Origin of the sequence: Paraburkholderia sp. BL23I1N1 (assembly GCF_003610295.1) — a bacterium.
GTDB lineage: Bacteria > Pseudomonadota > Gammaproteobacteria > Burkholderiales > Burkholderiaceae > Paraburkholderia.
In genome coordinates this window covers 5,520,646-5,578,316 of sequence record NZ_RAPV01000001.1, presented here as the reverse complement: position 1 = coordinate 5,578,316, position 57,671 = coordinate 5,520,646, and the positions used below count along the sequence as shown (strand labels likewise).

At 60.4% G+C, this 57,671-nt stretch carries 51 protein-coding genes and 2 pseudogenes (2 of these 53 only partly in view); 29 read left to right on the top strand and 24 right to left on the bottom strand.

Features of this window, described 5'->3' with window-relative positions:
• The 6 genes from B0G76_RS26020 to B0G76_RS25995 form a co-directional block, all read left to right on the top strand.
• Nucleotides 1–1,086, top strand: the 3' portion of a protein-coding gene (locus B0G76_RS26020) for a (Fe-S)-binding protein (RefSeq protein ID WP_120295052.1). It extends 828 nt beyond the left edge of the window; only the last 1,086 of its 1,914 coding nucleotides appear in the window; its start codon lies off the left edge, out of view; its stop codon occupies nt 1,084–1,086.
• A 4-nt stretch (nt 1,087–1,090) separates the two neighbouring features.
• The gene (locus B0G76_RS26015) at nt 1,091–2,269 is read left to right on the top strand and encodes an electron transfer flavoprotein subunit alpha/FixB family protein (RefSeq protein ID WP_120295051.1); all 1,179 of its coding nucleotides are present in this window, start codon (nt 1,091–1,093) and stop codon (nt 2,267–2,269) included.
• On the top strand, nt 2,266–3,054 hold the full coding sequence (locus tag B0G76_RS26010; protein WP_120295050.1) for an electron transfer flavoprotein subunit beta/FixA family protein: 789 nt from the start codon (nt 2,266–2,268) through the stop codon (nt 3,052–3,054). The genes B0G76_RS26015 and B0G76_RS26010 overlap by 4 nt, the downstream gene beginning before the upstream one ends.
• Before the next feature lie 73 nt (nt 3,055–3,127).
• Entirely contained in the window at nt 3,128–4,438 is a 1,311-nt protein-coding gene (locus B0G76_RS26005; protein WP_120295049.1) for an SRPBCC family protein, read from the top strand.
• 33 nt (nt 4,439–4,471) lie between these two features.
• Nucleotides 4,472–5,731 (top strand): hybrid-cluster NAD(P)-dependent oxidoreductase, encoded by a 1,260-nt coding sequence (locus tag B0G76_RS26000; protein WP_120295048.1) that lies wholly within the window; start codon nt 4,472–4,474, stop codon nt 5,729–5,731.
• A gap of 137 nt (nt 5,732–5,868) precedes the next feature.
• Nucleotides 5,869–6,726 carry a glycine betaine ABC transporter substrate-binding protein gene (locus tag B0G76_RS25995; RefSeq protein WP_120296817.1) on the top strand — a complete coding sequence of 286 codons (858 nt, stop codon included), beginning with the start codon at nt 5,869–5,871 and terminating at the stop codon, nt 6,724–6,726.
• An 84-nt stretch (nt 6,727–6,810) separates the two neighbouring features.
• Here B0G76_RS25995 and purU read toward each other — a convergent pair whose 3' ends face one another.
• Both purU and B0G76_RS25985 read right to left on the bottom strand, forming a co-directional pair.
• Nucleotides 6,811–7,686 (bottom strand): formyltetrahydrofolate deformylase, encoded by an 876-nt coding sequence (gene purU, locus B0G76_RS25990; RefSeq protein WP_120295047.1) that lies wholly within the window; start codon nt 7,684–7,686, stop codon nt 6,811–6,813.
• 164 nt (nt 7,687–7,850) lie between these two features.
• The gene (locus tag B0G76_RS25985) at nt 7,851–8,765 is read right to left on the bottom strand and encodes a choline sulfate utilization transcriptional regulator (RefSeq protein WP_120295046.1); all 915 of its coding nucleotides are present in this window, start codon (nt 8,763–8,765) and stop codon (nt 7,851–7,853) included.
• 151 nt (nt 8,766–8,916) lie between these two features.
• Here B0G76_RS25985 and betC point away from each other — a divergent pair, with 151 nt between their 5' ends.
• From betC to B0G76_RS25955, 6 genes are all read left to right on the top strand, one after another.
• Entirely contained in the window at nt 8,917–10,455 is a 1,539-nt protein-coding gene (betC, locus tag B0G76_RS25980; RefSeq protein ID WP_120295045.1) for a choline-sulfatase, read from the top strand.
• A 40-nt stretch (nt 10,456–10,495) separates the two neighbouring features.
• The gene (locus B0G76_RS25975; protein ID WP_183082144.1) at nt 10,496–11,449 is read left to right on the top strand and encodes a choline ABC transporter substrate-binding protein; all 954 of its coding nucleotides are present in this window, start codon (nt 10,496–10,498) and stop codon (nt 11,447–11,449) included.
• Between the two features lie 269 nt (nt 11,450–11,718).
• Nucleotides 11,719–12,867 (top strand): porin, encoded by a 1,149-nt coding sequence (locus tag B0G76_RS25970; protein WP_120295044.1) that lies wholly within the window; start codon nt 11,719–11,721, stop codon nt 12,865–12,867.
• A gap of 180 nt (nt 12,868–13,047) precedes the next feature.
• Nucleotides 13,048–14,634: a methyl-accepting chemotaxis protein gene (locus B0G76_RS25965; RefSeq protein WP_120295043.1), complete on the top strand. Its 1,587-nt coding sequence runs from the start codon at nt 13,048–13,050 to the stop codon at nt 14,632–14,634.
• A gap of 344 nt (nt 14,635–14,978) precedes the next feature.
• Nucleotides 14,979–16,304, top strand: coding sequence for an MFS transporter (locus B0G76_RS25960; protein WP_220700798.1), 1,326 nt, complete (start codon nt 14,979–14,981; stop codon nt 16,302–16,304).
• Between the two features lie 205 nt (nt 16,305–16,509).
• Nucleotides 16,510–18,147 (top strand): methyl-accepting chemotaxis protein, encoded by a 1,638-nt coding sequence (locus B0G76_RS25955; protein ID WP_120295041.1) that lies wholly within the window; start codon nt 16,510–16,512, stop codon nt 18,145–18,147.
• A gap of 15 nt (nt 18,148–18,162) precedes the next feature.
• Here the strand turns inward: B0G76_RS25955 and B0G76_RS25950 are convergent, their stop codons facing one another.
• The gene (locus tag B0G76_RS25950) at nt 18,163–19,083 is read right to left on the bottom strand and encodes an SOS response-associated peptidase family protein (RefSeq protein ID WP_120296813.1); all 921 of its coding nucleotides are present in this window, start codon (nt 19,081–19,083) and stop codon (nt 18,163–18,165) included.
• A 247-nt stretch (nt 19,084–19,330) separates the two neighbouring features.
• Between B0G76_RS25950 and B0G76_RS25945 the strand changes: the two are divergent.
• The 5 genes and pseudogenes from B0G76_RS25945 to B0G76_RS44100 all read left to right on the top strand — a co-directional run.
• Nucleotides 19,331–19,936, top strand: a pseudogene (locus tag B0G76_RS25945) (LysR family transcriptional regulator); the annotation flags it as partial.
• An 81-nt stretch (nt 19,937–20,017) separates the two neighbouring features.
• Entirely contained in the window at nt 20,018–20,287 is a 270-nt protein-coding gene (locus tag B0G76_RS25940; protein WP_120295040.1) for a BrnT family toxin, read from the top strand.
• Nucleotides 20,271–20,621, top strand: coding sequence for a BrnA antitoxin family protein (locus tag B0G76_RS25935; RefSeq protein ID WP_120295039.1), 351 nt, complete (start codon nt 20,271–20,273; stop codon nt 20,619–20,621). Before B0G76_RS25940 ends, B0G76_RS25935 begins: the two co-directional genes overlap by 17 nt.
• 59 nt (nt 20,622–20,680) lie before the next feature.
• The gene (locus tag B0G76_RS25930) at nt 20,681–20,911 is read left to right on the top strand and encodes a hypothetical protein (protein WP_120295038.1); all 231 of its coding nucleotides are present in this window, start codon (nt 20,681–20,683) and stop codon (nt 20,909–20,911) included.
• A 96-nt stretch (nt 20,912–21,007) separates the two neighbouring features.
• Nucleotides 21,008–21,310: pseudogene (locus B0G76_RS44100) on the top strand (hypothetical protein); the annotation flags it as partial.
• A 125-nt stretch (nt 21,311–21,435) separates the two neighbouring features.
• Here B0G76_RS44100 and B0G76_RS25920 read toward each other — a convergent pair.
• Nucleotides 21,436–22,458 carry a hypothetical protein gene (locus B0G76_RS25920; protein ID WP_120295037.1) on the bottom strand — a complete coding sequence of 341 codons (1,023 nt, stop codon included), beginning with the start codon at nt 22,456–22,458 and terminating at the stop codon, nt 21,436–21,438.
• Nucleotides 22,459–22,476: 18 nt separating this feature from the next.
• Nucleotides 22,477–25,155, bottom strand: coding sequence for a DEAD/DEAH box helicase (locus B0G76_RS25915; RefSeq protein WP_120295036.1), 2,679 nt, complete (start codon nt 25,153–25,155; stop codon nt 22,477–22,479).
• A gap of 791 nt (nt 25,156–25,946) precedes the next feature.
• On the opposite strand from B0G76_RS25915, the gene B0G76_RS25905 reads away from it, so the two are divergent.
• Nucleotides 25,947–26,219, top strand: coding sequence for a hypothetical protein (locus tag B0G76_RS25905; protein WP_120295034.1), 273 nt, complete (start codon nt 25,947–25,949; stop codon nt 26,217–26,219).
• Nucleotides 26,220–26,690: 471 nt separating this feature from the next.
• Here the strand turns inward: B0G76_RS25905 and B0G76_RS25900 are convergent, their stop codons facing one another.
• Nucleotides 26,691–27,011 carry a CcdB family protein gene (locus tag B0G76_RS25900; RefSeq protein ID WP_120295033.1) on the bottom strand — a complete coding sequence of 107 codons (321 nt, stop codon included), beginning with the start codon at nt 27,009–27,011 and terminating at the stop codon, nt 26,691–26,693.
• Nucleotides 27,011–27,253 carry a type II toxin-antitoxin system CcdA family antitoxin gene (locus B0G76_RS25895; protein WP_259460730.1) on the bottom strand — a complete coding sequence of 81 codons (243 nt, stop codon included), beginning with the start codon at nt 27,251–27,253 and terminating at the stop codon, nt 27,011–27,013. Before B0G76_RS25895 ends, B0G76_RS25900 begins: the two co-directional genes overlap by 1 nt.
• A 502-nt stretch (nt 27,254–27,755) precedes the next feature.
• On the opposite strand from B0G76_RS25895, the gene B0G76_RS25890 reads away from it, so the two are divergent.
• The 5 genes from B0G76_RS25890 (at nt 27,756) to B0G76_RS25870 (ending at nt 33,959) form a co-directional block, all read left to right on the top strand.
• Nucleotides 27,756–28,979: a tyrosine-type recombinase/integrase gene (locus B0G76_RS25890; protein ID WP_120291992.1), complete on the top strand. Its 1,224-nt coding sequence runs from the start codon at nt 27,756–27,758 to the stop codon at nt 28,977–28,979.
• A gap of 1 nt (nt 28,980) precedes the next feature.
• A complete protein-coding gene (locus tag B0G76_RS25885; RefSeq protein WP_120291990.1) occupies nt 28,981–30,525 on the top strand; it encodes a tyrosine-type recombinase/integrase in 1,545 nt (514 codons plus the stop codon).
• A 35-nt stretch (nt 30,526–30,560) separates the two neighbouring features.
• A complete protein-coding gene (locus B0G76_RS25880) occupies nt 30,561–32,846 on the top strand; it encodes a hypothetical protein (protein WP_259460545.1) in 2,286 nt (761 codons plus the stop codon).
• Nucleotides 32,839–33,339: a hypothetical protein gene (locus B0G76_RS25875; RefSeq protein ID WP_120291986.1), complete on the top strand. Its 501-nt coding sequence runs from the start codon at nt 32,839–32,841 to the stop codon at nt 33,337–33,339. The genes B0G76_RS25880 and B0G76_RS25875 overlap by 8 nt, the downstream gene beginning before the upstream one ends.
• Before the next feature lie 98 nt (nt 33,340–33,437).
• Nucleotides 33,438–33,959, top strand: a complete 522-nt coding sequence (locus B0G76_RS25870; protein WP_120296300.1) for a hypothetical protein — start codon at nt 33,438–33,440, stop codon at nt 33,957–33,959.
• Between the two features lie 239 nt (nt 33,960–34,198).
• Here the strand turns inward: B0G76_RS25870 and B0G76_RS25865 are convergent, their stop codons facing one another.
• From B0G76_RS25865 to B0G76_RS25845, 5 genes are all read right to left on the bottom strand, one after another.
• A complete protein-coding gene (locus tag B0G76_RS25865; RefSeq protein WP_120295032.1) occupies nt 34,199–34,471 on the bottom strand; it encodes a DUF1488 family protein in 273 nt (90 codons plus the stop codon).
• A gap of 348 nt (nt 34,472–34,819) precedes the next feature.
• Nucleotides 34,820–35,161 (bottom strand): type II toxin-antitoxin system RelE/ParE family toxin, encoded by a 342-nt coding sequence (locus B0G76_RS25860; RefSeq protein WP_120295031.1) that lies wholly within the window; start codon nt 35,159–35,161, stop codon nt 34,820–34,822.
• Entirely contained in the window at nt 35,161–35,445 is a 285-nt protein-coding gene (locus tag B0G76_RS25855) for a type II toxin-antitoxin system Phd/YefM family antitoxin (protein WP_120295030.1), read from the bottom strand. The genes B0G76_RS25860 and B0G76_RS25855 overlap by 1 nt, the downstream gene beginning before the upstream one ends.
• Nucleotides 35,446–35,804: 359 nt before the next feature.
• Nucleotides 35,805–36,113: a type II toxin-antitoxin system RelE/ParE family toxin gene (locus tag B0G76_RS25850; RefSeq protein WP_120295029.1), complete on the bottom strand. Its 309-nt coding sequence runs from the start codon at nt 36,111–36,113 to the stop codon at nt 35,805–35,807.
• The gene (locus tag B0G76_RS25845) at nt 36,101–36,385 is read right to left on the bottom strand and encodes a CopG family ribbon-helix-helix protein (protein ID WP_120295028.1); all 285 of its coding nucleotides are present in this window, start codon (nt 36,383–36,385) and stop codon (nt 36,101–36,103) included. Before B0G76_RS25845 ends, B0G76_RS25850 begins: the two co-directional genes overlap by 13 nt.
• Nucleotides 36,386–36,612: 227 nt before the next feature.
• On the opposite strand from B0G76_RS25845, the gene B0G76_RS25840 reads away from it, so the two are divergent.
• Together B0G76_RS25840 and B0G76_RS25835 are read left to right on the top strand one after the other, a co-directional pair.
• Complete coding sequence (locus tag B0G76_RS25840) at nt 36,613–37,068, top strand: antitoxin Xre/MbcA/ParS toxin-binding domain-containing protein (RefSeq protein ID WP_120295027.1); 456 nt, start codon at nt 36,613–36,615, stop codon at nt 37,066–37,068.
• Nucleotides 37,065–37,535, top strand: coding sequence for an RES family NAD+ phosphorylase (locus B0G76_RS25835; RefSeq protein WP_120295026.1), 471 nt, complete (start codon nt 37,065–37,067; stop codon nt 37,533–37,535). The genes B0G76_RS25840 and B0G76_RS25835 overlap by 4 nt, the downstream gene beginning before the upstream one ends.
• Before the next feature lie 447 nt (nt 37,536–37,982).
• Here B0G76_RS25835 and B0G76_RS25830 read toward each other — a convergent pair whose 3' ends face one another.
• The 7 genes from B0G76_RS25830 to B0G76_RS25800 all read right to left on the bottom strand — a co-directional run bounded on the left by B0G76_RS25830 (nt 37,983) and on the right by B0G76_RS25800 (nt 46,736).
• Nucleotides 37,983–38,516 (bottom strand): hypothetical protein, encoded by a 534-nt coding sequence (locus B0G76_RS25830; protein WP_147394084.1) that lies wholly within the window; start codon nt 38,514–38,516, stop codon nt 37,983–37,985.
• 134 nt (nt 38,517–38,650) lie between these two features.
• Nucleotides 38,651–39,439 carry an IS21-like element helper ATPase IstB gene (gene istB, locus B0G76_RS25825; RefSeq protein ID WP_120295024.1) on the bottom strand — a complete coding sequence of 263 codons (789 nt, stop codon included), beginning with the start codon at nt 39,437–39,439 and terminating at the stop codon, nt 38,651–38,653.
• A gap of 6 nt (nt 39,440–39,445) precedes the next feature.
• Nucleotides 39,446–40,969, bottom strand: a complete 1,524-nt coding sequence (gene istA / locus B0G76_RS25820; protein ID WP_220700797.1) for an IS21 family transposase — start codon at nt 40,967–40,969, stop codon at nt 39,446–39,448.
• A gap of 181 nt (nt 40,970–41,150) precedes the next feature.
• The gene (locus tag B0G76_RS25815) at nt 41,151–41,543 is read right to left on the bottom strand and encodes a hypothetical protein (protein WP_120295023.1); all 393 of its coding nucleotides are present in this window, start codon (nt 41,541–41,543) and stop codon (nt 41,151–41,153) included.
• A 23-nt stretch (nt 41,544–41,566) separates the two neighbouring features.
• Nucleotides 41,567–42,505, bottom strand: a complete 939-nt coding sequence (locus B0G76_RS25810) for a LysR family transcriptional regulator (RefSeq protein ID WP_120295022.1) — start codon at nt 42,503–42,505, stop codon at nt 41,567–41,569.
• Nucleotides 42,506–43,120: 615 nt separating this feature from the next.
• A complete protein-coding gene (locus B0G76_RS25805; RefSeq protein WP_120295021.1) occupies nt 43,121–44,113 on the bottom strand; it encodes a DNA-binding protein in 993 nt (330 codons plus the stop codon).
• 184 nt (nt 44,114–44,297) lie between these two features.
• Complete coding sequence (locus tag B0G76_RS25800; protein ID WP_120296809.1) at nt 44,298–46,736, bottom strand: TOTE conflict system archaeo-eukaryotic primase domain-containing protein; 2,439 nt, start codon at nt 46,734–46,736, stop codon at nt 44,298–44,300.
• Between the two features lie 119 nt (nt 46,737–46,855).
• Between B0G76_RS25800 and B0G76_RS25795 the strand changes: the two genes are divergently transcribed.
• Nucleotides 46,856–47,851: a site-specific integrase gene (locus B0G76_RS25795; RefSeq protein ID WP_259460729.1), complete on the top strand. Its 996-nt coding sequence runs from the start codon at nt 46,856–46,858 to the stop codon at nt 47,849–47,851.
• A 34-nt stretch (nt 47,852–47,885) separates the two neighbouring features.
• Here the strand turns inward: B0G76_RS25795 and B0G76_RS25790 are convergent, their stop codons facing one another.
• From B0G76_RS25790 to B0G76_RS25775, 5 genes are all read right to left on the bottom strand, one after another.
• Complete coding sequence (locus B0G76_RS25790; RefSeq protein WP_120295020.1) at nt 47,886–48,143, bottom strand: DUF6429 family protein; 258 nt, start codon at nt 48,141–48,143, stop codon at nt 47,886–47,888.
• 67 nt (nt 48,144–48,210) lie between these two features.
• Complete coding sequence (locus tag B0G76_RS25785; protein WP_120295019.1) at nt 48,211–50,541, bottom strand: 2OG-Fe(II) oxygenase; 2,331 nt, start codon at nt 50,539–50,541, stop codon at nt 48,211–48,213.
• A gap of 116 nt (nt 50,542–50,657) precedes the next feature.
• Entirely contained in the window at nt 50,658–51,245 is a 588-nt protein-coding gene (locus B0G76_RS44095; protein ID WP_259460728.1) for a transposase, read from the bottom strand.
• Nucleotides 51,233–53,575, bottom strand: a complete 2,343-nt coding sequence (locus B0G76_RS25780; protein WP_259460727.1) for a Tn3 family transposase — start codon at nt 53,573–53,575, stop codon at nt 51,233–51,235. The genes B0G76_RS44095 and B0G76_RS25780 overlap by 13 nt, the downstream gene beginning before the upstream one ends.
• A 127-nt stretch (nt 53,576–53,702) precedes the next feature.
• Nucleotides 53,703–54,056, bottom strand: a complete 354-nt coding sequence (locus B0G76_RS25775; RefSeq protein ID WP_120295018.1) for a DUF1428 domain-containing protein — start codon at nt 54,054–54,056, stop codon at nt 53,703–53,705.
• Nucleotides 54,057–54,330: 274 nt separating this feature from the next.
• Between B0G76_RS25775 and B0G76_RS25770 the strand changes: the two genes are divergently transcribed.
• The 3 genes in view from B0G76_RS25770 to B0G76_RS25760 are tightly spaced (at most 50 nt apart) and all read left to right on the top strand, a layout consistent with a single transcriptional unit that may run on beyond the window.
• Nucleotides 54,331–55,203 carry a M24 family metallopeptidase gene (locus B0G76_RS25770; RefSeq protein WP_120295017.1) on the top strand — a complete coding sequence of 291 codons (873 nt, stop codon included), beginning with the start codon at nt 54,331–54,333 and terminating at the stop codon, nt 55,201–55,203.
• Between the two features lie 11 nt (nt 55,204–55,214).
• On the top strand, nt 55,215–57,023 hold the full coding sequence (locus tag B0G76_RS25765; protein WP_120296805.1) for an SDR family oxidoreductase: 1,809 nt from the start codon (nt 55,215–55,217) through the stop codon (nt 57,021–57,023).
• A gap of 50 nt (nt 57,024–57,073) precedes the next feature.
• Nucleotides 57,074–57,671, top strand: partial view of a metal-dependent hydrolase gene (locus tag B0G76_RS25760; RefSeq protein ID WP_120296807.1) — the 5' portion only. Its footprint extends 305 nt past the window's final position; only the first 598 of its 903 coding nucleotides appear in the window; it begins with the start codon at nt 57,074–57,076; its stop codon lies off the right edge, out of view.

Genomic DNA, 57,671 nt, shown 5'->3' with positions numbered 1-57,671 from the left:
GATCTCGTCACGGGCATGGTGGGCGGGACGGACGAGGCTTACACGGGCAGCCCGACGCCGGGCATTCCGCTCGGCAAACATAGCGGCGCGCCGGGCAAACCGCTCGTGTCGAGCCTGATCGAAGCGGACACGCTATGGTCCTGCACCACCTGCCGCGCCTGCGTGCAGGAATGCCCGATGCTGATCGAACACGTCGACGCGATCGTGGATATGCGCCGCAACCAGACGTTGGTTGAAGGCAGCGTACCGGGCAAAGGTCCAATCACGCTCGCCAATTTGCGCGAAACCGGCAGTTCGAACGGCTACGACATCGGCGCGCGTTACGACTGGGCGGTCGATCTGCAAGTGCAGGTCGCCCAACCGGGACGCCCTGTGGACGTGCTGCTGATCGCCGGCGAAGGCGCGTTCGACATGCGGTATCAGCGCACGCTGCGCGCGCTAGTCAAGGTACTGAATCGCGCGGGGATCGACTATGCGGTGCTCGGCGGCGTCGAGACCGATACGGGGGACACGGCACGGCGTTTGGGCGATGAGGCCACCTTCCAGCAACTCGCGACCAAGCTGATCGGCACGCTGTCGCAGTACGCGTTCCGCAAAATCGTCACGCCTGATCCGCATGTGCTGCACAGCCTGCGCAACGAATATCGCGCGCTTGGCGGCTTCTATGAGGTGCAGCATCACACGGCGTTGATCGAAGAACTGGTATCGAGCGGCAAGCTGTCGCCGAAAGCGGTCGCCGCGTTCGCGGACCGCAAGATCACGTATCACGACCCGTGCTATCTGGGCCGCTATAACGGTGAGACCGAAGCGCCACGCCGTTTGCTGAAATCCATCGGCATCAAGGTGGTCGAGATGGAACGCAACGGCATGCGCGGACGGTGCTGCGGCGGTGGTGGCGGTGCGCCGTTGACCGATATCCCCGGCAAGCGGCGCATTCCGGATATCCGTATCGACGATGCACGGGCGATAAACGCCGAGATCGTCGCGGTGGGTTGCCCGAATTGCACGGCGATGCTCGAAGGCGTGGTCGGCCCGCGTCCGGAAGTGCTGGACGTCGCCGAACTGGTTGCCGCGGCGCTGGAGTAACGCGATGAACACACTAAAACGAATCGACCCGCGCCGGCCGTTCACGATCACGGCGGAAGGTCTCAAGCGCATCACGCTCGGCATGACGGGTGTTGCCGGCTCAATGGATTTCGCGGCGCACGGCGCCTCAGGGTCGGCGCATCGCGAGCAGGCTAGACCGCGCCGCACGACGGCTGCGGCGCAGCGTGTGCTGCTGGTGGCCGCGCACGCGGACCGCGGCGCGCTGGACGATCACGCGCGCCAGACGCTGGCCGCCGCCGCGCTGATCGCGGACGCGACAAGCGAAGTCGTCCTGCTCGTATTCGGCGAATTCACCGGCGACGCCGCCGCGCTCGGCGCCGACAAGCTGATCGAGTTGCCGATGTTCGATCGCCGCGTTTTCGCGCCGCTGGACGAAATGAATGCATTGGCCGCGTGCGTTGCGGCCTACGCGCCGGCGCATATTTTTCTGCCCGATAACGCCACTGGAGACGGCGATCTCGGCCGCCGTTATGCGGCAGCCGCGAACGCGAGCGTCGCGACGCATGTTGTTGAAATCGATGCGGCGCACGTTGCGGCTTATATTCAGACGAATACGGCGTTCGCTGTGCGCGCGTTGCCCGAGGTCATTTTGCTCGCACCGAATGCGGTCGATCCGAAGTTGCCGTTCGTCGGCGCGGGCGAACGCGTGGTGTGGCGTTTCGATGGTGAACCGGCTTCGTCCAAAGGCATCGTGCGCGATCTTGGCATCGAGGAAATCGACGCCGCGCAACTCGCGCTCGAAGAGGCGGATTTCATCGTCTCGGCAGGCAATGGCGTCAGTGACGTCCCCGCGTTCGAGCGTCTCGCGGTCACGTTAGGCGCTGCGATAGGCGCAAGCCGCGTCGCGGTGGACGACGGCAAATTCACCCGCGACAAGCAGATCGGCGCCACGGGAAAAACCGTGGAGGCGAGCATTTATATCGCGTTCGGCATTTCCGGCGCGGTTCAGCATCTGCAGGGCATCAAGGATTGCCGGCATGTGATCGCCGTGAATCTCGACGCCAGCGCGCCGATCGCCAAACGCGCGAATCTGACCGTCATTGCCGACGCGCAGGAAACCATCGCGGCGTTGAACGAAGCCGCGGCGGCTGCGCGCACGGCACGCGGCACCGGTGCTGCGCTATTGAATTCAAAGGCTATTGCGGAAGGAGCGCTTGCATGAAGATCGCCGTACTGGTTTCCGTGGGGCGGCACCCGGTCAGCGGCACCGCGCGTTACAGCCGAAATGACGCCGCCGCGTTGACGATCGCGCTTTCGCTTGCGAAAACGCACGGCGCGACGCTCGACGTGTTGCATGCGGGCGATCCGTCGAACCCGGCGCTGAAGGAGTATCTCGCGCTCGGCGCACGCACTGTCGAGGTGCTGAACGTGCCTTCATCTCCTGAAATGCAGGGCGATGCGATAGCGCCGCTCGCCGCACGTCTGCGCGGTTACGACCTTGTTTTGACCGGCACGCGGGCTGAAGGCGCATTCGATAGCGGCATGCTGCCGTATCGCGTCGCCAGTGCGCTGGATATGCCACTGGTTGGTGCAGCCGTCGATTTGACGCTCCGGGACGGTTGCGCCGAAGTCCGGCAATTCATGCCGAAGGGTTTGCGCCGGCGTGTCGACGTGCAGTTGCCGGCTTTGATCGCGGTGCATCCGATGGCCAACACGGCGCCGAGCTACGCCTATGCAAGGCTTCGCGAAGGCACGATCCGTCCGGTCACGACTGCAACATCCGAAAGCCCAGACGCCACTCCCGACCACCTCGCCTGGACGACCCGTCCCGCTACAGCCAAACCGGTGCGCCTTGCCGCCGCCGAAAAGCGTTCGGGCCACGCCCGCATGCTCTCGGCAACGACCACCGAAAGCCGCGGCGGCAGCGTCGTAATTGAAGGGAGTTCCGTCGAAAAAGCACAAGTGATTCTCGCGTATTTGCGCGAGCATCAACTCGTGGATTACTGATTTCCGGTTCAGGCGAACCTGCGGCCAGGAGGGCCTGGCGCGGCGCCAGACGTGACATGCAACGGAGCACACAATGAAAGTTTCGGCAGACGTTCGCGCAATGGTCGAACGCCGTAAAAAGAATCACACGCTGGAAGCGCCGTTCTATACGGGCGAGGAAATTTTCGCGCTCGACATGGAGGCGATTTTCCGCAAGCACTGGATTCAGGTCGCGGTAGAACCCGATGTACCGGAGCCGGGCGACTACGTCACAGTGGAAATCGGCAACGATTCGATTCTGATCGTACGCGACGACGACATGCTGGTGCGGGCGTTCCATAACGTTTGTCGCCACCGTGGCGCGCGTTTGTGCAATACCGACAAAGGATCACTCGGCAATATCGTTTGCCCGTATCACAGCTGGACCTATAACCTGAACGGCGATCTGATGTTCGCCGAGCATATGGGCGACCAGTTCGACCGCTGCAAGCACAGCCTGAAAGCGGTGCGCGTCGAGAATCTTGCCGGCTTGATTTTCATCTGTCTCGCGGACGAACCGCCCGTCGACTTCGCTGTGATGCGCGCCGCGATGGAACCGTATCTGTTGCCGCACGATCTTGCCGGCTGCAAGATCGCGGCGTCGATCGATATCATCGAAGAGGGCAACTGGAAGCTCACGATGGAGAACAATCGCGAGTGCTACCACTGCGTCGCGAACCATCCCGAACTGACCATTTCGCTTTACGAGTATGGCTTTGGCTACCAACGCACGCCCGCCAACGAGGAAGGCATGGCGGCGTTTGAAGAGACCGTGGCGCGCCGCACCGCGCAATGGGAAGCGATGAAACTGCCGTCGGCGGAAATCGACCACCTGGCCGATCTGGTGACGGGGTTCCGCACGCAACGCCTGCCACTCGATCGCGACGGCGAATCGCAGACCATGGACGCGAAGGTGGCCTCGAAAAAGCTGCTGGGCGGTTTCGAGCAGGCCGATCTCGGTGGCCTTTCGTTCTGGACGCAGCCGAACTCGTGGCATCACTTCATGAGCGACCACATTGTCAGCTTTTCGGTGATTCCGCTTTCGGCGGGCAAAACGCTGGTACGCACCAAGTGGCTCGTCCACAAAGACGCGCGCGAAGGCATCGATTACGACGTGAACAATCTCACGGCCGTGTGGCGCGCCACCAATGACCAGGACCGCGCGCTCGTGGAGTACTCGCAACGCGGCGCAACGAGCAGCGCGTACGAGCCGGGTCCGTATTCGCCGTTCACCGAAGGCCTCGTCGAAAAATTCTGCGAGTGGTACATCGGCCGTATTGCGGAGTACAGCAATGCGCCCCAAACCCATGATGCCGGCGATGCGCCGGTTTCGCACGGCGAAAAAGTCGTGTCTTTCATGCGCTGAGCGCGATATCGCCAACAGGAGCGGGAGAAAATAATGATGCGCGATCAGGCGACGCCACAGATGAGCGCCGAGCCGGCTCCGAACCGCGAGACTTCAGACGATGAGACGTCGAGCCGAGTGACGCGGCCGCGGTTCTGGGAGACGTTGCCGGCTCGCTGGAATAGCGAAACCGACGACACGCTGGTGTGCTGCCAGGTCCGCCAGGAAACCCACGACGTCAAGAGCTTCTTCTTTCGCGCGCCCTCCGAGCGGGCCTTCGTGTTCGAGCCGGGGCAGTTCATTACGCTGGAGCTGGAGATCGACGGCGAGGCGGTGAATCGCTGCTATACGATTTCTTCGCCGCCCACGCGGCCGCACACTATCTCCATCACGGTGAAGCGCGTGCCGGGGGGCAAGGTGTCGAACTGGCTGCACGACAATCTGCACGCGGGTTCGGAAGTTCGTGTGCTCGGGCCGTCCGGCGAGTTCACTTGTGCGCGGCATCCGGCGCGCAAGTTTCTGTTTTTGTCGGCAGGGTCGGGCGTGACGCCGCTGATGTCGATGAGCCGCGCGCATCATGAGCTCGGCGAAGACAGCGACATCGTATTCGTACACAGCGCCCGCACGCCGGACGACATTATCTTCGCGCGCGAACTCGATCTGATTGCGTCGAATCAGGCCAATTTCCGCACGGCGTTCGTCTGTGAACGGCTTGGCGCAAGGACCAATTGGCCTGGCGTCACCGGCTTTCTGACGTTGCCCTTGCTTAAACTCATCGCGCCGGATTTTCTGGATCGTGAGATTTTCACCTGCGGGCCTGCGCCCTACATGCAGGCAGTCCGAAATTTACTGGCTGAAGGCGACTTCGATCGCAGCCATTATCACGAGGAAAGTTTCTCGTTCGAGACGATCAGCGAGGTCGCCGCGCAATTGACGACCGCGCATGTCGCGGATGCGTTGCAGGCACCCACAACCACGGCGGAAAGCTTTGCCGAATCGCGTGAACAGGCGGCCGGGTTCACACCCGCGCAGGTGCCGCTCGAGACCGAAACGACATTCAAGGTGAGCTTCGCCAAAAGCAATCGCGAGATCGAATGCGGCAATGGCCAGCATGTACTCGACGCGGCGAAGAAGGCCGGCGTGCGGCTTCCGGCCTCATGCACCCAGGGCATGTGCGGCACCTGCAAGGTGAAGCTGGTGTCCGGCGAAGTCGCGATGAAACATGCGGGCGGAATCCGACAGCGCGAAATCGATCAGGGCATGGTGCTGTTGTGCTGCAGCAAGCCGTTGAGCGATCTCGTCGTCGATAAGTAAGACAAGAACGGGACCCGGATTCGCGGTCAAGGTCGCCTGCGGACAACTGGATGTCGGAAAACAACGCTACCAGGCAATTCTGGCTGGCGATTCTAAATGCTCAATGGGTAGTTTGGACGGCGAACGGGAGAATGGCGATGAGACTGATCAGAAAGATGGTGATGTTGAGCGCGGTGAGTGCGGCGCTGGCGGCAAGCGGTGTGGGTGTGTTGGCCGATACCAAGCCGACCATCAAGATCGGCTATGTGGAAGGTTGGGACGACAGCGTCGCGACATCGAACGTGGCCGCGCGCGTGATCGAAAAGCGCCTCGGCTATCAGGTGCAGCTCGTGCCGGTTGCGGCCGGTGTGATGTGGCAAGGCGTGGCGCGTGGCGACCTCGATGCGACGCTGTCCGCGTGGCTGCCGGTCACGCATGGCGCGTACTGGAACAACTTCAAGGATAAGGTCGTCGATCTCGGGCCCAACTTCAACGATGCAAAGATCGGCCTGATCGTGCCAGAAAACCTTGACGTGAAAAGCGTCGGCGATCTCGAAGCGAAGAAGGCGGAATTCGGCTCGCGTATTGTCGGTATCGATGCCGGCGCGGGTGTGATGCAGAAAACTAGTGAAGCGATCAAGGCGTACGGACTCGACTATCAGCTAATGCCGAGCTCGGGTAGTGCGATGACCGCCGAACTGGCGCGTTCGGAAGCGGCCAGCAAACCGATCATCGTGACCGGCTGGAAACCGCACTGGATGTTCGCGAAGTACAAGCTCAAATTCCTCGAAGATCCGAAGAAGGTGTTCGGCGAAGCGGAGCACGTGGATAGCGTCATCAACCCTGGACTGGAGACGAAGGCGCCGCCGGTTGTCGCGTTCCTGAAGAAGTTTCAATGGAAACCGGGTGAAATCGACAGCGTGATGCTGGCCACGCAAAACGGCGAGAAGCCGACGGCCGCTGCCGATGCTTGGATCAGCGCGCATGGAGATCGCGTGGATAGCTGGGTGAAGTGACTTAGTGCTTTGCGTGAATGAGTTGCCGCTTCTTTTGAGCGGCAACTTCTACAAAAAAACGCCGCTATTTCTAGCGGCGTTTTTTTATTGCAGCACGACGGTCCGATCGCCGTTGATAAATACCCGTCGCTCGATAAACGCCTTCACGGCTCGCGCAAGCGTGATGCATTCGACGTCGCGTCCAGTCGCAAGCAGCCGTTCCGGGCTGTACGAGTGATCGACGCGCTCCACGACCTGCTCGATGATCGGACCTTCGTCGAGATCGTCGGTGACGAAGTGCGCGGTGGCGCCGATCAGTTTCACGCCGCGCGCATGCGCCTGGTGATAAGGCTTCGCCCCCTTGAAACCAGGCAAAAACGAATGATGGATGTTGATCGCGCGGGCCGAGAGCGCACGGCTCGTTTCGCCGGAGAGAATCTGCATGTAGCGGGCAAGGATCATCAGTTCGGCGCCTGACGTTTCGAACAGGTCGAGCAAACGCGCCTCCTGCTGGGGTTTGGTGTCGGCGGTGATCGGCAAATGATGGAACGGCAAGTTGTGCTGTTGCGCGAGCGGTTCGAAGTCGCGATGGTTCGACGCAATGCCGACAATATCCATCTTCAACTCGCCCATGCGCCAGCGGAACAGCAGATCGGCGAGACAGTGTTCGAGTTTAGACACCATGATCAGAACTTTCGGCCGCATGTTGACGTCATGCATTGCCCACGTCATCTGAAAACGCTCGGCGATCGATTCGAATTCGCGCTTGAGTGCCGCGATGTGAAGGGTCTCGGTAGTGTCGGCACCATGAAATACACAGCGTACGAAGAAGCGCTCGCTGAGGTCGTCGTCGAACACGGTCAGTTCGTCGATATAGCAATGGTGCCGGTCGAGAAAGCCGACGACGGCGGCAACCTGGCCCGCCGCGCTCGGGCACGCAACAGTGAGAACCAGTTGATCGGGACGGGAATCGGCGGACATGCGCTCTCCACATAGGCGAATGGGGCAACGCCGCGGGGCGCGGCATGCATCATCGCAGTAGAGCAAATCGGCGGGGCACGGGGATAGAAGCTAACCGCCGTCGCACTGGAATGGGAGCGTCAGACGGTGCAGAGGCGGGATGAAGGAACGCCGGGGTATGGCGTTCACTCAGCATCGAGCCCACATTCGCCGAGCAGCCATTGACGGAACGCGCTCAGCGCCGGTGTCGCCGCGCGCTGCGTGACGAGCAAATAACCGCGCTCGGTGACCACGGGCGTGTCGAACGGTTCGACGAGTTGCCCCGTGGCGAGCAGTTCGTCGACCAGTGGCGCCCAGCCGAGCGCGACGCCCTGGCCCATGATCGCGGCGTGGGCCACGAGCGTAAAGCTGTTGAACGTGATGCCGCGATGCGCGGCAGGTGCTTCCAGACCGTGCGCCGTGAACCAGTCGGCCCACGACAACCAGCGTGCCGGCTGGGTAGGTTCCAGATGCAGCAGCGGCAAGCTCAACAGGTCCGACGGCGTACGCAATTGCGGATGCGCCGCGAGAAAGGCCGGACTGCACACGGGCGTGACACGCTCCGGAAATAGCTTGAGCACGCCGCGCGCGGTCCAGTCCGCATCTTCGTCGCCGAACGCAATCGCAATGTCCGCCTGATCGTGCGAGGGATCGAATACGTTCTGCGACGTGATGATCTTGACGTCGACGTCCGGCATCAACGCCTTGAACTGCGACAGGCGCGGCATCAGCCAATAGGTTGCGAAGCCGAAGTCGGTGGAAAGCGTAAGGGTTTGCGGCGTGCGCCGCGCACGGATCTCGGCGGTGGCGAGGCGGATCGTGTCGAGCGCGCTGCGCACCGCTTCGAAGAGACGCACGCCGTCTTCCGTCAACGTGACGCCGCGATGGCCCCGTTCGAAAAGCGGTGCGCCTAGCGCTTCTTCGAGTTGCACCACGCGCTGACTAACCGCCGGCTGCGTCGAACCCAGTTCGCGCGCGGCGGCCGTGAAACTCGCGAGACGCGCCGCCGATTCGAACATGGTCAGTGCCTGCATTGGCGGCAAGCGATCCTGCCTCGACATAACACCCCCTTATAGGCACATAACGATTTGCCGTCTTCACAGCGGCGAATTGGACGGCAATAGTGGAGTTCACGCAGGGCCGGCACGCCGGCTTTCCCGCTTGCAACGACACCCGAACCCCTCTTTGCGATTCTATTCGAGGCGCGCTCCAATGCTTGACACGAAACAGAATATTCTCATTCTGATGGCTGACCAGATGACACCGTTTGCGCTTGCTGCATACGGACATCGTTTAACGAAGACGCCCAATCTCAATCGCCTCGCGAAACAGGGGGTGGTATTTGACTCGGCGTATTGCGCCAGTCCGCTGTGTGCGCCGTCGCGTTTTTCTTTTTTGTCGGGCAAGCTGCCGTCCGCGATCGGTGCTTATGACAATGCAGCAGAATTTCCGTCGCAAACGCTGACGTTCGCACACTATCTTCGTGCCGAAGGGTATCGCACGATCCTGTCCGGCAAAATGCATTTCTGCGGCGCCGATCAGCTGCATGGTTTCGAAGAGCGGCTCACCACTGACATCTATCCCGCCGATTTCGGCTGGACGCCAAACTGGGATGATTTCAAAACACGCCCTACTTGGTACCACAATATGAGTTCGGTGATCGACGCGGGTCCCTGCGTGCGCACGAACCAGTTGGACTTCGACGATGAAGTCACGTTCACCACACGCCAGAAGCTCTTCGATATCGCGCGTGAGCGGCATGCCGGTAAAGATGCGCGGCCGTTCTGCATGGTCGCTTCGCTGACGCATCCGCACGACCCGTACGCGATTCCGCAAAAGTACTGGGACATGTACGCGGATGAAGACATCGCGCTGCCCGCGCATCGCGATTCGCTCGCTGACGCCGATCCGCATTCGAAGCGTTTGAGGCATGTGTGCGAAACCGACCGCACGCCGCCCACCGACCAGCAGATCCGCAATGCACGGCGCGCTTATTACGGCGCGATTTCCTATGTCGACGACCAGTTCGGTGCGATTCTCGAAGCGCTTGAACAGGCGGGACTTGCGCAAGATACCGTCATCGTGGTGACGTCGGACCACGGTGAGATGCTCGGCGAGCGCGGGCTCTGGTACAAGATGACGTTCTTCGAAGGCGGCTGCCGCGTTCCGCTGATTGTGCATGCGCCGCAGCAATTCGACGCGCATCGGGTGCACGAGTCGGTCTCGCATCTCGACCTGCTGCCCACGTTAGTGGAAATGGCGCGTGGCGATCAGCCGGCGGTCTGGCCGGATTCGCTCGACGGTCAAAGTCTCGTGTCGCATCTGCGTGGCGCGCAAGGTGCCCACGACGAAGCAATTGGCGAGTATCTGGCGGAAGGCGCAATAGCGCCGATTGTGATGCTGCGGCGCGGGCGCTTCAAATTCATTCACACGCCAGCCGATCCCGACCAGCTCTATGACGTAACAGCGGACCCGCTCGAACGCGAGAACCTCGCGGCGCACGCAGGATATACCTCACAGGTCGCGGCATTTCGCGAGGAAATCGCACGACGCTGGGATCTCACCGCACTGCACAACGAAGTACTGCAAAGCCAGCGCCGCCGCCGTTTCCATTTCGAGGCCACCACGCAAGGCACGGTCGCGTCATGGGACTGGCAACCGCATGTCGATGCAAGCCAGCGCTATATGCGCAACCACATCGATCTCGACACGCTCGAAGCGATGGCACGGTTTCCCGCCGTGACGCGTTGATGTCCCCGCTGATGATTTACCCCACCTCCAGGAAGCCGACATGATGAAAAAGCTCTTTAAACAGGCTGTATCCGGCGTCGCGCTGCTGTGCGCGGCGGCTACCTTTGCCGCGGCTGCCGAGCCGCAGTCCTGCACGCAGGTCAACATGGCGGGCCCCGGCTGGACCGACATCGACGCCACCAATGCAATGACTGGCGTGCTGCTGAAGGCGCTCGGCTACCATCAGAAGGTAGCGAACCTGTCGGTGCCGATTACCTATCAAGGCCTGAAAAAAGGGCAGATCGACGTGTTTCTCGGCAACTGGATGCCGGCGCAAGCGCCGGTTGTCAAACCGTTCGAAGACGAAAGATCCATCGAGGTCGTGCATCCGAATCTGAGCAATGCGAAGTTCACACTCGCGGTGCCCGACTACGTAGCGGCCGCGGGCGTGCATTCATTCGCGGACCTCGCGAAGAACGCCGACAAGTTCGACAGCAAGATCTACGGCATCGAGCCGGGGGCGCCGGCCAATCAGAACATCAAGAAAATGGTTGACGACAAGGCGTACGGGCTTGGCAATTGGAAGCTCGTCGAATCGAGCGAGACCGGCATGCTCACGCAGGTCGACCGCGCCGTGCGCGAGAAGAAATGGATCGTGTTCCTTGCATGGGAACCGCATCTGATGAACACGAAGTTCAAGCTGACTTACCTCGACGGCGGCGATAAGTACTTCGGCCCGAACTACGGCGGCGCAACGGTCAATACCGTTGCGCGCAGCGGGTACGCCGAGCAGTGTCCGAATGTTGGCCGGCTGTTCAGGCAACTCACATTCAACGTCGATCTGGAGAACGGCGTGATCACCGAGGTGCTGGGGAAGAAGACCGGCCTCGATGCGGCGGCCACCGAGGCACTCAAGCGCCACCCCGACTTGCTGAAGTCGTGGCTCGACGGCGTGAACACGGCAAGTGGCGCCAACGGCTTGCAAGCGGTTCAAACCGCACTCGGCGTGAAATAACCTCGGCATTCCAGACTTCGAGGTCGCTACTCGACAGATTCATGTCGCATCCGGTCGAATCCTCATAAATCTGGACCCTTATTCTTGATCCGTCGTTGCAGTCATCGCAGCTGATTGTACGTACTGCCGATAGCTTCAATCCGTTTCAACCGGCCTCAACCGGTTTCGAACTGCCCGTCATGCGAGAAGCGCCGCGCGTTGGAATATCGCGCGCGGCAGGGATCGCTTTATCCAATGAAATACGCAGGCACAGAGCAGGGGATAACTAGATGAAAAAGAAAAATGCCGTCAGTCTTTCTGGACTCGCTCTCGCGGCAAGCGCTGTCTGCGCGCCGACGGCGGCCCATGCGCAAAGCAGCGTCACCTTGTACGGGATTCTGGACGCCGGCATCACCTACGTGAACAATGCCGGTGGCGCACACCAGTTCAAATTCGACGACGGCGTTTCGTACGGCAACCGGATCGGTTTCAAAGGCGTGGAAGATCTCGGCGGCGGCTTGCAAGCGGTCTTCGTGCTCGAATCGGGTTTCCACCTGAGCAATGGGCAGCTGGGTTTCGGCGGTGCCGAATTCGGACGCCAGGCTTATGTCGGCATCAAGAACGCGTGGGGGACGTTCTCGTTCGGTAACCAGCTCGACATGACCGAAGAGTTTGTTTACCTGTACAACATCTCCGCATGGGCGAGCGGCTACGCGATTCACCAGGGCGACTTCGACCGGATGAACGGCGACCGTCTGCCGAACTCGGTGAAGTTCCTGTCGAGCGATTTCGCCGGCTTCACCTTCGGCGGCATGTACTCGTTCGGCAACACCGCCGGCAACTTCCATCAGAAGAGCGCATGGAGCGTGGGCGCGCATTATGACCGCGGTCCGTTCAACATGGGCGCGGCGTATACGCAATTGAACAATCCGAGCGGCATCTATGCCTTCGACCCCTATGCGATGATCGGTACGCGCACCTTCCTCGGCCAGCCGACCGTTTCCGTCGATCCGGCCACCGGTGCGGTGACGGATCTGTATAGCTCGTCGGCATTCCCGGTGGACAAGCAAGGTGCGTTTGCGGTCGGCGCCGCCTATACGATCGGCAACCTGATGCTCACCGGCGATTTCACCTATTCGACGATCAAGGGCTTCGGGCAGACCTCGCATATGCAGGTTTATGAAGGGGGCGCGTCGTACAACTTCACGCCCGCGTTGGCCCTGTACGGCGGCTATCAGCACACGAGCTTCGAAGGCAATCACTGGAACCAGGGCTCGCTCGGGCTGCACTACCTGCTGTCCAAACGGACCGACGTCTATGTTTCCGGCGACTATCTGCGAGCCTCGAATGGCGTGAATGCGGTGATCGGCTACAGCTTCACGCCGTCGACGTCGAATACGCAATCCGACGTTCGGATCGGGATGCGGCACTCGTTCTGACACATTCTCAGCGTACTGAAGCGGGCGGCCTCCCGAATGACGGGAGCCGCCCGCGTCCGTTACGGCGGTTTTTGATGCGTCCGCATTTTCCATACTCCAGAAACCCGGCGGCAGGCCGATAAGCAACCAGGCGCCGCGGATCGGCCGCGCCTGGTTGGCGGAACGTATCGGGAGAGTGGAGTGAGCCGTCTCAGTTTGAACACCAAGTTGTGGCTGGCGCTGCTGGTCACCTGGCTGGGCCTTCTGTTTCTGGGAGGCTGGGCCGCGTGGCAGTCGCGTGAAAGGACGATGGCGGACCGCCAGAGCGCGGTCCAGAACGTTGTGGAATCGGCCAGCGGAATCGTCACCGACTATGCCGCGCAGGCGGACGCGCACCATTTGACGCTCGAACAGGCGCAGGAGCAGGCGAAAGCGCGACTCGCCACCATGCGTTATCCGGGTAATGGTTACATGATCATTACAACGGCGCGCCCGGTGGTCATCATGCATCCCTTGCTGGCTGACCTGCGAATGAAAGATGTCAGCGACTACAAGGACACGGACGGCAAACTGCTGTTTGTGGAGATGGTGAAGGTCGCGCAGGCGCATGGGCAGGGTTTCGTGCGCTATATGGGCCGCTTGCCCGGCAAGCCGGACCGGGTGGAGAAAATCAGCTTCGTCAAGCAGTTCGCCCCCTGGGACTGGTATCTGATTTCAGGGCTGTATGTGAACGACATCAATGATGCGTTCAAGGCCGATCTGCTGGAGTACTTTATCGTCGTTCTCCTGATCGGCGCACTCAGTTCAACGGCGCTCATCCTGATCATCCGTAATGTAACGCGCAGTCTTGGCGGCGATCCGGTGTATGCGGCCTCCGTCGCCGAGCGCATTGCGAACGGCGATCTCTCGCGCGAGGTAGCGTTGAACCGGACCGACGCCGACAGTATGTTGTCGGCGATGGAACGGATGCAGCGCCGATTGGTGGATACGCTCCGCACAATTCGAGGCGGGACCGAAACCATCACGGTAGCGGCGCAGCAGATCGCGTCCGGCAATCAGGATCTGTCGGCGCGTACGGAACAGCAGGCGGCGTCGATCAGCGAAACCGCCGCCAGCATGGAGCAACTCACGGCGACCGTGAAGCAGAACGCGCACAACGCTCACGAGGCCAGCAGGATGGCCGAAGACGCGTCCAATATCGCTGGTGAGGGCGGCGTTGCGGTGCAGCAGGTCGTGACGACGATGCAAGGTATCGCGGCCAGCTCGTCGCGCATCGTCGACATCATTGCGGTGATCGAAGGCATCGCATTCCAGACCAACATCCTGGCGCTGAACGCCGCAGTTGAAGCGGCCCGTGCAGGCGAAGAGGGTAGAGGGTTCGCCGTCGTGGCGGGAGAAGTGCGGAATCTGGCGCGCCGCAGCGCCGACGCGGCGAAAGAGATCAAGAGCCTGATCGAGGATTCGGCCGGCAAGGTGGACGACGGCAAGATGCAGGTTGAGCGCGCGGGCGCCACGATGGCCTCACTGGTCCAGTCGGTCAGACGCGTAACGGGCATCATCGCCGAGATTTCATCGGCGTCCGAGGAGCAAAGCCGCGGCATCGAGCAAGTGAACGTGGCGATCGCCCAGATGGACGACACGACCCAGCAGAACGCGGCCATGGTCGAACAGGCCGCCGCGGCTGCCCAGTCGATGCAGGAGCAGGCGCAAAGCCTGCGCGATGCGGTCAACGTGTTCCGGTTTTCGCAGACCGGGTCACACGCCACCTCGCACGCCACGGCAAACTGAGCGTTCCAGAGTGGGTGAACGGGGGCGTTGGCCGAGGCGCTTTCCCCGTTGCACCCATGCGTGGCATGCCATCGTCAGAACGCGCTCATGCGATTCGGCATACCCCATGCGCGCGTCGGTACTGACACGCATTGCGTTCAGTCGCCAATATGTGCGAGATTGCGTTCCAGATCCCGGCGGCGAACTGAGCTGCGGAGCTGTTGCCGCAGCCACATACGAAAATCTTGTGGTGTCGACGCCGATTGTGCCGATCACGCTAAGCGAGAGATTTTATGTCCCAGCAGAAAGCAGCCGAAATTGCCGCGCGGCTCGACCGTTTGCCGCCATCGCGCACCATCTGGACCATGGTGATCCTGATTTCACTTGGCGGTGTGTTCGAGTTCTACGACCTCTTTTTTACCGGGTACGTTGCGCCGGGTATGACTCAGTCCGGGCTTTTCAGGCCCGAATCGCTGGGGTTTCTTGCGTCTCTTCAACCTCTGGCCGTCTCCGGCTTCGGAACCTTCGTTTTCGCCACGTTCGCCGGTCTGTGGGTCGGCACGCTGGTATTCGGTTATGTCGCCGACCAGTTTGGCCGGCGGATGATCTTCACGTGGTCGCTGATCTGGTACATGGTGTGCACGATCATCATGGCATTCCAGACGTCAGGCTTGGGCCTCGATATCTGGCGTTTCATTGCCGGGATTGGCATTGGGGTTGAGCTGGTAACGATCGACACGTACATTTCCGAACTGATTTCAAGTCAGCAGCGTGGCCGCGCCTACGCCGTCAATCAGTTCATCACGTTCTGCGTCGTGCCGGTGGTGGCATTCCTTGCTTTTGCGTTGAAAGGCACGCGGCCGTTCGGGCTCGACTACTGGCGGGTCGTGATTCTGATCGGCTCAGTGGGCGCAATCGTTGTCTGGATCCTGCGTCGCCACATTCCGGAAAGCCCGCGCTGGCTGGCACGTCATGGAAGAATCGACGAAGCCGAACGCATCGTTGCGGATATCGAGCGCCGGGTGGTCGCGGAAAAAGGCATTCCGCTAGTCGCACCGCAGGCCCTCATGCCGGAGAGCAAAGGCGCGGGAACATTGGGCGAAATTTTTGCGCCCCAGTATCGCCGCCGCACGATCATCCTGTCGATTTTCAACATGGCCCAGGTGATCGGCTTCTACGGATTCGCGGCCTGGGTGCCGACGCTGTTGATTCATCGCGGCATTCATGTGACTGCCAGCCTTGGTTATGCATTCTTGATCGCTATTGCCAACCCATTCGGCCCGCTGCTCGGCACCTGGTTTGCCGACCGGGTGGAGCGCAAGGTTCAGATCATTGGCGGTCTTGTCACCATGGCGGTCGTGATCGCGCTGTTCTCACAAGCCTCCGAGCCGTGGCTGCTGATTACCCTCGGCGTGCTATTTACGCTCTCGTCGAACATCATGTCTTACGCCTATCACGGCTACCAGGCGGAGCTGTATCCAACCCGTGTTCGTGCCCGGGCCATCGGATTCGTCTACTCATGGAGCCGGATTTCCGCTGCTTTCGCGGGCCTGGCGATCGGGATTCTGCTGCACGGCTATGGCGTACCCGGCGTCGCGGTCTTTATCGGCATTTCGATGCTCGTCGCCGTCTGCATGATTCTGCTCGGACCGCCAACTCGAGGCCTCGCGCTGGAAGCGATCAGTCACTGAGTTTCAGTTGCTTTCCTCCCATGATCGACATCCCTGCGTCGTCGCGCGACGCAGGCGAGGGTTTGTCTCTACAAACATCGGCGCCGCCCGTGTCGATAAACAGATCGGGTAGCCGTATTCAGGCAACGACTCGCCAGTCCCGGATCGCAGTAGCACGGCCATAGCGAAACGTGGGGCGAACCCTCGATAGAGATGTGGAGCGCGCATGCACCGATTCAGTTTCACGCAAAAGCTCTGGCTGCCTTTGGTCGTCAGTCTGGTGGCTTTGCTTGTGGTGTCCGTATCGGCGGCATGGTTGTCCCGGCAGACGCGCATCGAAGAGCGCAAGAACGATCTGGTGAACGTCGCCCATGTCGGGCTCAGTATTGTGAAGGAGTACGGGACACTTTCACAAAACGGCACGCTCACCGAGGCGGATGCTCGCCGACAGGCGCTTGAGCGGCTGGGCAATATCCGTTATGGCGAAGACGGCTATTTTCTCGTGATCGATTCCACGCCGCGAATGGTCATGCATGCGGTAAAGCCCGCACTGAATGGAAAGGACCTCGCCGGAACAGCCGATGCCGATGGCCGGCACCACTACGTGACGTTCGCTTCGGTCGCGCAGGCGCCGAATGGCGGCTTTGTGGATTATGTGTTCCCGCATCCACACGACCCGGCGAGCGCCGCGGTCGGCAAGATCGGCTATGTCGTGCGCTATGCGCCGTGGGACTGGATTATCGCTACGGGCGCCTATGTGGACGATATCGACGCGGCTTTCAAGGAGTCGCTCTATATCGTTGGTGGACTTTTCGCCGTGCTTGCGGTGTTGCTGTCCACGCTTGTCTCGCTCACTAATCGCAGCATTCAACGCACGATCGGCGGCGATCCTGCTTATGCCACCCAGGTGGCCGGTGAGATCGCGTTGGGTAATCTCGCCATTGCCATCAAAACCCGGAAGGCCGACAACTCAAGCCTCCTGCATGCGATGCAGCGCATGCGCGATGGGCTCGCCGGCACGATCGCGCAGATCAAGGACGCCGCCAGCAAGGTGGCGACCGGCGCGCGCGAGATTGCCGAGGGAAACGCGGATCTTTCAGCACGCACCGAGAATCAGGCGGCCTCGCTCGAGGAAACCGCTGCCAGCATGGAGCAGATCACCGCGATGGTCAGGCAGACGGCGGAGAACGCGCAAACGGTACGTGAACTGACCGAGAATGCGGAGCAGATCGTCAATCGCGGTGGTGAGACGGCAGCTGAAGCGGCGTCAACGATGCAGGAGGTATCGAGTGAATCGCACAAGATGGTGGAGATTATTTCGGTGATCGAAGGGATTGCGTTTCAGACCAATATCCTCGCGCTGAACGCTGCGGTAGAAGCCGCGAGAGCAGGGGACGAAGGGCGCGGTTTCGCAGTTGTGGCCGCTGAGGTACGTACGCTGGCGCAGCGCAGTGCGGGTGCTGCAAAAGAGATCCGGGTTCTGATCAGTCGCGCGGTTGGAAAGGTTGAGAACGGTGTTGAACTCGTCGATAAAACGGGCCTGACGATTGAGGCGGCACGAGAAGCGATTGCGAGAGTGTCAGGGGTTGTGCGCGAGATCACGGCAGCTGCCGCGGAGCAGAGCGCCGGCATTAATCAGGTTAACGTTGCTGTTACGCAGATGGACAGCATGACGCAACAAAACGCCGCGCTGGTCGAGCAGGCGGCGGCCGCTGCGCAGTCGCTGACTGAGCTGGCGCAACTGCTGCATGTCTCGACAGGCCAGTTTCAGTTGCAGAACGATGGTGCTAGTCGGGAAGATCGGCCGGTGATCACGACCCGGACTGAGAGCCGGGTATCGCAAAGGTTGGCTGCAGCGCGGTGAAGTACCGTACACACATCATGCCGCCAATCGATGTTCAAAGTACGGCCGCTCCCGGTCATCGAGAATGGCGTATTGCGCCGCCAGGTCGGATGGATTCGGATTGAGCCACGCGTCGAGGTGTTCCGGTTTGATCGGGATAATGCAGCGATCGTGACCGGTAGCCGCGACTTCCGGCGGCGGTTCGTCGGTGATCGCGGCAAACGACCATAGATCAGGCTCACCCGGTATCGTTGTGCGCGACCACAGGCAAGCAACCAGCATGGGTTGCGCAGGCTGCGGATCGAATTGCAAAACGACATTCTTCCCGTTTTGGTCAACGTTCTCGTAGAAACGATTGACGACCATGATGCCGTGATTGTGGCCGAACAACTTCCCCCACACCCGCCGCAGGTTGTCTCGCCGGGCGTTGAATGTCCCCGGTTTTTCCCTCTCCATCTGCTCGGTCCAGCCCGGTAAGCGGCAGCGGTACCGCATCGGCACGACGACGCGGCGGCCGTCCTGAACAATCATCACTGGGGCATACCAGCCAGGATAGATCTGCGAATCCGCATCTTTCAAGGTAGTGCGCTTCAGGTCCGCCAGCCGGCGCGCAGCTGCGTCGATCTTGTCGAGCGCGATCCGCCTGCTTTCGGTTGCCGCTTTTGTCGTCTTCGTTTCCAGAATGCGCTCGGCGTCGGCAAGCCGCGCGCGCTGCTTGAAAAGCTCCTGTTCGAATTTCGTTGCGCGTAGCGCATTGTTTTCAGCAATCAATGCCTGGATGCGGTGCTCATCATCGGTCTGCGGGTCCGAGAACGCAGCCTCCATTGCCATCGGAGCCTTCAGCTCCCGGCCGCCATGCTCCCAGTACAGCTCCGCGAACTCCCGGAGACTCATGGCAGCGCCGAACATTTTTACGTACTTCCGGTAGTCCGCTTCAATCTGGGCCGAATAGCACATGGCAACCTCCATTGGACCTTCCAATGATAGTGCCGGATGGAACTGACAAACACCCGTGCGAAGGTCGAAAATCCCGCTGCCGCCGGTGCTTTCTCAGGCGATTGCCCGGGCAGCACGATCACCGCTAAAGGCGCAAAGAGCAGGGCGGCCTGGTTTAGACTGCTGTCAATCGCCGGGCCATCTTTGCTAATCCTCGGAGATACGGTTGGAGACGTGGTCCAGGACTCGAATATCCGGTGGTTCTGACCTGGCATTCCGGCCACCCTTTGTCGCCGTTCAGCGAAGAGATCTCGCCACGGAATATGTCGAAAGCCTGCGCGTTTTCCGGTCGGTGGTCGAATTGAAGAGTTTCACACGAGCGGCGGACATGCATGGGCTGACCCGGCCGGCGGTGTGGCGGGCAATAGCCGGGCTGGAAAAGCGGATGGGATGCCGGCTGTTGAACCGGACCACCCGGCAGCTCTCCCTCACCGAGGCCGCGGAGCGATTCTACGAAGGCTGCGTGCGCATCCTGGACGATCTGGATGCACTTGAAGCGGACGTAGCCAATCAGACACGGGAAGCGAGTGGCGTCTTGCGTCTGGTCACCCATACCACGGCGACGATAAACCGGCTGGTTCCGTTGATCGCCGGATTCAAGCGGGCCCATCCGAAAGTCGCGCTCGATGTGACGCTGACCGAGCGCCCCGTCGACCTGGTTGCCGACGGGTACGACCTTGGCATCGTTGTTCCCTACATGGTGACCAACGAGACGACCGTTGTACGCCTGCTCGAGCGAATTCCGGTTGTCATCGTCGCGACGCCGGCGTATCTGCAAACCGCGTCAATACCTTCGCAAGAGCGGCCAATAGCAGGGAAGGCCGGGTTCTTACCCGGGTTTTTGTATGCACAAAAATAACTTGCACTCGTTGTTTTTTGTGCATACAATAATTACATGCAAATCGAATTCGACCCGCTCAAAGACCAAATCAATCAGGGGAAGCACGGCGTTTCGCTGGCGATGGCCGAAGCATTCGAGATGGGTGTCGCGCTAGTGTGGCGCGATGACCGGTTCGACTACAGCGAAGAACGATTCACCGCTCTCGGCCCGATCGGCGATCGTATCTATTCGCTTGCATTCACCATGCGCGGCGAAACGCTGCGTGCAATCAGTCTGCGCAAAGCTAACCGTAGAGAGGTGCTTAAATATGTCGACGAAGCGTAAATTTCATATCCCCGACGCCGCTGAAGATGCGGCGCTCACCAGGGCGGCCGGAAGTGATGCCGATAACCTGCCACTCACGGATGCACAATTGAAGCGCATGCGCCCCGCGCGTGACGCGTTGCCGGCGATGGTCGGCGAAAAGGCAGCGGCCGCTGTGCTGAGAGGTCCCGGCCGTCCGTCGATGCCGATCGACCAGCACAAGGTGCGTACAACGATCCGCCTTGATCCTGACGTGATCGACGCTTTCAAGGACACGGGTGCTGGCTGGCAATCTCGCGTGAATGATGCATTGCGCGAATGGGCAAACTCGCATGGCATGTTCCGCGGTAGGTAAATATACGATCGCCTATGATGAAACGGTGCTGCGCAACACCTCACCACTTCGGAGGCTCCATGGACCTACCTCAAGCAGACGGCGCGGACCCCGCTGCCGTCTTTACTGCCGCGCTGGGCGTCCTGTTTCGGACTCACCCTGACAGGGCAGCGCTACTGCAAGCATGGGAACCTATCGCGGCCTCGATGCCCCTCATGGTGCTAAAAAACGGTGCCATCGAAGTATCGAACAATGCCAATGTTGTGATCGCGCAGGGCCTCTTGCATATCGCTCGCAGCGACACCGTCTAGACGACAAAGAAACGATCGGTTTTTTGAGAGGGGTGCCAGACGCCCCTTTTTTGTGATAATCGCGGCCCCGTCAATGCAGGGGTGCCGTCAAGATTCATACTGGTTCCAGTGGTGGAAGGAGCGGTAGCGGAACTTGGGCCGATTCTGGCGCGCGCTGGCACAGCTTTGTGGGGCGGAGCGGCCGTCGCGGGAACGGCTAGCGTCTCGGGCGACTCGCCGAAAGATGACAGCAAGACCGCACCGGTCGCGCGCACGCTGCCGCGCACCGATGAGAGTTGCAAGAAATGCCCGCCAGAAGGCGGTAGCAGGGTCCGCGAGAATCACGGCGTAAACTGGCCGTCGTATCAATATCAGGCCCGCATCACCGGCTTTGCATTCGACACGGAAGAGTGCCGTTGGCGAGTTATGCGCGATCAGGTCAGCTGACGCGATGACGATGCGCAGTCGTAGATGCATCGATAAAAAGAATTTCATTCATCGACGTTAATCGCTTCCCGCGTAGTCATGCGAGATGAAATCGGAGCTTAGCGGGACTTATCTTTTACCGGTCGAGCACTGGCGCGCTTCCTTGCAGCAGCCTCTTTCGGGGTTGCAGGCGAGTTCGCCACGTTTGCTTTACCGGCCACAACGTTTCCAGATGTTGATTTACGTAGCCCAGCAGATGGCTTGACTGGTAACTTCTTTGTTACCGATTTATTGTCCTCCGCAGGCTTCGCGTTCGCAGGTGGCTTGCGGGTTGTCGAGACAGCCGACCTGGTCGCCTTCTTTGCTGTCACCTTACCTGCCGGTGGCTTGTTACGTCCGGCAGCAGGCTTCGGCGGTGGGTACGCGTCGGCCATCTCGATGCCAAACACATCGGCCACCAGCGCGTCGTCGAGCACCTTGCCGGTAGCGGCTCGTTTTGTGGATTTGGGCAGGCCAGCGCCGGCCTGCCTGACGAGATCATTGGCATCGACGCGGCGCAAGGCGAAGAGCAATTCCGGCTGTTGGTCGAGCCGCGCGCCGACGCCGTAGAGCACGGCAGCAACGTGCTTGCACATCGACGCCCAGTCCGGGCAACTGCAATTGAACCTGATTTCCTTCGGCACCGGGAAAAGACCCGTTCCGGGTTTGCAGATGCGCTCCATCACGGCAGTCGAGAACTTGCCCTGCAGCAGTTCTACCATCGAATCGATCGACCCCGAGCAGTCGGCACCAATTGTTCGCCATTGCTTTGCCGGACACGCCGTCACGCTTACGGCGACCGTGTAGAGGCTCGAACCCATTACCTGCGCTCGCACTTCGCCGGCCGTAATCTGGAGGTCAATCACGGAACCGTTGCGGATGTAGGTACGGCCGCGCGGCAGGCGGTTGGCATAGTCGCTGTAGCCTTCCAGATTGTCACACCAGGCCTTGCCCCAGAAGGTCCTGGCGATGGCGCCGCGATACGAGGCGATTGGCGACAGGACCGCACCAGTCTTCTTCGCCTTGGCGGCGGCCAGTTCAGCCTTTTTCCTGCGCTCGGCAACCGAGACATAAGGTTTCCATCCCCCGTAACCGTAACTCATTGCGCTTCCTTTTCACGATTAATTTTCTTGCGCGGCATGAACATCGAGCTTGACGAGATCGAGCAATTCGCGATCGCTCATCTCGGTGAGCAGGAGTTCCGCGCCGCCCTCCAGCACATCCTTCACCAATTGCTGCTTCACTTCGATCAACTGGTCGATATGGTCCTCGATCGTCCCTCGGCAGATAAACTTATGCACCAGGACGTTCTTCTGCTGGCCGATACGAAACGCACGGTCAGTCGCCTGATTTTCCACGGCCGGGTTCCACCAGCGGTCGTAGTGGATCACATGGGAAGCAGCGGTGAGATTCAACCCCGCCCCACCAGCCTTTAGCGAGAGCACGAAGAAGGGTATCAGCTCATCTTCCTGGAATCTCTTGACCAGTTCGCGGCGCCTGGCTACCGGAGTGCCGCCATGGAGCACCAGGCCTTCGCGACCAAAAATTGAACCCAGAAATGCCGCCAGCGGCTCAGTGGTCTCGCGGAACTGGGTGAATACAAGCACTTTTTCCTGCTTGGCGGCAATGACTTCGGCCAGCTGTCGCAGGCGGGCGAACTTGCCGCTGTCTTCCGCCTTCCACGCTCCGTCGCCCAGCCATTGCGAGGGATGGTTGCATATCTGTTTAAAGCGCATCAGGAAACTCAGCACGACACCCTTGCGACCGATGCCGTCGGCATCTTCGAGCGCGGCGGCCAGATCTTTCACCGCACGCTGGTAAAGCGCCGCCTGGCTCGGGCGCAGGTGGCACCAGGCCTTGAGTTCGGTTTTGTCCGGAAGGTCGTCGATTACCCGCTTGTCGGTCTTCAGGCGGCGCAGGATGTAGGGCTGTACGAGCGCGCGTAGGGGGCCGAAATGCTCGGCCTTCGCCAGCCGCCTGGTAAAGTTGGCGAAAACCTTGTCCGAGCCCAGCAAACCGGGGTGGGTGAAATCGAAAATGGACCACAGATCGGACAGGCGGTTTTCCACAGGGGTGCCAGTCAGCGCGATTCGCGATTGTGCATGGAGCTGCTTGACCTGTCGCGTTTGCTTCGCACCCGGATTCTTGATCGCCTGCGCTTCATCGACGATGGCAACGCGCCATTGGATGGTCCCCAGTACCGGCTGGCGAAGAAGCGAGCCAAAGCTGGTGACGACGAGATCGATGTCCGCAAGCCGCGCGGCGTCCAGTGCACGCAAATCGGCCGCCGGCATGACCGACGGATGTGCGATCAGCAGGCGCAAACCCGGGGCGAAGCGCTCGGCCTCTGCTGCCCAGTTGGCCAGCAGCGATGCGGGGGCGACCAGCAGGCTGGGCTGCGCCTCGGCGCTTTCGCGCTTCAACACGAGCAGCAGGGAGAGTACCTGCATGGTCTTGCCCAGACCCATATCGTCCGCCAGGCAAGCGCCCAATCCGAGTCGGGTGAGCAGGTACAACCACCGCACGCCGGCCTGTTGGTAGGGCCGCAGGCTGGCCTTGAGTTCCGGTCCCGGGCTGATCTGCGCTAACCCCTCCGGCTGACGCAGATCCTGCAAGATGTCGGCCAGCCAGGGCCCTGCAACAAGCTGCGACCAGTCACGGTCAGCGGGGTCGTCGCTATCGTCGAGCGAAATACCCGCCAGAAGGCGTAGCGCCTCATTAAATGACAGACCGGTTTTCGCTGCCGTTTCCATGGCCTCGAATCGCTTCAGGAGGCGACTGAGCTTTTTGTTGTTCACCTCGACCCAGCGACCGCGGATGAGTTGCAAGCCGTCGGCGCCTTTGAGCAGATCCCTGACCTCGGAGGCGCTGAGACGCTCGCCGTCGAGGGAGACCTCCATGCTGAAATCGAGCAACGCGTCCTTGCCCAGGAGCGAAGGTGGTCTTGCTCCGACGCTCGCTCTTATAACGGGACGAGCAGGGCGGCCCGCCTGCCAGACGCCTGGCGTCCGTACGACAATCCCGGCGGCTTCGAGTTTGGACAGGTCCGAGAGAAAGCGATAGGCGTCAAGCGGCGTCCAGCGCAGCGGATGGTATATCTCTCCGGTATCCACCATTTCGCGAAGCCAATCGCAGTGTTCCGCGGCGCGCTGCACCGGCAGCAGTAGCGACAGGAGCTGCGTCTTGCTTCTGGCTCCAGAAAATTCCGCCAGGGCTTGCGACAGTGGCTGGTGTTGCGCCTTGCCATGGGCCGATAGGCGCGAGGTGTAAGTCGCAAGGAAGGCGAACGGTGACTCCGGGTCCTTGCGGTTCTCCGCGAGGTTGAAATGCACTCGGCCGACGAGATTCCAGGCCGGGTGGCGCAACTTGAGGAAATCCTGAAGAGAGACTTTTGCGGTCGCCAGTTCCTGGTGCAGGGCGGTATTGATCTCGTCCCACAGCGTGGCCAGCACATCTGGCGTCAGATACTCCCCGCCCGTCATTGGCGGCGCATCGGCAATCAAGGCATCGAAATCCTTGGCCGCAGGCGTGACGACCGCTATGTCGCCGCCTTCGGGGGTAGCGCACAAGGCGGTGACATAGCGCGCGGCAAAATCTCGCCACCAGGCCCAGGCGGGCGGCAAAATGCGGCCGATTTCCGCCGTTCCCAGATGCAGCAGGCCATGCCCCGCGCCAAGCGCAAACGAACTGCCTAGCCGCGGTCGTATCTCATCCGCCAATAGTGGCGCGTCGTCCTCTGGAACCGCAAGCAGGTGACCACCGGGCGTCAGGTGCGGCGCAAGAATGTCGGAAGCAGTCAAAAACGCCCGTCCTCATGGCACTGTTGCAGCAAGCGCTGAAGCGGCCTGTTTTCACGGAAAACGGCCTCGAAGTCAACCGGCAGGCCCGCCGTCCCAGTGCGAACTGTGCGAAGTTCCGTCTGCGCCTGGTTCGCCGGGATTGTGGGGTGGGCCAAGCGTCCGGGGTATGCCTGGTCGCTGCGTTGAGCATGTGTTGTGAACTGTCTTTTCATCTGCTGTAGGACAACCTGATCGCTACGTATCCACTCACGGAAGTTCGCCCCCGCTCTGACACCCGCTGGCCGACCTTCAATCTTCACGGCGGTCCCCGTGAATTTTCGAATTCTGGCAGGAGAAACTGGGCTCACGATGAAAGCGTACCAAAACCTGAGTCATACGAGATGGGATGCCGATGGCGGCCCCCGCCCGCGCGCCGAAAATCAGTTGCGCCTGGCTTGTTACTTACAAACGACCAAATGGCAGAGTGTCTGGTTGGAGCGACCTGCGAACGTTCAACGCTGCGCCTTTGAACTTCCTGAGCCAGGCATCGACCGGGACGATCCGAAGTCTGGTCACGCGCGCGGTGCAAGGTACGGGAGCGAATCGCCTGCTCGGATGCGCGTTGCGGAATCTCGCCGGGCGTGGTGAGCATCACCGTTAATGCAAGGGGCAGAACCATGGAATTTTCTTGCCGAACGTTTCTGATCGCTCGTGACGATACCCTCTGGCGGCTCTCAGGCACCAGGTTCAACCGGATGCTGCGAGACCCGGCAAGCCACAGTCTGCACGTTTTTGCGGGGCAACGAGCGCGAATGGCCAGCACCGTAGTCGAGCTCGTGGCCAGAAACCCGGTGGGCGTCGTTTGGAACACGTTTTCCATGCTTACTTTCGAAAAGCAGCAATTTGCCCTCGCGGAGTTGGTCGTCGCACCTGTGGTTGACGTATTCGATGAAGACATCAACCAAACGGTCGTCGACGCGACTTCCCAATTTGTTGCACAGGGAGGCCAATGGGTTCCGTCGCGCGCTTTGGCGCCCGTCATAGATCAGACCGCGGTGGGCCAACGACCATGCCGACACCTGTAAGCGGGGCTTTGTTGCGAGCCATTTCCAGCCCAGTCATGTACGTTCTGAAACGGCCGGCCATCCTGGACCACCGGTAGTTCTTGCAGTCCGGGATGCGGTCAAGCCGGAATGGATGCGTCCTCGTTGACGGGTGCAGACGGGCAGTTACTGGCCGGCGATGCGTGAACTGCCACGCCAGAATTCTTCAACTCTCACGCAGGGGTGCAGCGATTCGCGCATTAAGCGCCCGGGCTCGATGCGCCGCTCGTGCACCAGGATTACTCCCGAAAAGCTCACCATTCGCGAAGATTAACAACGGTAGATTCGCAACTAACCGTCTATTTTAACTGCTCATGCCACAAAACCAAACCCGGCTTGCAGCGGGAGGGGGCGATTCTGGAGATCGAACCAGGCGCCTTGTGACCGGCGATCACAGCACCGGGCCGGCGCTAAATCATCACGTCGCTGGCTATCGCGCTGCATTGCTGTCGGTCAGAATGCACCGAAGATCCGGTCGAGCGCCGCCAGGATGGCTTCACGTTCAACCGAAAGAGAACCGATGCGTTTGCCGAGCGCGGCCAGAGGAACTGCACTCATGCCGGGCGTATCAAGGAAACACTTTTCGCCATTAACCTCGAAAACCGGCAGCAGATCGGATGGTTTGCCCGAAAAAGCGAGATGCTGGGCAGGTCGCAGAGGGATCACAATGCGCGTCGGCAAAATTCCGACGTGCGTGCTCTGCACGTCGAGCAGGTACGGCGCGAGTCCGCGCGTCTCGTTGTCAGGGTTGGCGTAGAGATCGAACCGCGCCATTAAAACGTCCTGAATTTCGCGAGCGGAAGCCCGTCGCGATCGATCATCGCAGTGTATGCGGCGACCAGTTCGGCGTTATCATCGGCCCAACGGCGAGCCTCCGCCTCCTGAATTTCTTCGCGCACACCGCGCTCGCTCGCGCGCGAAAGGTTAATCCCCAACTCCTTGGCCCGATCCAGGACTTCAGGCGGCAGCGTAACGTTTGTCGACTTGCGTGGTCGAACTTCAAGTGCCTTACCCATGTGCCCCTCCATGTTGCATTTAATGTGCATTATGGTTCACATGAGCGATCCGCTGCAAGTCTGCCTGTATTCGGAAAGAGCCAGATATCGTTTTTATCGACAATCGAGGATCAGCCCGATGCATGTCACATGCGGATTAACCGGCGACCTCGGTCACTACGCAGCCGGCACACGACCGATGGTGGTCCGCGCCGTCATTGTCTGAAGTAGGGAGACGGAGTCGACATAGTCAAGCTACTCCTGTAGGCATGCCGCCTCCGTGGGCGAAGCGCTGAACAGGGCATCCGGCCGGTCGGTTAATTGGGTCGAAGTTTATTTGAGCCGCACAGACAGTGCCGTGATGCGCTGGGCAGCAAGTTCATATTTGACATAATATAAATTATCAACAGGACTGGTATGTTTTGGTCTGTTGCGTGCAGCGAGCTTCTCACTGGATTTCTGAGCAACAGCTGACCCCATTAATGGTATCTTTGCCCGTTGCGTATTCTTACGGGCGATCCCAGTGTTTCAACAATTGTTCGGTGCCGCGGTTCCGGCGGCGCTTCGTGGCCCGATGCTGGTCGACGATGTCGGGCTACCGCGGTTTTGGACCGCAGTCTGGTCGGCAATGTCGGCCGCGCAACTGGCGGATTCCACGCATACGAAGAAGCTGCGATATCTGGAGGATCTGTATCAACATGCAGATAATCTCCGCGGCACGAATGCTCTGGACAACGCGCTGACCGAGCTCGACGACGGTGTGCTGGCCCAGATTCTCGAATCGTGGTTTGTTTCCATTCGAAATCAGCCGGTGGTAACAGGTGCCGACGAAAAGCGCTGGCAAACCGGGTTTGGCTTTGTGACGGATGTCGTCACCTGGTTATCGAAGAGCGAGCCCCCTGATGATCGGCTTCAGCGCGTCGAGCAGCGACTGCACAGGCTATCTGCGCTTTATAGCCAGCTTCACGTTCGTCGGGATAATTCGGTTGAGACGGTTCGCTCGTTGCCAGCGAGTGTCGTTGAAGCACTGTATGCGATGCTTGACCCGGAATCTCCACAGAATCCGTTCAGGCGTGACAGGACACGCTGGCGCGTCTTCGTCGCATTTGTGCTGATGCTGCATCAGGGCTTGCGCCGCGGCGAAGTTCTGTTGCTTCCGGCCGACGCCGTCAAAAGTGCCTACGATCACAAGCAACAACGGACGCGTCACTGGCTCAATGTGCAGGAAAACGAATACGAGGACACGGACCTCGACTCTCGCTATTCAAGGCCCAGCATCAAGAATGTGCACTCGATTCGCCAGGTGCCCGTCAGTGAGCTGACAGCAAGCATTGTGCAAAGCTACGTGGAAAACTATCGGGGCCGCCCCGATCACTCGTTCCTGCTGAATTCCCAGGGCGGCGCTCCGTTGTCGACGGAGACACTGACAAAGGTATTTGCACAGATTACGCGTTGTTTGCCGGTCGAGATGCTAACGGAGCTGAAAGACCGGACTGGCAAGGATGCAGTTACGCCGCACGATCTGCGCCACACATCTGCCGTAGTCCGGCTCCATCAGTTGCTGGAGCACGGCGATGCGATGGATGAAGCCCTCCAGAAGCTACGGACATTCTTTGGCTGGTCCAAGACATCGGCCATGCCGTCCCGGTATGCGCGCGCCGTGTTCGAGGATCGATTGGCGGGTGTCTGGAATGACGCCTTCGACGACCGGGTTGCCCTGCTGCGGGCTTTGCCCAGGGGGATCTGATATGGGCGGCAAACCACGAGTCCAGTCGGACCTGTTTCCGGTGCATGTTCCCGCCGATGATGTCATTGATCAGGTTGTAGCGGCACTACCGATGCTGCCGCCGGTCATCCGCTATTACGACGACTTCGATGATGTGCTGCACTCGATCCGGGATCCTGCCGGCCAAGTGGCCTTTAAACTGGCAATCAACGGCCGGACGATAAGGGTCGACTTCACGGGGTTTGTGGCCAATCACGCCCTGCTGTTGAAACACGTCTTCCTGTTCCTGCTCGGCGAAGATCTCAGCGTTACGACTGCGGCAAACTACCTGATCGCCGCTCCACATTTATCGCCCGCCGATATCATTGAAATCGCTCGTGCTGGTCCCGTCGGGATTGCGGCCGTCTGGGCCAGACTGCGTGTGCGCGAGATGCCTCTTTCGGCGTATATCCTCGTGAAAGCGCTGCTGCGACTCCTATGTCGCCACCGATTGCGAGGCTGGGCCGATACCTACGATACCTACATCGCTACTACCCTTCCCTTGCCTGCCCGGGATGCTTACGCGGGCGTCCGCTCCGGTGATGTCTTCCTGAGCGCGGACGAAGAGGCAGCAATTGTTCGCTATCTGGATGAAATGGTTGTGGCGCTTGAGTCGACCACGGTCCCGTCGTACGGAGTTATTTGCGACGCAGGGATGTTGCTGTGCGCCTACCAGTTCGCCATGCGCCCGATCCAGATTGCGATGCTGAGCATGCGAAATGTACGTATCTGGCAGGATGCACCGGATGGACCGCCGACGGTGCATTTAACCTTCCATATGGCCAAACAGAAAAGCAACTCGAAGAGAAAGCCGCTTACGCGTCGGGTCAAGCGCGAGTGGGCTCCGATCTTCGTTGCGGTAAAGGCCCGGCGAACGGCTGAAGGTCTCGCTGGTGCTGGGCATTTCTTTGCTGTCGAATCGAACTACGAAGCCGGAACCCGCATTGCCGCGCTCGTCAGAAAGCTGATCGACTCCGAAGACCTCGGTACGGCGACAGACCTGCGCCACACGGCGGCCCAGAGACTCGTCGACGCCGGCGCAAGCCACGAAGAACTCGCCGAGTTTATGGGGCATTCGAACGTGCAAACAGGACTCGTGTATTACGAGACATCGGCCACCCACGCGGAGCGCGTCAACCTTGCTCTCGGCGCGTCGGACATATACCGACGCGTGGCAAAAATTGCACACGACCGGTTCATCTCCCCGGAAGAGCTCACCCTTCTTAAAGGTGAGCAGCAGATTGCCGGTGTACCTCACGGCATTCCGATTGCCGGTATCGGGGGCTGCAAATCGGGCCAGCCCGCCTGTCCCTACAACCCGGTCACATCGTGCTATGGATGCAGGAAATTCATGCCCCTGCACGACAAGGCGATGCATGAGCGCGTGCTGGCCGAGATGCGTGAAGTGGTGATCTTCTTCGACCAGAGTTCCCGCGGCGACACCAGGTCGCCGGCCTACCTGCAACTGCAACGCACGATCGCCGAGATACAGACAGTCATCGAAGAACTGGAAGCCGACAACCGATGAATCCACACTACTCTGCGTTCATTGAACTGGGCAAAATGCTGGCTCATGAGAAACGGCTGTCGTGGGACATGCCTCTCGACGAAACAGGTGCCGCATGCGACGGCGTCGGCTGGAACCTTACTGTCATTGCCGGCGACGTACCGCCGCCGACCCATTACCTGCGAGATCTTGGACCTGATGCGAAGGCGCTCGCGATCATCAATGCGGAGCGCGCTGAGCAGAGCCTGGCGCCACTGCCCCGGCGACCCCTCTCGCCGGCCTGGCAGGATCTGATCAAGGCATCCGTTACCGAACAGTTACTGTTCAAACGGAACACCACCGGACATGTCATGCAACACATCGCGCGACCGCTCCGGGTGGTTGCAACATGCGTGGAAAAGGATCCCTGGCAGCTAACCGTTGATGATCTCCGCATCGCGATTCGCATTGGAGCAGCGATACAGGCCAGCGGCAAACTTGGCGATCTGGTCATCGGTATCGTCAAGGTGATTCTTGATGCCCAACACCTCTGCGATGTGGGGCAGTTGTATCCGTCGCTAGACAGTACGCGCATGCGTACGAAAAGCGCGATCAAGGCGAAACATACCTGGTCGCAAGACGAGTTGCGCGCCGGCCTGGAGGCACGCAAAAGCGAGGCGCGGCTACCCGAACGCCGGGCGTTCTGGGAACTGACCCGGATCGTGATGACCGAGAAGCCGCGGACGGTCATGGACGATCTGCGGTTCGCCGCCGTGCGCACAATGATCGTGACTGGCATGCGTGCGGGCGAAGCTGCCCTGTTGCCGGTCGACTGGAAGCGCGAGCGGACGTATCTGGACTCAAAGGGGCGGCCTGCCGGCGAAGCCGGTGGCATCTCAACGTCGCTGATGGCCCGGCACTTCGCGGAAAAGCAACAGGACGACGAGTCGGACAGCCGCTTCCTTCGTGAAAACACGCAGCCTGTTCCCGACATGTTCCGGGTCCTGCTGACAGAGACGCTCGACCATGTCGCGAAGCTCACAGCTCCGCTACGCGCGACGCTGAAGCTGCAATGCGAAACGGGGCGTCTGCTTCCGTGGTACCCGGCCGACAGCCTCGTGCCCATCATCGAAATCTATACGCGGTTGATGGGTAACCCGTTCTGGCTGGATATTGAGCAGGAACCATTCATCGAGCGCTACCGTGACGACTTCGATCCGGCGGTACTCGTTGAGCTGTACGGCTATCAGATGGAACGACGCCGCAGCGGTGACCTTACACTGAACATGGCCGTCTATCAGTTCGGAAACCGTCTGGTAAAAGCGATGCGCGAGGGCAAGACTGGCATGCGCTTCCGCCATGGGAACGGCTCTCCCGTTAGCCTTGTTGAACGTATGGAATGGCACGCGACGCATCTGCACGTTGGAGAACTCGAAGAGCATATCCGGCTCAAAACGCCAACGAAGGTGTCGGACACCACACCATTGCCGCTTGCGGTCGGTGTCGTTCAGCCGTGGGAGTTTCTGTTCGTGCAGCCCAAGCGCTCGCTTGTCGAAGAGCGCAACGACGGTTTGTGCGACGTGACCCGCTACATGTCGGTTAACCGTCCTGATCCGACGTTCATTGGACAGGCACTCGGTGACTCCAAGGACCTGCCGTCGCTGTTCGAAAAATACGGACAGACCGACGAAGACCGTGCATTGAAGATCGAATCGCACATGCTGCGTCATCTGCAAAACACCGAGCTGTTCCGGCTGGGCGTCGCTGACACCATCATCTCGAAGCGGTTCAACCGACGCAGCGTCGCACAGAGTTACGAGTACGATCATCGCAGCCTCGCAGAAGATCTGGACCAGATCGAGATCCCGCAGGACATCGAGATCATGCTTGGTGAAAAAGCCAGTACGGTTGCCAGGCTCATCAAGGGCGGCAAGGCCAATGGCCCGATCGTGGACGCGTTCCTGCGCATCCAGGCAACAGAGGGCGACACTGCCGCGTATGAGTACCTTCGTGCCGAAGCGGACGGTTTCCATGCAACACCGTATGGGCATTGCCTGAATTCATTTACGGTCGATCCCTGCCACAAACATCTCGAGTGCTTCGCAGACTGCCGCCATCTGTCGGCCACCGATCTGCCGGAGAACCGACAGAACCTGATCAGGCTTGAGGGCAAGTTCAAGCTTGCCCTTGAGTCGATCCAGGCCAGACCATCGACCAGCATCGGCTGGCAAAACCAGCTTGACCACGCAGAGAAGCGGCTGACCGGCGTACAGAAGCTGCTTGCCACACCAGCGGGCGAACGGCCCTTCCCTGACGGCGTAGACCTGTCACTGCCCCCGGAACGTGGAGTACTTGATGACTGAACCTAACGAGACCACGTCGTCCAGCGACGACAACCAGATGCGCGAGATTCTCGAAACGCTGCTGGCCGATGATGAAGACATCACGGCTCGCGCTGTCGCGCGGCTACACCCGTCCATCAACGCGGCGTCGTCGATCACCCGTAGCGAGTCCCGGAGCAAGCTGCTCGCTGGATATCAGCAGCGGCAAGCCGAATACCGGCGCTGGCGAGGCCGCGTTGCGAAACGCTCCGGCGCCGATACCGCGGCGTCGCTTGCCGACAAGGACATCAGGATTGCGGAACTCGAAGCCACTGTGCAACTACTGACCGCGTCCCATCTTGCGATGCTGCGCGCCGTCGGCGAACTCGGCGGCTTCAGCAAGTGGGCCAGGTTCTATGAACAGTATCGCGACGCACGGGACAAACTTGCGGAGCTTGGCGCAATACCTGAAGCGGCAGTCTCTCCAATCCCGGCGGAGAGTCCGAAGCGCCGGCGAGAAACAAAGCATCGATGACCGTCTGATTGGTGTGACAATGTTTGCATGATCCCCGCAGTCACGAAATGGCTGCGGTCCTGCGGTGGAAGCCGCCTCTCTCCCGAAAGGAGTATCACATGTCCTATTGCCCCTTCTTCCAGACCCTGCACGATGAAACACGCCCCGTGGGCAATCTAGGCAGGGGAACTCACTACTCCGTCCTGCGAGCACCGGTCTGGCACGACGAGTTTATGAACCGGCTCGATCGTTGCGCGTTCCTCGACTTCGCCATCATCTGGGATGAGGATCATGACGATCGCGTGATCGACGCGATTATGGTGCTCTACATCAGTGGCCTACTCACGCCGGTACGGTATATCGGCGAGCGGAAAGGCACGCTCTCGGTGCTCCTGGCGCCCGATGTCGTGCGGAGTTGGGACCAGGAAACCCTGAAGCAGTATCGCGACGATATCAACGACGTCTGCCAGTGCTTGGAAGACCCGTGGTCGGCGAAAGTCGACAGCGCCGACGGCCACGAACACTCGATCATCCACAGTTCGGCCCAGAACGTCGCTACGTATCTCAGGAACATCGACATGCTGTGGGAACTGGGTGTGAAGTCGAAGATGTATCAGGCGTCGGCAGGAGCGCAACACTGAGTCTGGCAACATCACGTTGCCAGACCTCATCCTGTTGCGTCTTCGTATGAATATTGACGCAACAAATGCCGCTTTACGGTCACGCAACAGGAAGCACCTGAAAAAGTGGATATCCTGTGGATAACTCGGCCGCCTTACCCGTTGAAATATAACAAAACCTGAAAAACCAAACCAACGCAACACCACACCATAGGTGCCAAGAAGCAACAATTGAACGACTGTGCTTTTTTATGTGATTATCAGGCGCGTATCGACGCAACAATCATCGTCAGCCAAAGCGGCTCGTCGGGCCGCGCAAGTAACTTCCTTTGTGCGACCGCGACGATGCGGTTGCGGCCGTGTTCAAATGTTTTGAGCGTGAGCGTCGCGTCGGCGCTACGCGGTAGCCAGAAATGCTCTTCGAGTGCGTCACGCGCAATTGCGCCTTCGACCTCCCGGCCGTGGATCGACAGCGTGAAAACCACGGCGCGTCCGTCCGGCGAGACGGCGGGCGCGCGATCAAGAATTTCCATGACGTACTTCGGCAATATCATTCGCGGTCTTTGTATTTGTACTGCGCCACTCAGCGACGAATCTACCAGAAGTTGAAAGCAGCGCAATCGTCTATGACGCAACGGTTCAGCCTCACCAGGTATCCGTGATCGATATCCGCCAGGCGATATACGTGCTCGTTATTTTTCAGGTGCCCGTTGTGTTGTAGACGGGTTTGTGTTTTGTGGTGTACGCAGTCGGGACAAACGGTTAGTTGCGCATTGGGAATTAATATTTCTCGTTACGGTGAGCTTTCTCGGGAGCACGCGAGCGCCACCATCTGGCGAGTGGTCCGGCACTGCAGCGTGAAAACACCAATAAGGCTGAATTTACCAGCGAGAACGCAATAGTCGTTTCTGAAGAAGCGTTCGCAGATCACGGCGCGTATCGGTGACGACGTGAATGTAAATCGCGTCGTCGCGCACCTCATATATGACCCGATTCTGGCCGCTCAACGCTTCCTGGAAATTCAGACCGCCGAAATCTGAAAGCTCCGCCGGGACATAACCGCTCTGCGGGAACTGCCTGATATTGCCAAGCGTGACGGCCAATTCCGCGGACGTTTGCTTCCACGTCTGAGCACCGAAGCTTTTGAGGATGTAGCGGCGCAGATCCTTCGTATCCTCCTGCGCCTCGTCGAGAACCAGGAGCTTGAACTTTGTCTGCCCCATCAGCGGATTTGCTCCTTCCGGTCAAGGTCGTCGAGTTCGGCGAGAAACTCCTCGGCATCCCTGAATTTCCCCTGCTCGATGTCCTTCTGGCCCAGGGCCAGAATTTTGAGCAGCGCCAGCGTTTGCTGGGTGTCCTCATAGCTTTGCACGTCCTGAACGACGAGCTTCGCTTCGCCATTCTGCGTGATCAGCAGCGGCTCGCCAGAAGCCGTCAGATCCTTGACGATCTGCGCCGCGTCGCTTTTCAGGTAGCTAATTGGCTTTACGTGGTCTGCCAGGCGCATGTTTGATCCTCCGGTTGCAGCCTCGTTTAGACCGAATATAGACTAAATTCAGTTTTATGCAAAGTCCTGAATTAGGACGCTCTGTCATCGGGATCGATTGCCAATCCACAAAATACGCTGCAGTTCGACACCTTCATTGGATGCACCGCCCTATCCTGCATCGCCCGCCTCGCGGGTCACGGGCGATGCAGCGCGGGCCAACCATACTTGTTCAAGTGGCGGACTACAGACAAGCGGGTCGCAACCAATAATGGGAAATTTGAACTAAAACGTTCACGAAAAGTGATCATTTATGTCAAATTAAGTGTTTTGCGAAAAACGCTTGTTGGCTATCTGGCGTCAGATCTGTCCCCTTCCGTTCAGTTGCCGGCACGCCGATACCGTAACTCCCTCTGGCTGCGAATAGCGGCCACCAGCACAGCGTCCAGTTCAGCCACAAAACGATACAGCGCAAGATAGCCATGCGCTCCATTCGAAATGACCAGCTCGCGCATTGCGCCGGGACCACTAACAGGCCGTCCAATCTGAGGACTCGTCTGAAGGATGTCTAACGCGCGAACGATATCATCAATGTGTTTTGCGGCGCTCGCCGGGTTGTGTTCAAACAGGAAGTCAAAGATCCGGTCAAAATCATCGCGAACTTCAGGCGCCAGAACTATTCGCGCCATCGCTTGACCTTCGGTGTTCGCGGATCGCGCCCTGCGGCCCGCTGGCCCAGATAGTCGCGCATGTCGGCCCACTCAATCCCGAGGCCGTTCTCCAGCATGTTTGCGAGGCGATCGTTACCCTCGGTGAGGAATTCGCGGCGCAGTTCTTCGCTGGTGACCCTCTCGGCAATCGCCTCCAGCATGAAGCTGTGAGCTGTAGTTCCTGATTCTTCAGCAAGTCTTGAGATCCGGTCGCGGAGTTCCGGCGGAAGGCGGAGCGTGGTGGTAGACATGGAGACCTCTCACGTGTCACATCTGTGCTACATCATACTCCCTCAAGTTTGCCAGTGCACGCAGTCATGCAGACCCGAGCAGGTGAACCGTACATACATACAGAAACAGGGACAACCTGAATTATGTCAAATTGAATGGACGTGAGACAGCGCACAGCGGGTGCACCACCCCAAGTTTGGCAAAACGCCTATAATGGTTGAGCATTTTGCCAAAACGAGGCGCCACGATGACCATGATAGCTTTTGTACCGACCGGGGCCGGAAATCCGCGCCGCGCTGAGCTGGCAATGCTCGAGCAATTACTGGACGCACGCATTCGCAACGAGACAGACCTCGCTGAGCTTGCGAGCGAGCGCGTCGCTGTTGAAGTGATCGACCGCCTGACGGCCCAGGGGCTGAAAGCGGATGAACTTGCGTTCATCATTCCGCGGCGCACCCTGACGCACAGGCGGCAGCAGCACGAGCGTCTGTCGACCGAAGAATCGGATCGGGCGATTCGCCTGGCCCGCATCCTGGCGCAGACTGCGGCGGTATTCGGAAATACGACGAAGGCGATGCACTGGCTACGAAGCCCGCAGAAGCGCTTCGCCGGTCGCCGCGCACTTGAGATGGCGAGCACCGAACACGGGGCACGTCTGGTGGAGGATGCATTAGTCCAGATTGACGAAGGATATTTTGCCTGATGGTCCTCTGGAGAATCAGCAACTATGCCGATCTGAAGGGACTTGGCGGCCTTCGTGCACCCGCCCGGTGGCATTTTGCGGGACAACCCGTCGTCTACCTGGCGGAACACCCTGCGGGCGCCCTTCTGGAAACACTCGTGCATCAGGAAATCGGGAGCACTGCGGATCTTCCGGATACCTACCAGTTGCTCAGGGTCCAGGTGGACGATGGCGTGACGATCTCCGAGATGGCAGAGGCCACCTGTCCACCTGACTGGCGCGACGACCAGGCGTGGACGCAGGCTGCCGGAACCGAGTGGCTAACGCACGCCACTTCGGCCCTTCTCAAGGTGCCGAGTGCAGTGATGCCGTTCGCCTTCAACTATATCCTGAATCCTGCTCATGAAGATGCGGCGCGCATTGAAATCAGCATGGCCATTGACGTGCGCCAGGATCCACGCATTCTTCGACTTTTAAGGCGGCCGTAGCGGCGATCGGTGCTAGGCATGACGCACACAAGCCATGATCGCCAGCCGGAAATGGCTGTTAGACGTGCCCTCGCCGGCCATCATCCATCGTTGTGCTCGTTAGCCGCCGTTCTCGAGATCACACGACCGCTCCTTTTCGAGCCCTTGCTGTCGATCGAGCCGTCGCCGTCCCATTGGCAGGTGTCAGAACGCAACGGTCATTTCCATGCCGTCACCCGAGGACAAGTCGTCGGCCATTGCAGACACTCAGCTACCGTCCCTCATCGGGCGGCTGCACGGCGCTGACCGGCCGTTCGCCCGAGCCAGATCCTGAGCGGCGACTCTCGCATCCGCGAACGCATGCTGCCGACTCCGAACGGCCACTCGCCACGCTTTTGGAGTGTCGAATGCTCATTCGGAAGCGGCCGTTCGCGGGCTAGATTTGGACCGCCGGTTGAGCGCATCAGTTTAGTTACAGTCGCACGGCGATCCTGCAAGGGCACGGCGTTTCAGTTTGAAGCCAGCCAGGTTGATCCCACCTTCGGCAGCGAGAAGCAAGACCGCGATCCAGATCGGAATATACGTTAACCACTGTTCCGCATGGATTCGCTCACCAAGCATCAAGGAGACCATCACCATCAGAACTGGCTCAACATACCCCAGCAATCCGAACAGCCCGAATGGAAGCAGCCGGTTCGCAACCGTATAGGCCATAAAAGCGGCAGCACTGATGATAGCGAGCAAGCAAAGCAAAACGCTCAGGTGCGGGGCGGTAGAAAAAGCATCGTGTGGAGTGCGGGAGACAAAGCAGAACGCAGCGGGCAAGGTTAGCGTGATGTCAAACCAGAGGCCGCCAAGATGAGCCGTATTCAGCCTGCGCCGCAGAGCGAAATACGCGGGGAACCCGAGACAGACAAAGAGCGATGTCCAGGATACGCCGCCAACTTGATAAAATTCATTAGCGACGCCAATGGCTGCGGATGCGGCTGCGAGCTTCTGCATAGCGCTCAGTCTCTCTTTGTAGAAGTAGCGGCCAACAAGCAGCATCACCTGTCACGGATCGGCGTAATCGAGCCGGGGATGATCGGCATAATGAGGCCACTCAGAATGGCCCCGAAACGCGATTTCGAAGGGACTCAAGAATGCGGTTTTTTGCCGGATTTTGCAACGAAGTTTTCGCTGTTTTCCGGCATGGGTTTAGGCTTGCGGAAGCTCTCGCCCTCGATGACGACGCGATAGGCGCCGTGGCGTAGACGGTCGAGCGTGGCGGCGCCAAGGACACGGTTGTCGGGGAAGGCGTCGCCCCATTCGCTGAAGTCGAGATTTGACGTCAGGATTGACGCCGCACGTTCGTACCTGGCGGCGACCAGATCGTGGATGTCTTCGTCGTGTGGTGCGCGCAGCGGTTTGATGGCGAAGTCATCGACGATCAGCAGCGGCACACGCACGAACTGCTGGAACTTGCGTTCATACAGACCGGTGGCACGGGCTGCGTGCAGCTTCTTGAGCAGATCGGTCTGGGAGATGAACAGCACGTCGCGCCCTTGACGGGCTGCGCAGTGGCCAAGAGCCTGGGCTAAATGACTCTTGCCGACGCCTGTCTGGCCGGCCATCAGAATGCAGACCTTCTCGTCGATGTAGCGGCCCGTGGCGAGATCGTGGATGTGAGCGCGGTTGAGTCCGGGCAGCAGATCGAAGTTGAAGGTCTCAAGGGTCTTGCCCAGTGAGAAGCCAGCGCGTGCAAGCCGCGCGCCGAGCTTCTTCTGGTCGCGGCGCGCAACCTCGTCGTGCAGCAGCATGGCGAGGAACTCGGTGTAAGCGAGCTGTCCGTCGATGGCCTGGCGGTTACGCTGCTCGAGCGAGTCGAGCACGCCGGACAGGCGCAGTTGCTTGAGGATCGTGTTCAGTTCGGGACTCGGGTTCATAGGTGGTCAATGGAGCAGAATGGAATGGAGATCACGGCCGAAGCGGCCGCCGTTGGCATAGGTGTCGGCAGGCGTCGGCGTTTGCACCGATGCCGGCGCGGGCTGGCTGTCGAGCCCCTTGTCGAGGATGGTTTTGACGGTGCGGTACTTCGGACTCGCGAACGCAAGGGCCCGCTCGCAGGCGGCGTCAAGACGCGCGTCGCCATACTTCTCGCGCATGCGCACGATGCCCTGTGCGCCGCGCAGGTTCACCAGCACCTTGTCGTTGAACAGCGCGAGGATCACCGCGTGGCAGGCCGGACCGATTTCCTTCGCGCGCGCCATGCACCACTGCGGATCGTGTTCGAGCCAGGCCTGTGCCTCTGGCGGCTGGTGATCGCGTACCGTCTGGCGATCGCCGGGCTTGCGCAACCGCGGATGGGTCGCGACGAGTTGGTGCCGGTGGAATAGTTGCACGACGGTGTCGGTGGCTTTGAGCCACAGGTCCTTGCCGACCAGCGTGAACGGCACCGAGTACAGCACCTTCTTGTAGACGACGTGCCCGTCCGTATGCACCTTGACCTCGCTCCAGACGGCCAGCACCGGCGGCACGTCAGGCAGCGTGGTGAGCAGCGGCTTCTCGACGGCGAAGCGCGCGAGCGGCTGTTCACGGGTCGTGCCGTGCTCGCGCGTGCCCGCCTGTTGCATCACCCAGTCGCGCAGTTGCCGGTTGGCGTCAGTCAGATCGCGGAATTCGCGCAGCGGCACAAAGGATTTCTTGACGTATTTCACGCCCGATTCAACGATTCCTTTTTTCTGCGGGTCATGCGGCGGACAGGCGTCGATCCGGAATCCGTATCCCTCGGCAAGCGAGGCGTACGAACGCTGGACCTCGGGGCTGTACATGCAGGCTTTGGTGATCGCGCACTTTGCGTTGTCGATGATCACGCGGCCTGGACAGCCGCCCAGCCATTCGAAGGCACGCCGGTGACAGGCCAGCCAGGTTTCGACTGTCTGGTCCAGCACGATCTCGGCGTACTGATGCCGCGACCACGCCAACGTCATCACGAAGATCCACGTCTTGAGCGGAATACCAGACTCGTGCGTGAGCGCCGGCCCGGCGCCGAAGTCGACCTGCACAACATCGGCCGGGGCAAACTCAAGGATCGTCGTCGCCCTGACGCCGCGCTCGGCCTTCAGATTCAGCAGCATACGGCGCACCGCCGAATAGCTGCCCGCGTAGCCGTGGTTGCGTTTGAGCGCGTTGTGAATCGTCGTGCCCTGCACGTCGGCGTCGAACCAGCCTCGTACCAGATCGCGGAAAGGCTCGAGCGTGGAAATGCGGCTGCGTGGCACCTTGGGGTCGCGCCCAAAGATGCCGGCCAGCTCAGCGTCATCCGGCAAGGGCCGCCCGGGATCAAGCCAGCCGTGAGCGAGCGCGACCTGCCGTACGGTCTTCAGCTTGCCGCGTCCCATCAGGTGCGCGCCGGCAATGTCGCGGTCGGAATCGCCCTGACGCATGCGCGCCAGAACCTGTCGATACTCAAACACTTCGAACCTCCTGTTACTCATCGGCCCTCCGGGCAAAGACGCCGAAGGTACCGGGTTACGGAAATTCGAAATGCGTTTCGGGCTAGCACCCGGCGTGACAACGAGCCTGCAGCGTGGCTCGATTACGCCGATCCTGAGGTGGCTCCAATACGCCGATCATCGAGTGGCCCGACTGCGCCGATCATGCACTGGCTCGATTACGCCGATCCCGGAATGGCCCGATTACGCCGATCCGTGACATCACCAATGGAAGCAGGAAGTAGCCCATGGAGACGTTAAGCGCCTGGCCATTAAGGGGAGCCCACATGAACAGCCATTGCTGGCTTCCCAGAAGCGCGCTGCTCAGCACAAGGTAAATGAATAGCTGAGGACGCTTTCTGATCCGGAAACACAATGCCTTAACCTTGCTCCATTCGCCAGTTGCAATCAAGAAAACGGTGATGCAAGGCATCATGAGAACCATCCGCCAGCCAAATATCAACTCGCCCGTAAGCGGGTGCAGCAACGTAGAGTAATAATACAAACCCGCAAAGAGGCTTGTGGCTGTGATGGACAAAGCTACACCTTTCAACACGTCGTTCTCCTATTTAAGGCTCGTCATCGCAGGGGGAAATCCCACGGTGCTCCGTGCCTGAATCGGCCTTCGATCCAGCTTTTGAAGGCAGACACCGGTGCCGCTTCATACTTGGCGGAAGGCCGGACAAAAGATATGTCTCCCGCTGAATCCAATTCCCAATCCGGCAGTACGCGGACCAGTCGTCCTTGCGATATGTCCTGATTCATAAGCCACTCCCCCGCGCCGACAATTCCCGTTCCCGAAACGGCGGCTGCTAGCAATGTATCGCTATCGTTAGTCGTTAAACTTCCGTCGACAGGACTGGTGTATCGCTCCTCTCCACGAACCACCTTCCATTCCGGGAATGATGTGAATCCGCTAAAGCGAAGGCAATTGTGATTTATCAAATCGGCCGGTCCTGCGGGGTGGCCTCGCCTTTTGACATAGGACGGTGCAGCGCCCAGAATCCGGCGATGCGTGCTTAGTTTTCTTGCTACCAGTCGGCTGTCTGCAAGCTCACCGATACGTATAGCTGCGTCGAACCCTTCGCGTATCAGATCCACAAATCGTTCATCAAACTCGGCAACCACTTTTACTGCCGGATACGTCTCCATAAACTCTGGCAGTATCGGTGCAATCCATCGACGCCCCATCGAAGCAGGGAGCGCCAGTCTCAAAATACCTCGGACGTCGGCAGATTCGCTTGCTGCCTGCCGCTCTGCATCACTGATCATCGCCATTGCCATTTGCAGACGCGACGCCATATCTAGTCCAACCTGGGTCAAACGAACATGTCGCGTCGATCGCTCCATCAATCGGACGCCAAGACGTGCTTCCATTGCGGCTATCCGTTTCGAAAGCACGGTCGGGTGGCGGTTCAAAAGCTGCCCGGCTGCAACGAAGCTGCCTTGCTTTGCCACCGCAAGGAAGGCTGCGATTTCGTCAGAGTGACGGTTATCGAAAATATTGGCGTATTCCATTGGTCCGTCCGAAAGGTTGAACAAGATCGATTGCGCTGATTTCGTGATCGACGCGTCCGACCGTCTCCCGATGACCTTTCGTTGCGTCAAATTATGGGAAAGTCGGACTCGTGCATCAAGCGGGACGCGTGCAGTTAATTGCTGCACATGATGCAGCAATTACGCAGCGAATAGCAGGGAAGCCTGGAGACTTGCGGGGTCACACCGCAGGGTATGTCAGCTAACACTTCGAAATCGGCCGTAGGATAACTGGCGCCCGGCGTCCCTGATTGGCCGAGAGCACGAGTTCGACAAATGTTCGACAGACCTGACGCTGGCGTCCTCAACGACAGCTTTCCGGCAAGGCGGATGAATGCGTACTGCCGGCCAGTTGCCGCCGCTCACCCGAGCGCTGAGGCGGACACTCAGGCGTCGGCTTTGGTGGACACAGCGGACCTCTGCCCAGTCGTACGATTGACAACATGTTGCATGGGGTCCATATGCAAGCCTGCAAGGGAGGCGAACAAGGTAAGCGCAAATTTCTATCATAAGCCTACAAGTTATAATCCTTGCAGGGAACCCGGCTATTCGCATATATATGGGTCATCGCCCCTGTTGATGCAAAATCTTGCGCTTTCATCCGGTCGTGCCTGCGAGGCCCAGTCGCATCCGGTAGTCCGTCAGCAACTGCTGTTGCGCGTCGAACTGCGCGGCCAGCTTCGTCAGGTCGGCGGTCAGCGATTCCCGTGCCTCGCGCGCCTGTCCCAGTTCGGTTGCCTGCGTGCTGGCGATCGTCTGCAGTGCATCGCGCTCCGCCCCGGCGCGCGCATGGTCGGCGAGCGCGCGGTTCAGCGCAGCCTGCAACAGTTCCCCTTGCGCCTGCTGTTCGCGCGAGCGCTTCGTGACTGCGGCCGCCTCGGCGACGAGCCGTGCATTGTCCCGGTTCAGCTGGGTGATCTCGTTCTGCCGAACGATGGCCGTCTGATTCGCCTGACGCAGCTCGGCCTGTAGCTGCTGAACCTGTTGCTCGTGTCGGCGCGCTTCCTGTTCGCGCTGGTCCTTGCTGGCTGTACGGTAGTGCTCAAGCGCGTCGTGCGCGTGCTGGAGCTTTTCCTCGAGGGAGCGCCGGAAGCCGTCGTGTTCAGAAAGCCGCCCGGTCAGGTCGCGCACCTCCTGGGTGAGACGTTCGACGTCGAGCGCGCGCCGCTGCAGCACGGCCTGCGTGTCGGCATGGGCCGCCCGTTCGCGATCGACGTCCGACTCGATCGCGCTCATCTGTGCGCGCAGTGCGGCGAGATCGCTGGCCAGCTTCGCAGCCTCGGCCTGCGCCTGCTGGCGCTGCGCCAGCGCCGCCGCGGTCTGCTGCACGACCGTTGCCTCGGCCTCTTCATGCAGCCGTGCCGCAAGCCGGGCGACGAGATCCTGGATCGCATCGGACAGCGATCCGGTCCGCGTGAGCGACGTGCCGTCCTCTTCCTCCAGCTCCTTGAGATAGCGGTGGATCGTCGTTTTCGAGCCGGTGTTACCGAGCGCGATACGTATTGCGTCGATCGACGCATGCTGCCCCTGCACGACGAGCGCATCGCGGGCGCGCTTCACGTCCATGCGGGTAAGACCGGTACGGGCCATCTGTCCCTCGCTCGAATATCGTACTGTATTACGTAATATGTATATACGTACCGAATCGGCCCGTCAAGGGCCGCTGAAATGGCAGTTTGTCACATGCAATAATGGCCAGTTATCAAGTGTGACACCCAAAAAATTACCTCCGGCAGTTCGGAACGGTACAGAAAGCAGATGGGCTGCCGGATTTTCAGGCGAGGTCCAGCTGGAGTTCCTCACCGGGCTCGCGCACGCGGTATCCCATCGCCCGGTAGCCGCGCTGGCGTCGCTCCCACATGCGCAGCAGCGCGGGATGGCCGGCATCGACGTAATCGAGCACCCGCACGCTCGTCTTCGTCGCGTGCTCGCGGTGCAGCCGGCCGGCGTACTGCTGCAACGTACCTTTCCACGAGATCGGCATCGCCAGCACCAGCGTGTCCAGCGCCGGATGGTCAAAACCCTCGCCAACCAGCTTGCCAGTCGCCAGCACGACCCGGGGCGCGTCATCGGCCAGTGCGTTGAGTGCAGCGAGCTGCGCCGCACGAGCCTTCCTTGCCAGACGCCCGTGCAGCACGAACAGCGGCTGCACCGTGTCGTCCAGCGCCTGCCGGAGGCTTTCCAGATGATCCGTCCGCTCGGTCAGCACCAGAACGTTGCGCCCCTGCCGGTACTGCTCCCTGATATCCGCGGCGATCATGCACGTACGCTGAGCGTCTTTCGCCAGACGCCCGAACACGTCCTGGATCGGCGCATCGGCCGGCATGTCGATTGCGGCGGTGAGCCTTTGCGGGAAGACCTCAAGCACCTGCGGCGCGGTCGAGGCTGCACGGGCCGCATGCCGGATCGGGCCACACAGCATGAACATCACGGGTTGCTGGCTGTCCCGTCGCACGGGGGTGGCGGTCAGCCCCAGCACGTATCGCGCGTTGACAGTCTTGAGCACCGCCTCGAATGAATCGGCGGAGACATGGTGGCACTCGTCGACAATTACGTGGCCGTAGCGTCGAAGCATCTCGCCGCGTGGACCGCCGGGCGCCACCGACTGCAGCATCGCGATATCAATCTGGCCGGTGGCTCGCAGTTTGCCGCCGCCGATCGTGCCGATGCATCGAGCATCAAGCGCGAGAAACGACTGCAGACGCTCGCGCCACTGGTCGAGCAGTTCCCTGCGATGGACTAGCACGAGCGTATTGACACCGCGCCGCGCGATCATCGCGGCCGCTGTCACGGTCTTGCCGAAGGCCGTCGGCGCATGCAGGATGCCGGTGTCGTGTTGCAGCAGATCATCCACTGCTGCCTGCTGGTCGGCGCGAAGCGTGCCGGCGAAGGCCACCGCGACAGGTTCGCCCGCGCAACGCTCGTCGCGTATTTCGCAGGCGATGTTGTTGTCGCGCAGCAGCGTCATGACGTCATCGAGGCACCCGCGCGGCAACGCAATGTGACGCGGGCAATTCTCGGCGCGACCAATGATGCGCGGCTTGTTCCAGACGCTGAAGCCACGCGCCTGGGCCCGGTAGAACTCCGGATTCTGGAATGCCGCCAGCCGGATAAGGCGGTTGAGCAGCGATTGCGGTAGATGCGCCTTCTCGAAATAGAGCTGGTTCGCCAGCGTCAGGGTCAACGATGCCGGCATTGGGCCGCCCAGCTGCTTCGACAAAGCCGGCGGCGATTTCCACGGTTCGGCCTGGTCCTCTTCCGTGATGAACGCCACATCGAGCGGATGGACACCACCGGTGGCGCGGAAAATCACGCCCTCGATATCGCGACCGTCCATGGCCTGGCTAGATACCAGGTACGCCCACTGGTCGACACAGGGTTGAAAATCGTCATCGACAAATACGCTGCAACCCCGTTCGCGCGGTTGCTTCTGCAAGGGCAAGGCGATCAGGTTACCGAAGCCGCCCTTGGGAAGCACGTCCTGGTTCGGAAAGAGCCGGTCGTAGGACGACAGTTCGAGCTGCCGGGTTCGGGCACAGGTATGGCTGATGATCGCTGAGCCCAGCCGCCGTGCATCGCGGGCGGCAACAGCCGCGCTGAAAAAAATCCACGCGTGTGCGCCATTGCCCGATCGCGAAATCTCGAGCGACACCGGGACTTCCAGTTCCCGGCAGGATTGACAGAAGGCACTCGCATCTTCGCGCCAGCCCTCCTCATCGAAATCAACCGCCAGAAGGTAGCAGGTGCCGTCCGGCATCAGCGGATAGAGACCCACCGTGCGATCGCCCGCCAGGTGTGCGTAGATGACCTGATCGTCCAGCGGCAGCAGCAACCGGTGGTTGCAGTCTGAGCACTTGATGCGTGGCTTTTCGCAGATCCCGGCTCGCCACTCATTGGCGCACGCCGGCGCATACCCTGATTTTCCGGAATTTCGGCTTTCCCAGCGCAGCGGATAGACATCCGTGCGGCCACGAAAAAGTCGTCGGAAAAGTTGCACTTTCTGCTGCGGTGTGAGCGTTGGCGCGTCCGTGTTTCGCACTGCTGGCGATAGTTTGCGCTGAACCAGTTGTACGGGTTCGCCCTGCAATGGAGGAAGTGCCGGCAGCAACGCGGTCAGCCTCGCATTGTCGGCCTGCAGGCGCGCCAGTTCGGCGAACAGTTCCTCCCGGGTGAGGTTATCCCAGCCCGGGTGCGGTAGCTTTACTCCATTCATTACGTCATCCGTCAGAATCACGTCCGGTGTCGCCAGCCGGCTGGCACACATGCGCGTTGTTGCAGGGATATCCGATATCATCGTTCCCCATGTTGATAAACTGATTGTACTCACGAGCCATGCCTGCCATCGATCGCTATCTCGAAGCTGCGACACGTGAGAATACGCGGCGTAGCTACCAGTCGGCGATCCGTCATTTCGAAGTCGATTGGGGCGGGTTCCTGCCGGCGAGCGCCGATGTGATCGCGCGATACCTGGCCGACCACGCGGAGTCGCTTTCGGTGAACACGCTGCGCTCGCGGCTTGCGGCGCTCGCGCAGTGGCACCAGACACAGGGTTTTCCGGACCCGACGAAGACGCCGCACGTGCGCAAGGTGCTCAAGGGCATCGCGGCACTGCATCCCGCGAGCGAAAAGCGCGCGAAGCCGCTGCAGCTTGCACAACTCGAACTGCTGATGGCATGGCTCGATGAGCAGATCGCGGATGCAGCGAAGACGGGCGATGCGCGGACCCACATCACGCATATCCGAAACAAGGCGCTGGTCCTGCTCGGCTTCTGGCGCGGGTTTCGCTCCGACGAACTGAGTCGCCTGCGAATCGAAAACATCACGATCGAGCCCGGCCGCGGCATGACGTTGTTTCTGCCTCGCACAAAAAGCGATCGCGCGCAGCTTGGCACGACATTCAGGGCGCCGGCGCTCTCGCGCCTGTGCCCGGTAGCCGCTTACGAAGCGTGGATCGCGGCTTCGGGCCTCACTGCAGGACCGGTGTTCCGCAGCATCGATCGCTGGGGGCACATCAGCGATGAAGGGTTGCACGCCGGCAGCTTTGTGCCGCTGCTGCGCGCACTGTTTCGCGCGGCAGGTGTACCAACCCCCGACAGCTACAGCAGCCATTCGCTGCGGCGGGGCTTTGCGACCTGGGCCAATTCGAACCAGTGGGATCTCAAGATGCTGATGGAGTACGTCGGCTGGAAGGATGTACGTTCGGCAATGCGTTACATCGACGCCGCTGACCCATTCGCGCAGCACCGGATCGAATCCGCGCTTACGGCTGCACCGACGGTTGTGTCACAGCAGTTGGCGGTCGCGGCGCCTGCGAAAACATCGCCATAGAACGATCTGTTCACCAATAACGTACGGGAGCTGGTCACGCCGGTTTGTCGTCCCGCTTCCGATCACGGGAGCGGACGAAGTACTGCCTGAACAACCGCTCGGCTTCGTGCAAACCTTCGTCGGTCAGCATGACGGATTTTGCACGGCTGACCGGATTGTGGATGAAGCCTTTCTCATACAGGCGATTCATTGCCCCCCAGTCAAAGCTTTTCCAGGCACGGTTCTGATCGCATAGATTCAGGTGAAGCAGAGCCAGGACCACTTCGTCGACTGCCCCGGTATCGATATCCATCGCACTTTCCTCAAATGCCAGTTCTCACGATCTTGTCGCCCGCCTGGGCCAACGCATCACAGACTTGTCATCTGTGTTCCGAAAAGATATCAAGCCGTGCCACGTTCCGCAGATCGTCCTTGCGTTGTCGCACACGCTGTTCATAGCTCGCCTGATTTTTTGTGCATACCAGGCTGTGAGGACTACCGACCCTGCGCGTCGCACAATCCAGATCGCAACCGTGTTGCCTGATGGCACTCTCGACGTGACTGCGGGAGTGCTGGGCCGCCTTTAACGCCCACTCCTTGCGTCCAGGATCGACCAGAAACCGTCCGAGTTCAGCGCAATGGACGCAGCGGCAACTGACGGTATTCACACGTGCGAAATCGGCTGGTGGTTCCAGTGGCTCGGCGATACGGCCGCGCAGATGGGCCAGACATGCGGCACGCAGGCGCTGGACCGACGCGACATTCGCCGTCGGAGAGCATTCCGTCAAATTCAGGACGGCAGGAACGATGATGGCGTCCATGCCGAAAGAGGCCGGATTTCCCAACACATGTTCGGCAACACGGCCGGCGAGTGATGGCGAGTCAATCCGGTCGAGCGCTGTCAGCAGGTCGACAATCAGCGCTGGTTCGATTGGGGCTGGCCATCGCAGACAACCAGGGCGGGAGGTGCTCTCGCGCTGTCCCATAAACGTTTCAACCAGCGCCGTGGCAACGGGGTGAAGGAGCCCCTGGGGACAGGCGGGCGGAGTACCTTCACTGGTCCGAGCCAGCAGACCGGCGCAGGCTCCCGGCATCATCTGCGCGTTCGTAAAGATAATCTGCCCCATGAGTTCAGCCGTCCGCTCCGGCGCAAGAAGCCCGAACGCAGGTGTCAACGCTCCATTCTCGCTGCCGTGATAGAGCCCTTTGGCGGAAATCGCGGACAAAAAGGTGTCGACGTGTACGGTGTCGTGCAATTGGTTCAGGCTGGACAACATGCTGATGACCTCGTTAGCGTGCCCGGCTCCAACGTAACCGGGCGACGCCGGCCAGTCGCGCAGCATATGCCCGGCGAGCACGTGCGCCTCGCCCCACGTGGGCGACTGCTGACTTTCGCCACTTTGCGTCCAGCGCTGTGCCAGATCCTTCAGGTAAGGCAAAGTCACCCCGAGGCCAGCCTGATTGAGCACGGCAAGCCGTCGCGCCGAAGGCCACAGCACAAAAGCGGCTCGCCGGTAGGTCCGCTCAAACGACGCCCCTTCGTTGCCGGTGGCCTCATGAAAATGTTGCTCGTCGGGCTCCAGCCCGTCGAAGCTTCCGGGTGGGCAAAGTTCCCTTTCCTCAAAGGGCACCTCATTGATTGCGGGTTGGCGGCCATCGGGCCGTCGCCAGTCCGATACGGTCAGCGTGCGCTCAATGATCTCGCCAACCTCGAAGTCGTCGTACTCCTCATCACCGTCATCATCTCGGGCACGATGCCACCGGCTTCGTCTGCGCGAGGCGTAACCGCTATATTCGGCGCTCCCGGTCTCGTCGATCGACACCAGCGCCAGGTGAAGGTCACAGGTGGCGTCCTCAGCAGCACGAACAAGCACCGCGGCAGCAGCCGCATCAGCACTCTTCAGTGCATCGAACGACAGTTCTGCCGGGGTATAGGCGTATTCCAGCGGGTATATGAGCTTTTCGGGCGAGCTGTCATCTGGCGAATCCTTGTTTGCCACCCAGCTTCGCAACAATGCCGTGACGGCCGTCTGCTCCCTGTCGTACTCCGGAGGAACAGCGGGCTGACGGTAACCGCTGCGCGTCAGGTTATAGACAAGCGTCAACCTGAAGCCCGACGTGACCGGGCGGACCTCATGCACACAGTCGGCATAGAAAGCAGCGAAAGACACCTCTGCCGAATCGGAGCAATTCAGGTCAAGACAGACTTCACGTCCCCGGTGACGAACGATCAGTTCGCCTCCATTGCAGGCCGAAGGCAGAACGACCACCAGGGTCGCGAACATCCCCGGAATTTTCTCCGTGTCTCGATGCTCAACAAAAAAACTGCCCGCATCGTAGACCAGAAGTTTGTACAGTTCGGCCGAAACCGGCCCCGTCACACCCAGGCCGGTCGCCACCCTGGCCACTGTCGCATCCAGGGTTCGCGCCCAGCTGTTTCCCGAGAGATGAACGCCATCAGCCGCAATCTGCCATGTCCGGCGAACATCGGTATCAATGAGCGTTTCTTCCCCGCGCCCATAGGGCGCGCGTGCAGCAATCGCGATGAGCTGTTCGGCCTGCACGGGAAGAAGCGGTAGCGCGATACGGCCAACACCCTCTACCTCCAGGTTAGGCATGGCGATTTCGGATTTGCCTGTCGCGTAGAAGTCCCCGTGGCAACGGATGGTGGGAATGATCTTCGCAAGTTCGCGAGTAATAGCAGACTTCAAAGGGTCTCCTCCTCTGTGGAATGTTTTCAGGAACTGCTCGCCTTCTGCCAGGGTGCTGCGTCAAGCAGCACCTCCTGGTACATATCGATCGGAAAACTGAGCGTCCCCCGGGAAATTCACATGCGCGAAATGCGCCGGCGCAACCAGTCATCATCGATAAGCTGCCCCTTGCGTCGCCAGTCGTTGACCGTCGCCTGCATGCGCTGCGTGTTCCACGCGATGACAAGATTCGTGAGCAACGTCAAAGAGCCGGAGATCGCGATCATTTCATCGCGGCGACGTCCACGTTCCGGCGCGACCTTGCCGATGTAGATTGCCCGCTGGAGCTGGTGAACCGACTCGCCGCGGTTAAGCAGCGTATGCAGTTCGCGACGAAACGCCGCGTTGCTGAAATAGTCGCACAGAAAAAGCGTGCGCAACAGCTTGCCGAGATGATCGGCGCCCCGATGCACCAGGTCGCCCTGAGCGGCGCTGCCGAACCGCTGGAGCGCGACAATCGCACTGACGCGCCCCGACCTGATCGAGGCAACCAGCCGCAGCAGTTCATCCCAGCCATCGCGAATAGCATTGAGCGATATCTCGCAGGAAATCACCGAGGCCAAACCTTCGGGCGCGGCCGTTCCCCGTGGCAAATACAGCCTGCGCTCGGACAGGTTGCGCAGGCGCGGACAGAGATCGAACCCAAGCAATTTCAATACTGCCATTGCCACATTCGTATAACCATGCGTGTCACGGAAAGTCTGAGCAACCCGCCGTCATTACGCGTGTCATTGTGGCGGATGATGCCTTCAATCGCCACACCGGCCTGGCGCTCATTCAGCACGATCGGATGGTTATAGACGATACCGTGCTGGTCCAGCACGTGCGTGTACATACCGACCGCGTGGGTGCGGCGTCGCGGATCGACCCGAGCATAAAAGAGGTGCCGGGACGTATCCAGACTCATTGAATCGCTGGACGCGTGCTGTCCGGTACCCCAGAGTGCAGTGATCGGGTGTGTGCGCTGAAACTCCACCACGCGGTCGTTTGCCCGGGAGAGTCGTCCCGCCATTTCAAGTGCGCGCATCGCAGCCGAAATGTGCGCCGGCTCCAGTTGCGGAATCATGGCCGCCACGCTTTTCGCATCGAGCTCGGTGCCGTGTGCAATCAGTGCCGCGTACAGCGAGACGAGTTCGTGAGCATCGTGCGCCTTGCGCGCCAGCAGCACCTCGCTGAACCCCGTGCGGGCATCCATTTCCATGACCATGTCGGCGAACTGGGCGTTGCCGATTTCCTTGAACATCAGATCGCGCGTGCGTTTCGGTACACCGTCTGTCGGCAACGCTTCGAGCGCTGACAGGTGCAGCGCGCCGTCTGGCCCGATCGTTACTCGCCCGGCCTCACGGGCTTCGTCCAATGCGGCGAGACTCGCCTGGAGGTGGCTCGTCAACCGTTCGAGGAACGGATCGGCTGTCGGTGGCAAACCCAGCGACGACAGATGACGGTCCCGTTCGCTTTCCCATTGCGCTGGCGGAATCAGCAACTGGTCGCGCTCGCGAAAAGACAGACTGTGATTGATCCACACCGAGCCACAGCGCAGACCCTTGCGCAAGCCAGTGAGCGCAGAGGCTTCCAGGGCTCGCAGTGCACGCTTGCGATCATCGCCCTCGACGAGGTCTTGCCAACTGGCGCTGACTGGCACATCACAGTCGCGCGGCAACTCGGTCGCGCCGCTGTCGTACAACTGGCCAAGGAGTTCGATCTGTCGCAAGCTCGGCTCTGCCTCCCGGCCCGCGAACGCCAGTTCGCGCAAGGGCAGCAGCAGATTGCGGATGCGATGGTGATCGTCAGTCAGCGTTTCGCGAACGCTCGCGGCATGACTGGCCGGTGGTTTTTCCGACAGATCCTCAAGCAGCTTGCCGATATCGGCGAGCCTTTCTTCTGCCGGGCGACCTGTATCGTGAACGAGCGCCTTGATCGCAATCAGCTGCTGCCGGTACTCCACGGCCGAGAGGGCCTGTTTCGTCTTCGTCTTGTCGTAGGCGTGCCGAACCAGATCGCAGACGCGACGGCCTGTTTGATACAGCAGCGAATCCGTCAGTTCCAGCAGTGTCACGCGCAGGAAGAACACCAGCTCGATCGTGCGTGTCGACGCTTTCAGCTCACGCGTCTTTGCAGGACGGCGAGCCTGGATGCGCTGCGCGTAAGCGCGCTGCTTTTCGAGCGGGATCGCATCAAGTGTCCACGTATGTGTGCCAAGGTCCTTGAGAAAATGGATCTTCTCGAACGTCTCGGTTATTGTCGTGGGGCTGTGCCGGGCAGGCGGCGTCTTCAGCCATTCGAGCACAGTCATGCCTGAAGCGCCGCGCTGGGTGCACAGAACGGCATCCGCGCGCACCAGTTGCGCTTCCGTGACAGTCGCGCCGATCCTGACGAGCAGGTCGCGTTCGATTCCTGTCCATATCGAGCGGCCCAGATCCCGCAGCGTCCGGTCAGCCGGTATCAGAATCTTGCGCTCGTACAGCCAGCAGCGCGCGTGCTGGATCAACTCGTCGAGGGTCAGGGACTCCCCGGCATCCTGCTGCATCCACGCTTCGAGGCCCTTCAATACATCTGGTCCGATCGACGTGAGGCCGAGATTTTCGCAAGCCCAGACCTGATGGTCATACAGCGTCTTGTAGCGTTGGTAGAGGGTTCGCAGCGATGCAATTGTCGGGGTCGGCAAACCGAGTCTTTCGCCGATGTAGCGCAGCAACTGGCGCGGGATAGTGCCCACATGGTCGAGGGTGTGGCCGCTCGCACGCAGGAAGACCAGCTGGATGGCGGCACCGGCACGGCGATCGCGCCGAAAGCGCTCGTTTATCGAGGCTACATCACTGTCGGTTAGCGCGAAGTAGCGCTCGGCAAACCCGATCCCGACGGGTGGCGTGCCTTTTCCGACACGGAGCCATTTCTGATGTCGTTCGACAAAGACGCCGTATAGCCGCAGCGTGGAATGACTTTCACACCCTACTAAAAGAGCGAAATTGCAGCGGCAAGGTCGCGGACCTTTCAACGTCGATGTCGCAATGGCGCCTTTGCCGCTGGCTCATCCAGTGCTCATGCGTTGCCGAACGCGGCGCACCGGCCGGAAATGGATCCTGGTCATTTCCGGCTGGCGCCGCCTCTTTACCCACGCCCCCTCAAACATCCACGATCACCTCAAACCCACCATAAATCAGCCGCTTGCCGTCAAACGGCATTGGATTCACATCAGGCTGCGACCGCGGATCCGCCATCACCGCTTTCATGCCCTTGTCCCGCACCTGACGCGACGGCCAGACAACCCACGAAAACACCACCGTTTCGTCATCCTTGCGTTTGACGGCCATTGGAAACGAAGTCAGCACGCCCTCCGGCACGTCGTCTCCCCAGCACTCGACCACCTGCAACGCACCGTTCTCCTTAAAGATGCCCGCGGCAGTTGTTGCCTGTTTTATGTATTTTTCGCGGTCGATCGTGGCTACCGGCACGACAAATCCATCGACGTAAGTCATGAACGCGCTCCTTTCTGGTTAAAAAGTCGAATAGCGACGGAAGGTGACGATGCTCGGACGGCGTCACCGCACCACCCTCCTATGAGCACGACGAACGACACGCCGTGAAATCGACACCGATTCTGCTGCCATCAACCGAGCCCAGGGAAAGAACCAGTGGACTGGCCGTTCTCATGGTGTAGCATCCAATCGTTACATCATTCAATGTAACAATAAAAGATGTCATCGTAATGGGCCGCCGCATGCCCATCGGACACGCTATTCGGAGGCAGGTATGGGTGAGACGGCCATTCCACACGTCAACGTAGACGAGCTGGCGCAGTTCCGCGAAGTCCAGCAACTGGCTTATCGGTGCGTCGAACGCGTCGGCGAAATGCTTCAACCGGGTATGACGGAAAAAAACGCCGCCCGGCTGCTGACCGAATGGTTGCACGATCACGGCGTGCGTGACTGGCTGCACAAACCCTTCGCCTGGTTCGGTGATCGTACCGCCTTTGAGGGGTTTTCCGGGCTGTCGCACATGGCCGGCTTTAACCTGGCTTTCTTCCCGAGCTCGCGCCACCTGGAAGAAAACATGCCGGTCATTCTCGACGTGGCCCCCGTGCTGAATGGGGTGATCGCCGATGTCGGCTACGCCACCTGCATCGGCACGAATCCCATTCTCGAACAACTGAAAGACGACCTCGCCGAACACCGCGAACTGATCGTCAGCATGGTCAAACAACGGCGCACGCTTGCCGATGTGGCGCGCACCGTCGACCAGTTGTGCAGAAAACAGGGCGTGGAGCCGCGCCATAAGGCTTATCCGTTCAAGGCACTGGCACATCGTGTCGCGAAGCTGCACAACCCCGCCAAGCCGCGCTTCGTGGCGCGTTTCGGCCTGAACGCCACGCGCAATCTGATCCTCGACCAGACAAGCGCGGGCAAGAAGGGAGGCTGGTCGCCGTTATGGTCGATCGATCGCCGTTCCGAACATGCCCCGACGCCCGGCCTGTGGGCCGTCGAGCCCCATCTCGGCTTTCAGGGTGTGGGCGCCAAGTTCGAAGAACTGCTGGTCATCACCGATGACGACGCCTACTGGCTCGACGACGATCTGCCGCACGTGCGCCGCTGGGCGCAGCGCGGGCGGGTGTTGGCCGCGGCATGACGGAGGCGCACATGCAGCTCTTGACCGAACCCGTATCGCCCACGCTATACGAGACGCCCGAAGCGCCGCACGCCATACAGTGCACCCATTTCACGGTGCGCTCGGGCGATGTGACGCTGGCCGCCAGGGCATGGGGCGACCCTGCCCGGCCTACTGTGATGCTGGTGCATGGCTACCCCGACACCAGCGAAGTCTGGGACGCTCTCGCCGGCTTGTTGGCACGCGATTTCCACGTGGTTGCCTACGATGTTCGCGGCGCGGGGCAATCCACTGCCCCAACCCGCATGAAGGCATATCGCTTAGGAAAACTCACCGACGATTTCGTCGCCGTCATCGATGCCGTCAGCCCTCATCGCCCAGTCCATCTAGTCGCGCACGACTGGGGCTCGATCCAGGGATGGGAATTCGTCACCGAAGAGCGCTTGCGTGGGCGTATTGCCTCGTACACGTCATGCTCGGGTCCTTGCCTCGACCACGTCGCTTACTGGCTGCGAGCGAGATTGCTGCGCCCCACGCCGAGTTCGATCGGCAAGGTATTGGGCCAGTTGGTGCGCTGCTGGTATGTGCTGCTGTTCCACCTGCCGGTGCTGCCAGGATTGACCTGGCGCTTATGGCTCGGCCGCGCGTGGCCGCGGGTGTTGCGTCGGGTGGAAAAGACCGGGATTACGCCGCGCCCGACGCAAACGCAGGACGGCGTGCGCGGCGTATCGCTGTACCGCGCCAACTTTATCCGCTGCCTGTTCACGCCGCGCAGGCGTTATGCGCACGCGCCGGTCCAGGTGATCGTGCCGACGCTGGACAAATACGTGAGTCGGGCACTGTCCGAGGATCTTTCCCGATGGGTGCCGAAATACTGGCGCCGTGAACTGGCCGCGCGGCACTGGGTGCCGGTCACCCATCCCGAACAGATGGCCCGGATGGTGCGCGAACTCGTCGAGCACACCGAAGGCGGCGACGAACCGGAGACTTTGCAACGCGCCCGGATGGATTCAGCACGCAAACCGCTCAGTGGCAAGCTTGGGGTCGTGACCGGCGCGGGCAGCGGAATTGGGCGATGCATCGCACTGGAATTCGCGAAGCAAGGTGCGGCCGTGGTCGCGCTCGATATCGACCTCGCCAGCGCGGAGCGTACCGCTACGTTGGTCAGGTTATTGGGCCATCACGCCTACGCGCGAAAGGTCGACGTCGGCAGCGCCGACCAGATGGAAGCGTTGGCCGACTGGATCGGCACGGAGCTGGGTGGCGCCGACATCGTGGTCAACAACGCCGGCATCGGCATGGCAGGCGGTGTACTCGACACCTCCGCACAAGACTGGGAGCGCATTCTTCACGTCAACCTGTGGGGCGTGATTCACGGCTCACGCCTGTTCGCGAGGCAAATGGTGAAGCGCGGCAATGGCGGCCACATCATCAATACGGCGTCAGCCGCGGCCTTCGCCCCCTCGCGCGACCTGCCCGCCTACGCGACAACCAAGGCTGCCGTGTTGATGCTCAGCGAATGCATGCGCGGAGAACTCGCGGGTCAAGGGATCGGAGTCAGCGCGATCTGTCCGGGCTTCGCCGAGACCGGGATCATGGCGGCCACGCAATACGTCGGCGCGAGCGCGCAGGATCAGGAGCGTATGCGCCAGAAGGCCACCAGGCTTTATCAGTTGCGCGGCCTGCAACCTGAGACGGTTGCGAAAGCCGCGCTCCGCGCGGTATTGCGCAACAAGCCTGTCGTCGCCATCGGCATCGAGGCGCATTCAATGCGATTTATCTCGCGCTACATGCCCAGGCTTTCCCGCATGATCGCGCGCATCAGTATGGCGCCGCGCTGAGCTCGCGTTGACCTCACGCTGAGCTGGCCAACCGGATGCCGGAGACCGTTATGACCCAAGAGCAAACCCAATACAAGATCAAGGCACGCCATGTGAAGTTCGACTGGAGCTACACGCCGATCCAGTGGATTCCTGGCGACCCGTCGAGCACGCACATCATCAACGTGCTGAACCTGCTGTTTCCCGCCGGTGAGTTATGGTTCTGCCGCGTCTATAACAAGGCGCTACCGCTGATCACCGACCCGGCATTGAGAGACGACGCAGAGGGATTTCTCAGGCAGGAAGCGGTGCATTCGCGCTCGCACGGCGGTGTGCTCACGCACTATTACAAGGCCCACGGCATTGATACGCAGCCCTTCACGAAAAAACTCGACTGGTTGTTCGGCAAGCTGCTCGGCGAAGAACCGCTCGGGTTGAAGATCGGCAAAACGCGCTTCTGGCTGCGTCAGCAGCTTGGCGTCATCGCTGCGCTGGAGCACTTTTTTGGTTACCTCGGCAACTGGGTGCTCAATGCCGACGGGCTCGATGCAGCGCACGCCGACCCGACCATGCTCGATCTGCTGCGTTGGCACGGCGCCGAAGAGGTCGAGCATCGCACCGTCGCCTTCGACATCTTCCGGCATATGGGCGGCACCTACTTCGAACGCT

Excerpts from the sequence above, each read along its gene's own strand:
- B0G76_RS26015 (WP_120295051.1), top strand. The coding sequence starts at position 1,091 with ATGAACACACTAAAACGAATCGACCCGCGCCGGCCGTTCACGATCACG.
- B0G76_RS26010 (WP_120295050.1), top strand. The coding sequence starts at position 2,266 with ATGAAGATCGCCGTACTGGTTTCCGTGGGGCGGCACCCGGTCAGCGGC.
- B0G76_RS26005 (WP_120295049.1), top strand. The coding sequence starts at position 3,128 with ATGAAAGTTTCGGCAGACGTTCGCGCAATGGTCGAACGCCGTAAAAAG.
- B0G76_RS26000 (WP_120295048.1), top strand. The coding sequence starts at position 4,472 with ATGATGCGCGATCAGGCGACGCCACAGATGAGCGCCGAGCCGGCTCCG.
- B0G76_RS25995 (WP_120296817.1), top strand. The coding sequence starts at position 5,869 with ATGAGACTGATCAGAAAGATGGTGATGTTGAGCGCGGTGAGTGCGGCG.
- purU (WP_120295047.1), bottom strand. The coding sequence starts at position 7,686 with ATGTCCGCCGATTCCCGTCCCGATCAACTGGTTCTCACTGTTGCGTGC.
- B0G76_RS25985 (WP_120295046.1), bottom strand. The coding sequence starts at position 8,765 with ATGTCGAGGCAGGATCGCTTGCCGCCAATGCAGGCACTGACCATGTTC.
- betC (WP_120295045.1), top strand. The coding sequence starts at position 8,917 with ATGCTTGACACGAAACAGAATATTCTCATTCTGATGGCTGACCAGATG.
- B0G76_RS25975 (WP_183082144.1), top strand. The coding sequence starts at position 10,496 with ATGATGAAAAAGCTCTTTAAACAGGCTGTATCCGGCGTCGCGCTGCTG.
- B0G76_RS25970 (WP_120295044.1), top strand. The coding sequence starts at position 11,719 with ATGAAAAAGAAAAATGCCGTCAGTCTTTCTGGACTCGCTCTCGCGGCA.
- B0G76_RS25960 (WP_220700798.1), top strand. The coding sequence starts at position 14,979 with ATGGTGATCCTGATTTCACTTGGCGGTGTGTTCGAGTTCTACGACCTC.
- B0G76_RS25955 (WP_120295041.1), top strand. The coding sequence starts at position 16,510 with ATGCACCGATTCAGTTTCACGCAAAAGCTCTGGCTGCCTTTGGTCGTC.
- B0G76_RS25950 (WP_120296813.1), bottom strand. The coding sequence starts at position 19,083 with ATGTGCTATTCGGCCCAGATTGAAGCGGACTACCGGAAGTACGTAAAA.
- B0G76_RS25940 (WP_120295040.1), top strand. The coding sequence starts at position 20,018 with ATGCAAATCGAATTCGACCCGCTCAAAGACCAAATCAATCAGGGGAAG.
- B0G76_RS25935 (WP_120295039.1), top strand. The coding sequence starts at position 20,271 with ATGTCGACGAAGCGTAAATTTCATATCCCCGACGCCGCTGAAGATGCG.
- B0G76_RS25930 (WP_120295038.1), top strand. The coding sequence starts at position 20,681 with ATGGACCTACCTCAAGCAGACGGCGCGGACCCCGCTGCCGTCTTTACT.
- B0G76_RS25920 (WP_120295037.1), bottom strand. The coding sequence starts at position 22,458 with ATGAGTTACGGTTACGGGGGATGGAAACCTTATGTCTCGGTTGCCGAG.
- B0G76_RS25905 (WP_120295034.1), top strand. The coding sequence starts at position 25,947 with ATGGCCAGCACCGTAGTCGAGCTCGTGGCCAGAAACCCGGTGGGCGTC.
- B0G76_RS25900 (WP_120295033.1), bottom strand. The coding sequence starts at position 27,011 with ATGGCGCGGTTCGATCTCTACGCCAACCCTGACAACGAGACGCGCGGA.
- B0G76_RS25895 (WP_259460730.1), bottom strand. The coding sequence starts at position 27,253 with ATGGGTAAGGCACTTGAAGTTCGACCACGCAAGTCGACAAACGTTACG.
- B0G76_RS25885 (WP_120291990.1), top strand. The coding sequence starts at position 28,981 with ATGGGCGGCAAACCACGAGTCCAGTCGGACCTGTTTCCGGTGCATGTT.
- B0G76_RS25880 (WP_259460545.1), top strand. The coding sequence starts at position 30,561 with ATGCTGGCTCATGAGAAACGGCTGTCGTGGGACATGCCTCTCGACGAA.
- B0G76_RS25875 (WP_120291986.1), top strand. The coding sequence starts at position 32,839 with ATGACTGAACCTAACGAGACCACGTCGTCCAGCGACGACAACCAGATG.
- B0G76_RS25870 (WP_120296300.1), top strand. The coding sequence starts at position 33,438 with ATGTCCTATTGCCCCTTCTTCCAGACCCTGCACGATGAAACACGCCCC.
- B0G76_RS25865 (WP_120295032.1), bottom strand. The coding sequence starts at position 34,471 with ATGGAAATTCTTGATCGCGCGCCCGCCGTCTCGCCGGACGGACGCGCC.
- B0G76_RS25860 (WP_120295031.1), bottom strand. The coding sequence starts at position 35,161 with ATGGGGCAGACAAAGTTCAAGCTCCTGGTTCTCGACGAGGCGCAGGAG.
- B0G76_RS25855 (WP_120295030.1), bottom strand. The coding sequence starts at position 35,445 with ATGCGCCTGGCAGACCACGTAAAGCCAATTAGCTACCTGAAAAGCGAC.
- B0G76_RS25850 (WP_120295029.1), bottom strand. The coding sequence starts at position 36,113 with ATGGCGCGAATAGTTCTGGCGCCTGAAGTTCGCGATGATTTTGACCGG.
- B0G76_RS25845 (WP_120295028.1), bottom strand. The coding sequence starts at position 36,385 with ATGTCTACCACCACGCTCCGCCTTCCGCCGGAACTCCGCGACCGGATC.
- B0G76_RS25840 (WP_120295027.1), top strand. The coding sequence starts at position 36,613 with ATGACCATGATAGCTTTTGTACCGACCGGGGCCGGAAATCCGCGCCGC.
- B0G76_RS25830 (WP_147394084.1), bottom strand. The coding sequence starts at position 38,516 with ATGCAGAAGCTCGCAGCCGCATCCGCAGCCATTGGCGTCGCTAATGAA.
- istB (WP_120295024.1), bottom strand. The coding sequence starts at position 39,439 with ATGAACCCGAGTCCCGAACTGAACACGATCCTCAAGCAACTGCGCCTG.
- B0G76_RS25810 (WP_120295022.1), bottom strand. The coding sequence starts at position 42,505 with ATGGAATACGCCAATATTTTCGATAACCGTCACTCTGACGAAATCGCA.
- B0G76_RS25805 (WP_120295021.1), bottom strand. The coding sequence starts at position 44,113 with ATGGCCCGTACCGGTCTTACCCGCATGGACGTGAAGCGCGCCCGCGAT.
- B0G76_RS25800 (WP_120296809.1), bottom strand. The coding sequence starts at position 46,736 with ATGAATGGAGTAAAGCTACCGCACCCGGGCTGGGATAACCTCACCCGG.
- B0G76_RS25795 (WP_259460729.1), top strand. The coding sequence starts at position 46,856 with ATGCCTGCCATCGATCGCTATCTCGAAGCTGCGACACGTGAGAATACG.
- B0G76_RS25790 (WP_120295020.1), bottom strand. The coding sequence starts at position 48,143 with ATGGATATCGATACCGGGGCAGTCGACGAAGTGGTCCTGGCTCTGCTT.
- B0G76_RS44095 (WP_259460728.1), bottom strand. The coding sequence starts at position 51,245 with ATGGCAGTATTGAAATTGCTTGGGTTCGATCTCTGTCCGCGCCTGCGC.
- B0G76_RS25775 (WP_120295018.1), bottom strand. The coding sequence starts at position 54,056 with ATGACTTACGTCGATGGATTTGTCGTGCCGGTAGCCACGATCGACCGC.
- B0G76_RS25770 (WP_120295017.1), top strand. The coding sequence starts at position 54,331 with ATGGGTGAGACGGCCATTCCACACGTCAACGTAGACGAGCTGGCGCAG.
- B0G76_RS25765 (WP_120296805.1), top strand. The coding sequence starts at position 55,215 with ATGCAGCTCTTGACCGAACCCGTATCGCCCACGCTATACGAGACGCCC.